Genomic DNA, 57,671 nt, shown 5'->3' with positions numbered 1-57,671 from the left:
GCGCCCAACCCAGCATCATCCAGACCGGTCCCACCAACGCCACCATCACCCGCCAGCCGACCGGCACCACCGGCGTCCCCCCGGTCAAGACCCCAGCCCACCCCGTACGCGGCCTCGACCACCACTCGGCCGTCCTCGGCGCTCACCATTGCCAGCCCGAGGTCGGCGTCCGCCAGTTCCGCAGCCCTGGCCACGACCGAGTCCAGCACCCCCTCCGGGTCGTCCCCGGACAGTGCGGTGCTGGTGATCTCCGTGGCCGCGGAGAGGGCGCGCGCGGCGAGTGTCGGGTCCATGAGCAACCCCGACCTTAGCGCGGCTCGCCTCCCCCGACCCGAAATCGTGACCGTCACCAACAACCTCCGTCAAACCGCCACACGCGGCAAAGCCCGACGTACGACACGGCCATCACACACCTCAAACACCATGTCGGCCTGCACCTCTTCGTCGGCACTGTGCGTTACGTGCACGACGGTCCTCCCAGCAAGCTCCGTACGCAGCGTCGCACGCAACGCACGCGCTGTCGGCTCGTCAAGGTGCGCAGTCGGCTCGTCGAGCAACACCAGATCCGCCGACGGCGCCCCCAGCAACGCGCGCGCCAACGCCACCCGCTGCGCCTGCCCACCGGACAACCCCGCGCCCGCACTGTCGAGCACGGTCCGAAGGTCAAGGTCCGGCAACTGCACCTGATCCAGCACCCGCCGCAAGTCATCGACTCCCGCACGCGGATCCGCAAGCCGCAAATTCTCGGCCACAGTCGTCGAAACGAGCATCGGTTCCTGCGGCGCCCAAGCCACCCGCTCCGGCACCACAACGTCGCCCACCCGCGGCGCAAGGAACCCGAGCAGAGCAGCCACCAAGGTCGATTTCCCCGCCCCACTCGCCCCGACAACCGCGACATACGCCCCGACCGGCACCGTCAGATCGACGCCCCGCAACACCGCTTCGCCACCCGGCCACCCCAGCTCAGCCCCGGACAACCGCACCGCAACGGAGTCACCCGCACCGAAGCCCCGCGCGACGGGTGTGTCCTCCTCGGCGACACCCCCACCAGGCACGTTTGTCGACCACGAGCCGCATTCCAACCCGGCAAGGTCCGCCACCGAACGCCCGACCTCTGCGGCGCCTGCTCCGCCCGTCTCGCCACCAGCGCCAACCTCGCTGGCAGCGCCAACCCGGTGGCGCTCGCCAGCTTGGCCAACTACACCGCCAAGAGCACGACTCCGGCCGGGCTCGCCAGCTTTGTCGCCCACCCCGCCACCAGCGCTGACCCAGCGAGCCTGGCCAGGCTCGCGACTGGCGCCAACCCCACCAGCCTCGCCGACCACCCCACCAGCAGCCTCAACCCAGCCCGCCTCGCCAGCACCGCCCACGCCGACTTCACCAGCCCCGCCGCCAGCCCCAATCCCGCCAACACCGACCACACCGACCCGGCCAACCTCGCCGCCAACACCAACACCAACACCATCGGCCCAGCCAGCAACAGCACCAAGACGCGCCCTCGCCCCCCGCAAGGTGTCCCACTGCACCGCGGCCTGCGGCAACAACGCCAGCACCTCCGCCAACGCCAACGGCACCAGCGCCAGCAACGGCGCCATCACTCCGGCCAGCTCACCCCGCGCGACCGCCCCCGCGGCCACCATCGCGCTCACCACCGCAGCCGCCCCGGTCACAAGGGTGATCAGCGCATCCGCCGCGCCCGCGCCGAAAGCTTGGCGCCGGGTGTCCGCGGCCAGGCGGGTGTCCGTCGCAGCCAATGCGCGGCGGCGGGTGGCCGCCGATCCGTACGCGATCAGTTCCGCGGCCGACGAGAACAGCACCAGGACCCGCGCCGCCACATCGCGGCGGCCTGCCGCGAGCGTCGAAGTCGCTCGGCGTTCCAACCTCAGCGCGACCGTCGGCGCCGCCAACCCCACCAGTGCGGCCAACGCCAGCACCAACCCGGCTGACGGCAACACGAGCGTCTGCACCGCAATTGCCCCGGCCACGACCAACCCCACCACGATCGGCGGCGAGATCACCCGCGGCAACAGGTCGCGGACGGTGTCGACGTCGGTCACCAGCCGCCGTTGACTCTCGCCGGCTTCGAGGCTTCGCGCCGGACCCAGTCGCACCAGCGCGTCCCACAGCCGAACGCGCAACCGTCCCGCGATCCGGAACGCAGCGTCGTGCGTGACCAGCCTTTCGACATAACGCAGTCCAGCACGTCCGAGCCCGAATGCGCGCACGCCGACGACGGCCACCGTCAACGTCAGGATCGGTGGCTGCAACGACGCCTTGGCAATCAACCACCCAGACGTCGCCGTAAGCGCAATCCCAGCCAACAGCGCCAATGCACCCAGCGCAGCGCCCGAGAACAGGCGCCGGTCGAGCAGCAGCCGCCACGGAATCGGCGCCCCGCCCTCTCCACCGTCCAAAGTGGACTCTGGGACGCGCTGAGCCGAGGCAGACACAGCGACTGCAGCCGAACGTTCGTGTGCCGCAATCACCGCAGCCGCGCCGTTTTCGACAGCCCGGTCGACGGCGTCCAGCACCCGCCGCGCGTTGACGTCATCCAGGTGCGCAGTCGGCTCGTCGAGCAAAAGCAGCCAAGCGCCCGCCCGCACCCGCAGCAACGCTCGCGCCACGGCAACGCGCTGACGTTGCCCCAGCGACAGCCGGTCAACCGGACGATCGGCGAGACCGTGCAGACCCAGCTCGCCAAGCACAGCATCGACGTCAGACCCGCCCGCCGCGAGCTCCTCCCGCACGGTCCCGCCACTGAAGACGGGCGACTGCGGCACCCACGCGATGCCGGCGCGCCAGCGTTCCAGGTCGGCTTCGCCGAGCGGCACGTCTCCGGCCAGCACCGAACCGTCGTACGACGGCACGAAACCCAGCAGGGTCGCCAACGTCGTCGACTTGCCGCCGCCGCTGGGCGCGCGCAGCCACACGACCTCACCGCGCCGAACCGAGAAACTCTCGCCGTCAGGCGCAAACCCACCACGCCGCGCCACCCTCAGCCCGGACACCATCAATGACCCGTTGGGCGCGTATCGTTCTCCTTCCTTCGGTATCGGCACAGCAAGCACTGCAGTAACGCGACGGACGGCTTCCACCCCGTCCTCACTCGCGTGGAACGCAGCGCCGACTGCACGAATCGGCTGGTAACACTCGGGAGCCAGGATCAGCACGCCGAGCCCGATCGCGAGCGGAAGCGAGCCGGACACGAGCCGCACGCCGATCACCACGGCCACGAGAGCGACCGACAGCGTGGCAGCCAGTTCCAGCACGAACGCCGACGAAAACGCCACGCGCAACGTCTTCAACGTCGCGCGACGATGACGTTCCGAGAGCACCCGCACGGTCTCGGCCTGCGCACCCGCCCGGCGGAACGCGCTGAGCACCGGCAGCGCGCGCACCAGTTCGAGCAGGAGACCGGACATGCGGTGGACAGCGTCCGTCGCCCCGACCACTCGGTCGGCAGTGAACTTTCCTACGAGAACAGCGAAAACCGGCAAAAGAGGGACCGTGCTGACAATGATCACCGCTGACGGCCAATCTGTCAACAGGATTGCCGTACCTGCGGCGAGCGGGACCACCGCGGCCGTCACGAGAGCGGGAAGATACTCGCGAAAGTACGAATCGAGCGCGTCGAGACCTCGTGTGACGAGCGTGGTGAGCTCGCCATGTCCTTGCCGCGCAAGCCATTCCGGCCCGAGCCGCAGCGCGTGATCCACCACGCGAGCACGCAGATCTCGTTGCGCAGTCGCGGCGGCGCGCGCGGACACCACCCGCACCGCCCAGCTGGTCCCGGCCCGGCCCACGACCAGCGCGAACAAGGCGGACAGCTGAGCGGTGCCACCCCCGATCCCCTGGGAGACAATGGAAGCAAGCACAGCTGCCAGCAGAAATGCTTGCCCGACCAGGAAAACCGAATTCCCGAACGACAGCACCGCAACCAGGATCAGCGCTCGGCGCGCGGCCGGCCCGAGTGCCGAGAGCGCGCCGAGCGGACCCTTGCCCGGCCGCGTCGGGTCCATTGTGGACCTCGTGGCGGAAAGGGGTGCGCGGCCGGGAAGCACGGTCATGGCGCGTGCACCGCCGGGATGTGCTGCACGCCGATGCGCTTACGGAAGACCCAATACGTCCAGCCTTGGTAGGCCAGCACAGCCGGCGCACCGAACGCCCCGACCCAGGTGATCACCTTCAGCGCGTACGGGCTGGCGGCGGCGTGAGCGACGGTCAGCGAGTTCGCCGGGTCGAGGGTCGACGGCAGGACATTCGGGTACAGCGCACCGAAAAACGTCACTGCGGCAGCTGTGATCACCACGGCCAGCGCAGTAAACGCCTGGCCGTCGCGGTCGGCGTACAGGCGCAGCCAGGCGACCGCGGCAGCGAGGACAGTAATCGCCAGCGAGATCGCCGTCCACAGCTCACCCTCGCGCACCTGGACGACCACGAGGAACGCGACCATCGGCAGCAAAGCGACGGGCAACATCCGCAGCGCGAGTACGCGGGCACGTTCTCGCAGGTCACCGGTGGTCTTGAGGGCAAGGAACGCGGCGCCGTGCACGAGCGAGAACCCGACGACGGCGAGCGCACCGAGCAGCGTGTCCCACCGGACCGCCTCGAACGGCGACCCGACGCGGTTGCCCTGCGGATCGAGCGGCAGGCCGAGCACGGTCGTCGCGAGCAGGAGCCCGACGCCGAGCGGCGGGACCCAGGAACCGATCATGATCACGCGGTCCCAGGTACGCCGCCAGCGCTCGGAATCGACCTTGCCACGGTACTCGAACGCGACCCCGCGCCCGATGAGCGCGAGCAGGACGACCAGCAGCGGGAGGTACGCGCCCGAGAAAAGGGACGCGTACCAGCCGGGAAACGCCGCGAACGTCGCTCCGGCCGCGACGATCAGCCAGACCTCGTTGCCGTCCCACACCGGCCCGATGGTGTTGACCATGACGCGCCGCTCGGTGTTGGTCCGTCCGAGCACGGGCAGCAGCATCCCGACGCCGAAGTCGAATCCCTCGAGGAAGAGGTACCCGAGCCAGAACAGCGCAACGATCGCGAACCAGAGCGTTTCGAGCGTCATCGCCACTCACCTCGTCCGGCACCTGCCGGGGTCATCCGGTCGGTCACCGCGGTGTCCCCACGATGGCCCTGAGTTATCCACAACCCACCGAGTTGTCCACAGATTTGCTGTGGGTAACCCGCGAGAGCGATCACGGCGCTACTCTCGGTGCAGAACGAAAGATCATCTGCGAAATCCCCCATCTGCGCAGCCGGCGTGTCCCCGGCCAGTGGAGCGGACCGCGCCAAGACCCGGCCCTCCCAGGCCTTCGGCGGCACCCCGGCCCGCTCCACCGGGTCAATAAGCGAACGAAAGTGTCTGATCATCGGAATCATGAGAATCACCCGAACCATCGGAATCCTTCGACGAAGAACCGGGCCTGGCCGGCGGCATCACCGCGTCCACCCCGCCCCGCACGTACTTGCGCATCAGGTACAGCTCCACCACCCCCAGCACGAGGTACAGCAGCGTCAACGTGATCAAGGAGGTCAAGATCTCGCCCACCGACAGCTTCGACACGGCCTGGGCCGTGAACATCCACATGCCCTCGACACCGGTGGGGTTGGGTACGACCACGAACGGCTGACGGCCCATCTCGGTGAAGATCCAGCCCGCGCTGTTGCCGATGAACGGCGTCGCGATCCCGCCGAGCACCAGCAACGGGAACCAGCGGCCACCCGGGATCCGGCCGCGGCGGGTGAGCCAGAGGGCCAGCACCCCGATGCCCGCGGAAATCGCGCCGAAGCCGATCATCACGCGGAAACCCCAGTACGTCACCGGCAGGCTGGGCACGTAGTCGATCGGCTTGCCGGCGAGCTCGCCCAGCGCCGGATCGTCCGGATAGTTCGTGCCGTACTTCGCCTGGTATTCGTCCACCAGGTTCTCCACGCCCTTGACCTCGGTGGAAAAGTCGTTGTGCGCCAAGAAGGACAGCAGCGCCGGAACGTTGAAGGTCTTCACGTCCTCGCAGTCGGCGTCCGCGACGTCGCCGATGGCCAGGATCGAGAAGCTGGCCGGTTTCTCCGTGCGGCACAACGCTTCGGCCGACGCCATCTTCATCGGCTGCTGCTCGAACATCAGCTTGCCCTGCGCGTCACCGGTGATCGCCAGCACCGCGAACGCCACGACGCCGACCCAGCCGCCGAGGCGCAGCGACGAGCGCCACACGTCGCGGTGCTCGTCGGCCGACGACTTGCGCCGCCGCCACAGGTGCCAGCCGGCCACCCCGACGAGGAACGCCGCCGCCACGGAGAAAGCGCCCGCGAGCGTATGCGGGATCGCGGCCAGCGCAGTGTTGTTCGTGAGCACGGCGCCGATCGAGTTCATGGTCGGCTTGCCGTCCACAAACTCGACGCCGACCGGGTGCTGCATCCACGAGTTCGCAGCGAGAATGAAGTAGGCCGAGGCCATCGTGGCCAGCGAGAACGCCCAGGCGCACGCGAGGTGGACCCGCTTGGGCAACCGGTCCCAGCCGAAGATCCACAGCCCGAGGAAGGTCGACTCCACGAAGAACGCGACGAGGCCTTCCATCGCGAGCGGGGCGCCGAACACGTCACCCACGAATCGGGAGTACGCACTCCAGCTCATGCCGAACTGGAATTCCTGCACGATCCCGGTCACCACGCCCATGGCGAAGTTGACGAGCAGCAGCTTGCCCCAGAACTTCGTCATCTTGAGGTACCGCAGCTGCCCGGTGCGCACCCACGCCGTCTGCATGGCGGCGACGAGCACCGAAAGTCCGATGGTCAGCGGGACCATCAGGAAGTGGTAGACGGTGGTGATGCCGAACTGCCACCGCGCGAGCTCAAGGACATCCACGAGTCCGATCTTGCGCGTACCCGCGGCCGGCAGCCAGTTCAACACGTCCTGAACAAGCCGGGACCAACGTCCTGCAAGTGCCGAGCGGGCCCCGGCGGGGATCGATCAGGGGTCCGCGGTCAGCGGGTCTCCTCGACGAGCCACGACAGGTACCGCTGGCTGCCGCCGGTGATCGGCGTCACCACGACCTCCGGCACGTCGTACGTGTGCCGCACGTTCAGGAACTCCTCGAGCGCGCCTGCCCGGTCCGCGGCCGTCTTGCACTCGATCCGCCACTCGGTCGCCGTCTGCACCTCGCCCTCCCACCGGAACACGCTGGTGATCGGGCCCAGGATCTGGGCGCACGCGGCGAGCCGGGCCTCGACGGCGCTCGCGGCGAGGGTGCGCGCGGCGGCCTCGGAGTCGACGGTGGTGATGACGACGACGTGGTCAGCAGACATGACCCGCACCGTACCGCAACCGGAAAACGGAATTCGGTGCGCCGAAAACAACAATCAGGAGACCCGGTCACGATGATTCATCCACCCTCACGCGGCAATTCGCGAAACCCATCTGCTTGCAGTTTTCTGAATCGCCCCTTTATCGTTGCAGGGAAAGGGGTGAACACCAACTCATGTCTCCCGCCCTGATAGCTCTGATCAGCGCGTTCGGCCTGGTCCTCGCCGTGGAACTGCCGGACAAGACACTTGTGGCCACCTTGGTGCTCACCACTCGTTTCCGCGCCTGGCCGGTATTTGCCGGAGTATGCGTGGCATTCGCTTTGCAATGCGTGATCGCGGTCGCTTTCGGAAGTATCCTGACCCTGCTCCCGGAAACCGTCGTATCGGTGCTGGTAGCAGCGATGTTCGGGGCCGGTGCATTCCTGTTGCTCCGGGAAGGCTTCCGCGAAGGTGACGAGGCGGGGGAAGACGCCGCGCGTTCCGGTCCGGCGCCGCTGTCGTTCCTGCGGTCCGCGCTCACGTCCTTCGGCGTGCTGTTCGCGGCGGAGTGGGGGGACGCGTCGCAGTTGGCGACCGCAGGGCTGGTCGCGCGTCTCGGCAACCCGTTCGCGGTCGGCGTGGGTGCGTTCGCCGCGCTGGTGTCCGTCGCGGGGCTCGCCGTGTTCATCGGCGCCAAGATCCGCAGCCGGATCCGGCCGAAGCTGATCCAGCGGGTCGCCGGGTTCGTGTTCGCCGGGTTCGCGGTGTTCGCGCTGGCCCAGCTGGTCTGGTAACCGCGGCTTCACAGGAACACCAGGTAACCTCTTCGGAACCGCTGCACGAGGGCAAGGTGAACCACCGGTGACGCCATGGCCTTCAGCCATGACCGCCGAGGAGAGCCCGTGCCGACGTATCCACGCGCTGCCGTGTCGCCGGTGCACGGACGCCTCGCGCTGGTGGGCATCGGGCTGGCCGTGGTCATCGCGACCGAACTGCACCTGCGGCTGTCCGCGCAGATCAGCCCGGTGTGGCAGACGCTGTCGGAGTACGTCTACGGCAGGCTCGGCGAACACTCGGCGGCGCGGCTGTTCGCCGTCATGTGCCTCGCCCTCGCGCTGGGCTCGCTCGCGCTGCTGGCCGGGCTAGTGAAAGCACGCCGCTCGCCCGCGGTGGTGGTCTTGCTCGGTGTGTGGTGTGCGGGTCTCACGGTGTGCGCGATGGTCCCCGTCGACCCAGACGGTCAGGCCCGTTCCTTCGACGGCCAGCTGCACAACGCCGCCGCGCTGACCGCATTCCTCGCGCTCCCGACCGCCGCCTGGCTGCTCACCCGCCGCGGCGGACGGTCCTGTCCGTGGGAACCGAGGCGCACCACGATCCGCCGGCTGGCCGTCGCGAGTTTCTCCAGCGTGGCGGTGGTGCTGGGCGCATTCGTGTTCACGCTGATCACCGGACCTGTACCGCAAGAAGTGACGCTGGGGTTGTTCGAGCGGCTGCTGTTCACCGTGGATCTGGCGCTGCTGCTGACAATGGTGCGACCGCTGCTGGCCGCATCCCGCAGCTGACGACCCTCCCGCGGCATCCGGCCGTCCGTTGCTGACCGGCTCGGTTCGGCCAGGCCGCAGCGAACCGCACCCCGCCGCCAACCGGCTCCCGCAAGCAGCCGGTTCCGCTGCCGAGCCGTTCCCGCAACCAACCCGGTTCGCGCAGCCCCGCCGCATCTCACAACCAGCCGGTTCGCGCAATCAGCCAGTTCCGCAACCAGTCAGCCGGTTCGCACAGCCAGCCAGCTCCCATAGCTAGCCGTCCGTCCGCAATACCTCCGCCAGCTTCCCCGCCGCCTCCACCGCCAGCGGGCCCACCTCGCGTGCCGCCAACGGCTCCAGCGAAATCACCCCCACGCTCGCCCGCAGACCGGGCACCCCGCGCACCGGAGCAGCAACCCCCGACGCACCGGCCTGGACCTCGCCCGTCGACGTGACCCAGCCGCCGGAGCGCAACGTCATCGCCCGGCCCGCCGCACCTGCGCCAAGCGCGTGCCTGCTGCCGACCCGGTATGCGACGTGATAGCTGGTCCACGAAGGTTCGACCACGGCCACCGCCTGGGCATAATCTCCTTGCGCCACAGTCAAATGCGCCGTCGCGCCCACCTTCTCGGCGAGCTCACGCAGCACCGGACGCGCGGCCTCCCGTAGCTGTGGCAGTACCTGTCCGGCCAGCCGCAGCACCCCGACACCCAGCCGGACCTTCGTGCCGTCCCGCCAGATCAGGCCGCGTTCCGACAGCGGTACCAGCAGCCGGTACACCGCCGCGCGGCTTGCGCCGATCGTCACCGCAAGCTCGGAGATGGTCGCCGCCTGCTCGCCCGAATCGGCCACTGCCTGCAGCAGCGCCAGACCACGGTCGAGGGTCAGCGACCCCTCCCTGCTCACAGCAGCTCGAGTCGACCCAGATCGGCTACCGGTTCGGCGAACGACGCCGCTGCATACGACGCGAACAGCTCGCGGACCGCCTTCGCTGCCGGTTCCTGGAGCGCGCGGGCTTCCTCGGCGAGCGCTGTGCCGTCGGTCGAGTCGAGCGCGGCGCGCACGTCCCCGCCGGACAGGCAGCGCGCCGACGCGACCAGCAGGTTCAGGAATCCGTGGTGCGTGAACCCGCTGCCCGGGTCCACGTGCCGGACCGCCCGGTGCAGGCTGTTCGTCGCCTTGAACGAGGCGCCCGGCGAACCGCTGACCACGGACAGGAAGTCGGCGACCTCGTCCACGCTGGGGAAGTTCTCCCCGGCCTGCCCGCCACAGCGGATCTTCGGCCAGCTGCCGTGCTCGATCACCTTGCGGACGCCGTCCAGCCAGCCGACGCCGCGTCGCGGCTCTACCACCCGGATCACGTCCTCGGGTACGAACTCCGACACCCGCTCGAGCCACACCTCGTCGACGTCGGACGGCGCGGGCATTTCCACCATCCGCAACGACAGCAGCTCACTGCGCGATTCGACGATCGAGATCGCCTTCGGCACCCCGCCCAGCCCGGTGTCGATGATCAGCGACAACGGCAGCGGTTCCTTGGGCTTGACCTTGATCAGCTCGGTGATCAGCTCCGGCAGGCGCGAGGCCTGGCACAGGAAAACGCCGAGTACCCCGGCGTGCTGTCCGGCGCGCGATTCGAAGTGCGCACGCAGCGCCTCCGGCATCGCGACGTCGGCGGGCGGGAACAACGCCGAGTCGTCGACGAGCCGCGCGAACAGGGGCGGAATTCCACGGGGGCCGGGTGGCGTGAGTTCCACAGCGCTTGACACGACTGACACGCTAGTAGCGTACGACGAGAGGACAAAATCGTTCGCTCTGCGGACGCTTTCAAGACCTGCTTACCGGCAAGTAATCGAGGTCCCATCCGCTGGCACACCGCGTTCCAGCCTGCGACCAGCCCACCCGACCGATGTACGCGCGCCGAGGTGCGGCCGACCTGGAATCACTGCCGAAAACCATTCTTGACCAGCAAAATCAGGCCGTCGTGTGATCTTTCCGCGCCCTCTTCCCTCGTCGCCTAATTCAGGTTAGGCTCACCTAAGTAGGAGGTGAGCCGTGACCGAGGCCCCAGTATCCGTGCGCCGCCCGCCCGCGCCGAATCCCGCCGAGCGCGCCAAGACGATCGCGACGCGCAACGGACCCGCGACGATCATGCCGACCGTCGAACGCGCCGGCTGTGATGCCGAGCGCGTGGAGCCCGTCCTGCATCACGTGCACCACAGCGGCAGTGTCAGCATTCTTCTGCCGGACGAGCACCCGATGGTGCAAGCGTCCCGGCAGACTCAGCGCGGCGAGCTCGCCGTCATGGTCGAGCTCGCCGACCACGCACCGGTGGAACTGCGGGAACCCATCCGCGGCCTGCTGTGGATAACCGGGTGGCTCCGGCCGCTGACGGCGGTGTCGGCGCGGGCGCGCGCCGTCGCGATCGCCGAGCAACGGCCAGACCACCGGTTACTGGACGTCGGCCACGGACTCACCCTGCTCCGGCTCACCCCGGCATCACTCGTACTGGCCGACGCGGAAGGCACCCACTCGCTCCGTCCGCACATGTTCAGCGCGGCCCCGCCGGACCCGTTCCACGACTACGAAGCAGGCTGGCTGCGCCATCTCGAGAGCGACCACCCGGACGTGGTGGAACAACTGGCGCGCCACCTGCCGCCCGACCTCCGCGGCGGCCGGATCCGCCCGCTCGGCCTGGACCGCTTCGGGCTGCGCCTGCGAGTGGAGTCCCCGGCCGGCGACCACGACGTCCGCCTCGCGTTCTCCCGGACAGTCGACAGCCCGCCCCAGCTGGCCGCCGAACTGCAACGCTTGCTGGGCTGCCCTTTCCTCCGCCACCAGCACGGGGACGGCTGACCGGTGGTGACTGACCGGGGCGGATGCGGCGGGTTCACGAGCAGACCGGGGCGGGAACGGCGGGTTCGCGAGCAGACCGGGGCGGACGGGGCGGGGTCACGGACTGACCAGGGTGGGAACGACGGATTCACGAGCAGACCGGGGCGGGAACGGCGGGCATCGGTGCCGAGCCGGGATCAGTCCGTTGCCTCCGTGAACCCGCAGCCTGCCGAGCGGAGCCAGAGACGAGTCCACGCGTCCGCGAAACCGCAGTATGCCGAACAGAGCCAGCGACGAGTCCGCGCCGCCGTGAACCCGCTGCCAGCTGAGCAGAGCCAGATCCGTCCACAGCCGCGCTGAGCCCGGGCCAGCCAAACCGAGCCAGAGATCAGTCTGCTGCTGAACCCGGCCAGTCAAAACAGAGGTCAGGCCACTACCGCCCCGAACCCGCGCGCCGTGGCGAGCCGCAGTCAGTCCCCCTACCGCCTTCTGCCCGCACCCGCCGTGGCGAGCCGCGGTCGGTCCCCTGCCGCCCTCCCCCGGCGTCAGTCGTGGCGAGCCGCAGTCCGTCCCATCCGCCCTCGACCCGGGCCACCCTCGACAATGGCGAGCCGCGGTCGGTCCCCTGCCGCCCCAACCCGAGCCACCCCCGTGCAGGAGCCGACTGTGGCGAACCGCAGTCGGTCCCCCATCCACCTCAACCCAGCCCAACCGTGACAAGCCGCAGTCCGTCCCCAGCAACCCCCTGAACCCGGATCAACCCGTACCGAGGTCAGGCCAGTTCCGGTGGGAAACCGCCGGTGGCGATCGGGCCCCAGCGGTCGATCGTGATCCTGATCAGGCTTTTGCCTTGCTTGCGCATGGCTTCGCGGTACTCGTCCCAGTCCGGGTGTTCGCCGGAGATCGCGCGGAAGTAGTCGACCAGCGGATCGACCGAGTCCGGCAGGTCGATCACCTCTGCGGTGCCGTCGACCTGGACCCACGGGCCGTTCCACTCATCCGATAGCACGCACACCGACACCTCCGGCGAACGGCGGAGATTCGTGACCTTCGCGCGTTTCGGGTAGGTCGCGATGACGATGCGGCCCTCTTCGTCGACGCCGCATGTGTTCGGGGAGAGCTGGGGGCGGCCGTCGGCGCGGGTGGTGACCAGGATGGCGCGGTGGCGGGGCTTCAGGAACTCGACCAGTTCGGCGCGCGCGACCTTGGTTTTGGTGGCGATAGTCCTCGGCATGTCCCGACCGTAGCGCGCCGCGGGACAGCCCAGCCACACCGAAGACCGGCACCGGCAAGCCCCGCCGGCCACGGCGGTAGCGTGCCTTCATGCACACCTCCGAGCCGTCCGTCCTCCGGTCCTGGCTCAGCCCGCCCAACCCGGACTTCCCGGCCACCATCACCGACCCCCGGGAGCGGCGGGCGGTCAAGCTGGAGCTGGTGCTCGTCTTCGGGATCACGCTCGGGCTCTCCGGCGCGCGCAGTCTGTTGTCCCTTGTGGACTCCCTGCTCCGCCCGGTTCCCTTGGCACAGCAGCAAGTGCAGCTCAACGTACCCAAAGCCGCCGCAAGTCTGCTCGACCTGCTGCAGCAACTGCTCGGCGCCGCACAGCTCGTCGGGTGGGGTGGGCTCGGCCTTTACCTCCTCTGGCGGGCCGGGGTGAAATTGCGCCAGATCGGCCTCGATCGGCGCAAACTCCGTACCGACGCGCTCATCACCGCCGGAATTGCCGCACTCATCGGCATTCCCGGGCTCGGTCTGTACTTCCTCTCCTACCATCTCGGGTTCAGCCTCGCGGTGCAACCGTCCACTTTGGGCGATACCTGGTGGCGGCCGGTCGCACTGACGCTTTCCGCGTTCGGCAACGCTTTCGCCGAGGAAGTGCTCGTGATCGGGTACCTCATCACGCGGCTGCGGCAGCTCGGCGTACGCGAGAACGCATCCCTCCTCGGCGCCGCCGTGCTGCGTGGGTCATATCACTTGTACCAGGGGTTCGGCGGCTTCGTCGGCAACCTCGTGATGGGGCTCGTCTTCGGCCGGGTGTGGCAGCGCTCCGGACGGCTGTGGCCGCTCATTGCTGCGCATACATTGTTCGATGTGGTGTCTTTTGTCGGCTATTCGTTGCTGAAAGGCCGACTTTCCTGGCTCCCGTGATCCCCGCTCATTAGGCTCCGGCTCGTGAGCGAGATGACGGCACCACCCAGGGTGGACAGCGAAGTCGGGCCCCTGCGCGCAGTTCTCCTGCACCGACCGGGAAACGAGCTCAAAAGGCTCACCCCACGCAACAACGACCAGCTGCTCTTCGATTCCATCCCGTGGGTCGACCGGGCCCAGCAGGAGCACGACGCGTTCGCCGACGTCCTGCGTGGCCGTGGCGTCGAGGTGCTGCTCCTGGCCGACGTCCTGCGCACCGCGCTCGAGGATCAGCGCGCGCATGCGGCAGGCGTCCACGCGGCGGTGGACGACCGCCGTCTTGGCGTTGACCTGGCCGATTCGCTCCGGTCGCACCTGAGCGGCGTCGACGCGCACACCCTCGCCGAAGTCCTGATGGCCGGGATGACGTTCGAGGAACTGCCGTCCGCCGAGGGCGCCTCTCTGGTGCGGATGATGCACGACCCGCGCGACTTCGCCGTCGACCCGCTGCCCAATCTCCTGTTCACCCGCGATTCTTCGGCGTGGATCGGCGACCGCGTCGCAATTTCGTCGCTGACCATGCCCGCCCGGCGCCGGGAAACGGCATTGCTCGACCTGGTATACGCCTATCACCCGCGATTCCGGCACGCCGATCGCGCTTATGGCGCGCATTCCGCGCCGATCGAAGGCGGCGACGTGATGTTGCTGGCGTCCGGCGTGGTCGCGATAGGAGTCGGCGAACGCACGACCCCGGCGGGCGCCGAATCGCTCGCCCGTTCCGTATTCGCCGACGGTCTCGCGCATACCGTCGTCGCGGTTCCGATCGAGCAATCGCGCGCGACCATGCATCTCGACACCGTGTGCACGATGGTCGACGTCGACGCGGTCGTGATGTATCCGCTCGCCCGCGATTCGCTGACCGCATTCACGCTTCAGCCGACCGGTGACGGCGGCGTGAAAGTCGCCGGCCCGACGCCATTTCTCGAAGCGGCGGCAATTGCCATGGGGATCGACCGGCTGCGCGTGATCGACACCGGCCTCGACCCGGTGACCGCGGAACGCGAGCAGTGGGACGACGGCAACAACACGCTGGCACTGGCGCCGGGCGTGGTGGTGGGGTACGAACGCAATGCGGAGACCAACGAACGGCTCACCGAGGCAGGCATCGAGGTGCTGCCGATCACCGGCTCCGAACTGGGCTCCGGCCGAGGCGGCCCGCGCTGCATGTCCTGCCCGGTCCGCCGCGATCCGCAGTGACCGAGCATGAAGTTAGCCTTTCCTTAATAAACGCAATTCCATTAAGGGAAGGCTAACCGAAATAAGTGTTTCCTACTTGAGGAATGGTAACCCTAATAGGGTGGAGATCACCAGCTAAAAGTGGAAAACAATCGCGCATTGACGTACCTTGAAGCCATGGCCCTCACGAAGAAAGAACCGCGCTCGAAGTTCTACGAACTGCTGCAGGCGCAGATCCACAACGAGTTCAACGCCTCCCAGCAGTACATCGCGCTGGCGGTCTGGTTCGACAACGAGGACCTGCCGCAGCTCGCGAAGCACTTCTACAAGCAGTCGGTGGAAGAGCGCAACCACGCGATGGCGCTCGTCCAGTACATGCTCGACCGCGACCACCACGTCGAGGTGCCCGGCACCGGCCAGGTCCGCAACGACTTCTCCGCCCCGATCGAGCTCATCGAGCTCGCGCTGGCACAGGAGAAGGAGGTCGCAGCCGACATCTCCGCGCTCGCCAAGGCCGCGCGCGCCGAAGAGGACTACATCAGCGAGCAGTTCACGCAGTGGTTCCTCAAGGAGCAGGTCGAGGAGATCTCGCAGATGTCCACGCTGCTCACCGTCGCGCGCCGCGCGGGCGACAACGTGTACGAGATCGAGAAGTTCCTGCACCGCGAATCCATCGGCGACAACGGCGGCGACTCCGGCATGCCCCCGGTCGCGGGCGGCGCGCTGTAACGCACCACCAGCACCACCGGCGAGCCCGGGTTGTCCCCATGTGGACAACCCGGGCTTCCTTTTTGTCCACAGGTGGAAGACCTATCCACCTGTGGACAACCGACGCTCGTACGACGCGATGAGCACCCCTTTGGTGGTCGCCACACTGGACGTCAGCGAGAACTCGGTAAGCGGCGCCGCGGAATCGAAAAGCCGCGCACCGCGGCCGAGCGTCAACGGATGGATCAGCAACGTGTAGCTATCGACCAATCCGGCGGCATGCAGCGCGCGCACGAGCGAAGCGCTGCCGACGACCGAAAGATCCTTGCCCGGCAAGGCTTTCAGCTCACCCACCATCTCCACCCCGCGCAGCAACACCGAGTTCTGCCACGCATCCGCGTCCTCGAGTTTCGTGGAGACGACGTACTTCGTGGCCGCATTCATATGCGTCGTAAACGGATTCCCGTCCTCGCGCGACGCCCAGGCGCCGATGAAGTCCTCCCAGGTACGACGGCCGAACAGCATGTCACCGGGCCGGCTCATGCCCTTGCCCATCTCCCGCGCCATGACGTCGTCCTGATACCCATTCCCCCATCCGCCGTGGGTGAACCCGCCGCGAGTGTCCTCGTCCGGTCGCCCGAGACCCTGCACCACGCCGTCGAGGCTCACGCTCATGATGACGTTGATCGAACGCATCGGGGATGTCCTTCCGCTCCCGCGGACCGCCGGTCGGCCCGTCACCCGCTACACGAGCGGCGACCGACCGGATCGACATCGGTGGGCAGAAGTTTTCAGCAATCCGGTTTCTTGGCCCGCACCTCGACGCTCTGCACCTCGCCCGCGGAGTCCAGCGTGAAGTGGTACGTGCCCTGGTCGCCGGTGGGCGACACCAACCCGCTCGACGACTCCGACGTACCCGGGTAAGTCGCCGTGACCTGGTCCTTCGACGAACCGTCGCCGACGCCTTCCGGGGTGTGCGCGGCGCCGTCCGGCTTCACCGCGACGACCCCGTTGTCCGGCGACACGACAGCCGTCCCGGCGGGGACCCCCGCACCGCCGACGCCGTAGTACGTGCAGCCCGCCGACTCCTTCACCGGCGTGAGCGTGACGCCCTTCTCCGTGAGCTGCTCTTTCGTCATACCCAGCTTCACCGCGCCGAGGCCATCCGCGGTCACCAGCGAGCCCGAGGCGACCTTCGACGGCGTTGTCGACGGCGCAGTCGGCTTGGAGTGATGCGGCCGCGAGGGCGGCACAGTCTGGTGAATCTCCCCGGTGCCCGGCGGCTGGACCGGCACCGGAACGCGCGTCGGCTCCGGAACCGAAGGGGACCCGGGTACCGCGGCGGAAGTCGTTTCGCTGGGCGTGACCTGTCCAACGGACAAATCCGCAGCTCCATCCTCGGTACGCAGCTGAATCACCACCAGCCCGGCCGATGCCACCGCGAGCACGCAGACCGCCCCCGCGGCCGACGTGAGCACCCGCTGCCGCCGACGACGCCGCTGCGCCCCCGCCACGATCGCGGACGCGGCATCGTCGGCAGGCTCGACGGCGAACCGGTCGTCGGCGAGGAGCGCGCGCAACTGCTGTTCGAGATCGTCGCTCACTGCCCATCGCCTCCTTCCTGCTGCCGGAGCTTGACCCGCAACGACGCAATCGCCTTGCTCGCTTGGCTTTTCACCGTCCCCTGGCTGATGCCCAGTGCCTCGGCTATTTCCACTTCGGACAGTCCTTCGTAGTACCGCAACACCATCACCGTGCGCTGCCGCGGCGGCAGATCCCGCAGCGCCTGCCACAGCGGCTCGTGCTCGAACGGATCCTTCGGCGCGTACGGGCGCGTGTCCGGCAGATCCGCGACGAGGTTCTCCCGCCGCGTCCGTCTCCACCGGCTGACGTGCGCATTCGCCATCGACCGCCGCACGTACGCGAGCGGGTCGCCGGTCTTCTGCTGCACGTACGACCAGCGCGCGCCCATCTTTTCGAGCACCGTCTGGACGAGGTCCGCGGCGTCGTGCGGGTTCCCGGTGAGCACGTGCCCGTAGCGGAGGAGCCCGGGCAGGACGTCGCGGACGAAATCGGCGAATTCGACGTGCGCGACGGCCTCCACCCGGCGGTCCGCCCACGGCGGATCACCGCTCGCGATGAGGGAGGCGGCTGCCGTCACCGTATCGCCCCCTCCCCGGATGACCTCGCCGAGCACCGGCTCCTCGTCATCCCCACCACGCATGGCCGCCCCCGAAGGTTGTCCCGCCGTCGTCGCTACTTTCCGTGTGCTGTGGACAACTTGCTCAGCGCACTGAAAGCGACTCGGGCAGCGTCCGCGAGCCATCCGGGTCAGTGGGGAAATCGTGTACCGCGACGACAGCGTTTCGCGGGATCGGACCGTAGACGTGCGGAAAGAGGATCCCGCGCGGGTCCGGCGGCACGCCGTTCTCCCAGCGGACGGGCGCGTCGACCAGCGCCGGATCGACCTCGAGCAGCACCAGACCGGCCTGACCGCGGTACAGCGCGTTGGCGGGCAGGGCGACCGTGCCCGGGTCGGAGCAGTGGATGAACCCGGCGTCGTCGAGGGACGGCGCCCGGTATTCGCCACCGTCGGGTACGGCCGCCCACTCGTCGCGGGTGCAGATGTGGAGGATCACGGGACAGATCCTCCACCTGTGGACAACCGGGAGCTATCCCCAGGTGGACAACTCGCGGCTATCCCCAAGTGGACAACCGGGAGTTACCCCAAGTGGACAACCGTGAGCCATCCACAAGTGGATAACCCGCGCCCATCCCCAATGGACAACCCGCAGCCGTCCCCAAGTGGACAACCCGCGACCGTCCCCAAGTGGACAACCCGCAGCCGTCCCCAAGTGGATAACCCGCGCCCATCCCCAAGTGGACAACCCGCGACCGTCCACAAGTGGACAACTCAGCGGATGGTGAGCTGGCGCCCGATCAGGCCGTCGCGGGCGCGGCGCTCGGCAGCGTTGAGGGGCTCGGCGTCGAGGGACTTGAGTGCGTCGTCCAGCCGGGCGCCGAGCTCGTCCTTCGGCTCGGCCCATTCCCGTGCGTGTGCCTCGGGGTCGAGGTCCCATACCGGGACGAGCAGGCCGTGCGCCCGGAACGAACCGGCGTACCGGGTGCCCTCGCCGAGCCCGAGCGTGCCCGCCGCGGACAGCCGCGCAAGCGCTTGCAGCAGCAGGTTCTCCGGTTCCGGCCGGACCCAGCGCAGGTGTGCCTTCTCCCCGGCCAGCACCCAGTACGCACCGGTGCCGAGCCGTTCGGTGGGCATGATCGCCGCGTTCGCGCGCTCCAGCGACACCGCGACGTCCCCGCTCGCGTCCGCGTCCTCGGGCAGCCACCAGGCGAAGTCCTCGTGCAGGGTGACCTCGAGTTCCGCGCTCGGGGCGAGCAGGTCCTGCAGGCGGTTGTGCTCGTCCGGGTCGGTGGGCGTGGTCGTGTCGGGCACGTACAGCACGGCGCCCGGCGCGGCGTCGAGCAGCCAGCGCAGCGACCGGCCGAGGTCGCGGCTTACGTCGGACGAACGGGTCTGCACCTGCAGTCCCACGTAACGCTCGCCGTCCGACCGGACGAACGCCGCCGCGGCCATGGGTAGCACCGTGCCGAGGGTGACGTCACCGCCGTCGGCGAGAGTGAGCTTCGCCGTCGCTGACGGGACGAACTCGCGCAGCGCGATCAGCTCCGGCTCCGCCGCCAGACCCTCGAACGGCTGGCCGACGAAGATGTCGCGCACCTTCGGCTTGCGGTCCGGCTTGGGACCCTTCTTCCGTGCGCCTTTACCCACTTCAGCCTCCTCGCGAACTCGTCGGCAGACGCTATCGAAGAGACCGGCTACGCGGGCGCGCGGGTTAGAGTCGGCTCGTGTTCGACCCTCGCGATCCCGCTTTCCTCGCCGACCCGTACCCAGCCTTCGCCGCGCTTCGCAGCGAAGCCGACGTACACCGCCACGACGGCCTCGGCATCACCATCGCGGTTTCGCACGCGGCGTCGGCCGCCGTGCTGCGCCATCGCGGCCTAGGTCGGATCTGGACCGACGCGCAGCCCCTGGAGCGCTTCGCGTCCTTCAACCTCCTTCACCGCAATTCGTTGCTGGAGAACGAACCTCCGGCGCATACCCGGCTGCGGCGCGTGATCGCCGGTGAGTTCGGCCGGGGTCACGTCCAACGGCTGCGGCCCATGGTCGGGGACATCGCGGTGTCCATGGTGGACACTCTCGCCGCGAAAATCGCCGCCGACGGCAGCGCCGACCTGCTCGAGCATCTCGCGCAACCACTGCCGGTCGCGGTGATCGCCGAACTGCTGGGGGTGCCGGTCGAGGACGGGCCGCAGCTGGTGGCGTGGAGCAACGCGATCGTGAAGATGTACGAATTCGGTCTACCCGAAGCCGGTCGCGACGCCGCCGAGCAGGCTGCCGCCGATTTCGTCGCGTACCTGCGCGAAGTCGTCCGCGGCGAACCGCGCGGCATCGTGCGTGACCTGGTCGCGAGCGAACTGACGCCCGACGAGGTCGTTGCCACCGCGGTACTGCTGCTGATGGCCGGTCACGAGGCGACGGTGAACGTGATCGGCAACGGGGTCACCGCGCTGCTCACCCACCGCAGCGAATGGGACCGGCTCCGCGCGGACCCGACCTTGCTCGACACGGCCGTCGAGGAACTGATCCGCTTCGATTCGCCCCTGCAGTTGTTCGAGCGCACAGCAACCGAGGACGTCGAAATCGCCGGCCACCGCGTGGGGAAGGGCGACAAGATCGGTGCGCTGCTCGGCGCGGCGGCGCGGGATCCGAAGGTGTTCGACGCACCGGACACACTCGACGTCGGCCGCACCCCGAACGCCCATCTCGGCTTCGGGATGGGCATCCACTACTGCGTCGGCGCACCGCTGGCCCGGGTGGAAATCGCCGCCGCCCTGACCGCGTTGACCAGCCGATTGCCGGACCTCCGCCTGGCCGCCGAACCGGAACGCCGGCCGGAGTTCGTCATCCGCGGGCTGCGGACGCTCCCGGTCACCCAGGCTTAACGCGCAGCGCCGAGCGGGCGCGCAGTGCGCAGCTCCGGGTCGGGCGCGCCGGTGACCTTGAGCACCCGCAGGTCACGCAGCCGTACCGGCGCGATCGGCATCAGCAGGTGCGAGAACCGGCGGATGACCAGCGCGGTGACGATCGCGAGCGCCGCCGCGGCGAGGTCGGTGAGCGCGACGAGGACGACGCTGTCGGCCAACGCCTGCACGCCCGGCCGCATCCGCCAGACGATCGTGACCGCAAGCATCACCCAGTTCGTGAGCCAAGCGCCCCACCAGACGAGCACGAGCCGCGACGGTTTCGGGCGCCCGTCGCGCGGACGGCGCAGCACGGCGTGCTCCAGCTCGCTGACCACTGATAACGCGAGCGGCAGGTTCGCGACCGGTACCAGCACGCCGACGAGCACCTGCCACGTCGGCCGCGCGGGCTCTTCGCCGGCTTCGTCGGCCGCGGCGCGGCGAGCGACCAGCAGCCACCAGAGCGACAGCCCCGCGGGCAGTAGCGAGAAAATCGTGGTGAGCAGGCCGGCGAGTACGACGAAGGCGTCGGAGAACGCGACCACGCCGGTCGTCAGCGCGGAATCCCGGCTCTGCACCAGGAGGACGTACCGCCAGACCTCCGCCGCAGCCGCGGTGACGGCCAGGACGGCGAACGTCCAAAGAATCGTGGTGAGGCTCCGCGCGAGGACGGGAATGCGGTCGATCGGACGGACCTCGCCGGACGCCGTCCCCGGCACGGCCGTCGGACGGCGCCAGGTGAGATTCGGGAACCCCCACCGCGGCGGCGCGGGGTAGGACGGCGGGCCGGAGTAGGGGATGACGGGAACGGCCCGCCGGCGGCGGACGGCACCCGGCGGCGGCGAGGCGACCCAGCGCAGCCGGGCTCCGCGGCGAGGCGGCAAGGGGGCGGCGGTCCGGTGGACGTGACCCTGTGGCGCGGAGGTGAACGGGCGGGGCTGGTGCTCGCGATGGGGCGGGCGGGGCGGTTGATAGGGGTTGACCTGCGGCTGGGCTGGAAGCGGGGCGGGCTGGCTGCCCTGCGGCGAACCCGGAACCACGGCGGGCTGGGTGCCCTGCGGCGAGCCCGGACCCGGCGCAGGCTGGCTGACCTCCGACGGACCCGGAAGCGGGGCAGGCTGGCCACTCTGCGACGGGAAAGATTGCTGGCCCGGCGGGGTGGGTTGCGGGCCTGGCGAACTCGGTTGCTGGCCCGACGGGGTCGGCTGCTGATCCGGCGAACTCGGTTGCTGACCCGACGGGGCGGATTGAGGGCCTGGTGAACCCGGTTGCTGACCCGGCGAGGTGGCCTGCTGGCCCGGAGGACTCGGTTGCTGGACTGGCGGGGTCGGTTGCGGGTCCCGCGAACCCGGTTGACGACCCGGCGAGGTGGGCTGCTGACCCGGCGAACCCGGTTCCTGACCCGACGAAGCGGATTGCGCGCCCGGCGAACCCGACTCCTGCCCCAGCGAACCCGGTTCCCAACCAGCCGAACTCGCTCCCGGCCGCGAGGCACCCGCCCGCTCAGCAGCGGCACGCCCCCTAAGACCCGAAGAACCCTCCCCAGGAGAAGGATCCGGAGCAGCGGGGAACCGGTCAGCAGCCATCCGTCACAGGACCTCGGGATCGGCGCCCGGGTTTTCGCTCACCATGCGGCGGCCTTCGCGGGCCCAGGACCCCATGCCGCCGGCCACGTTGACCGCGTCCCAGCCGCTTGCGTTCAGCCAGGCGGCTGCGCGGGCCGAGCGGCCGCCGGAGCGGCAGATGACGTACACCGGCTCGTTCTCGGGGAATTCGGTCAGCTCGCCGACCCGGGCGGGCAGTTCGCCGAGCGGGATGTGGACCGCGGCGGGGGCGTGGCCGGCGGCCCACTCGTCGTCTTCGCGGACGTCGAGCAGGGCGACGTCCGCGGGCAGGTCGCGGACCTCGGCGGTCGGCAGTTCAGCTGGGCTTCCCACAGTTCCATGCTCCCATGTCGTGACGTTGTGCGCGTGTGAACAACGCTAACCGCTAACCCCTGCGGTGGCGCCCCCGGGCGGCCCGCAGCTTGTCCTCTGCCTGCCCGAACCGGGCGACGGCGCGGTCGTGCATCAGGCCGAGCGGGTCGGGGGCGTGCAGGCGCAGCATGATGTCGTTCACCAGCTCGGGGCGCCCGTACCGGGTCAGCCGGCTCACCACGTACGTCACCAGGAACGCCGCCGGCACCGAGATCAGCCCGGGCTGCGCGGTGTACCAGGGCGGCGTCACGCCCGTGTACCCGCAGACGATGTCGTACACCAGCGCGCCCAGCACCAGCCCGCCGCCGACGACCATTCCCGACAGCGCGCCCGGCCAGCTGAGTTTTCGCCACCAGATGCCGAGCAGGAGCATCGGGCTGAACGTCGACGCGGCGAGCGCGAACGTCATCCCGATCGACAGCGAGATGTCCTCCGTGCGCAACACGAGCGTGAGCGCCAGCGGGCACACCGCGACCAGTGCCGTGGCAACGCGGAAGTCCTTGACCCGTCCGGGAAGTACGTCGGTGGACACCACTCCGGCCACGCACACGAGCAGCCCCGACGAGCTCGACAGGAACGCCGCGAACGCACCGGCCGCCACCACCGCGGCCAGGATCTGCCCTGGCCAGCCCGGTAGCAACGCGGTCGGCAGCATGAGCACCGCCGCGTCGGTCTTACCGGTGAGCAGCAGCTGCGGTACGTACATCCGGGCGAGTGCGCCGAGCATCGTCGGGAACAGGTAGAACAGCCCGAGCAGCAGCAGCACGTGCACGGTGGTGCGGCGCGCGGCTTTGCCGTCGGGGTTGGTGTAGAAGCGGACCAGCACGTGTGGCAGGCCCATGGTGCCGAGGAAGAGCGCGAAAATCAGCGAGTACGTCTGCAGCAGGTCGGTGATCTTGCCGGACGACGGGTGCAGCCACGAATCGTTCGACGCGGGCGCGTCGCTCACCACCGGCACCGGCGTGCCCGCGGCGAACTCCAGCGTCGTACCTTCGGACACCTTGTGCGGCACGAGCGGCGACCAGCGCGCCATGCCGCCCGCCGGGCCGTCGTCGATGCGGCCGTACGCGTAGAAGTAGGTCTCAGTGGTGACCTTCACCGTGACGTCGGTCTGCACCGACACCTTGGTGTCCTCCGGGAACACCGGCGGCGCGGGCGCACCCAGCGCACGCACGCCGCCGGGACCGCCACCGGTGAAGAAAACCATGCACAGCACGAAAGTCGGCACTGCGATCGCGAACAACTTGAGCCAGTACTGGAACGCCTGCACCACGGTGATCGCGCGCATCCCGCCGGTCATCACGTTGACCGCCACGATGAGAATGACGGCCGCCGCGCCCATCCAAGCCGGCACCGGCAGGATCTGCGCGAGCGTGAGCCCGGCGCCCTGCAGCTGCGGGACCATGTACAGAATTCCGATGAACACCGCGAACGCCGTCGCGAAGCGGCGCAGGCCGAGCGAACCGAGACGGGCCTCCACGAAGTCCGGCAGCGTGTAGGCGCCGGACCGGCGGAGCGGCGCGGCCACGAAAAGCATCAGCGCGAGGTACCCGGCGGTGAACCCGATCGGGTACCACATCGCGTCGGCGCCCTGCTTGAGCACGATCCCGGCAACGCCGAGGAACGACGCCGCCGACAGGTACTCCCCGGAAATGGCCGCGGCATTGCGCCGGGACCGCACGGTGCGGCGGGCGACGAGGAAATCGTGCGTGCTGGTGGCCGAACGCGAGGAGCGGTGCCCGAGGTAGTACGTCGCGAAAGCGACCAGCGCGATGCCGGTCAACGCCCACGAGTTCAGCTGCACGGCTCGAATCCTCGCACGAGCACCCGCTCCGGTGACGCCCCGCGTCCGCGCGCGGGTCAGTTCTCGATCATGTCCACGAAGTCGCGTTCGTGCCGTTCGGCCAGCCGGTTGTACCAGAGGCCGACGGCGAAGAGGAACGGGAACGGCAGCAGGCCGAGCACGAGCCACGGAATCGGGATGCCGATCACGGTGAACCGGGCGACCGACGGCAGGAAGTAGAAGAGCGCAGGAAGCACCCCGAGCGCAACCGCCACCAGCACCCCGAGCAGCACCGACGTCCGCAGCTGCACCTTCACCAGGTCGCGGATCAGCAGCTTTCCCCAGCTGGTCTGTTCCTCCAGCTCGACCCGTCCCCGCATCCGGCCGGACGGCTGCCGCGAGTCGGCGAGCACCACGCGTTCCCGCTTCGGCTTCACGTGTGCGGGCTCGCTGGAACGGGACGGTTCGGTTACCGCGGCCGGGACAGGTTCCACCACCGCGCGGTCCTCTGGCCGCACGCCCAGCGTCGGGTCCGGTTTGCGGACACCGTTCGCGAGCCGGTGGTACGGGTCTTCGGGAGAGTTCATCGACGGCTAGCCCCGGCCGGAGCCGACGATGCGGTCTTTCAGCGCCCGCGTGTGCCGGCGGCTGACCGGCAGCACCTTCTCCTCGTTGCCGATCACGACCTGGTAGCCGCCCTGACCCATGCGCATTTCGGTGATCAGCGGCAGCGCGACCAGGAACGACCGGTGGATCCGGACGAAACCGGCCTTCTCCCAGCGTTCCTCCAGCTGGGCGAGCGGAATCCGGACCAGGTGGCTGCCCTCGGTGGTGAACAGGCGCGCGTAGTCGCCCTGCGCCTCGACCCAGCGGACCGACGAGCGCGGGATCAGCTTCGTGGTACCGGCGAGCTCGACCGGGATGACCTCGTCGTCGTTCTTCACCGGCTCGCCACCGTTCTGGCCGGCGGGCGGACCCGCGGCCGCGGTGAGCTTCTCGCGCACGCGCGCGACCGACCGGTCGAGCCGGTCCTGCACGAACGGCTTGAGCACGTAGTCGACGGCGCCGAGGTCGAAGGCGTTGACCGCCTCCTCCGCGTGCCCGGTGACGAACACCAGCACCGGCGACGGGTTCATCGCCGCGATCACCCGCGACATCTCCATCCCGGACAACCCGGGCATGTCGATGTCGGCGAACACGGCGTCGACCGTGGGCAGCCCGCGGGCGCGGCGGCCGGCCAGCTCCGGGTCGTCGTGCGAGAACAGCCGCAGCGCGTCGGAGGCGTCCGAGGCCTGGAAAACGCGGTGGATGTACGGGTTGTTCTGCAGGCAGTGGCTGAGTTCGTCCAGCCCGGCCAGCTCGTCGTCCACGGCGAGGACGATGAGTTTCCGGGTGTCGTCGTGAGCACTCACAGTGAGACGCATCCTGCCGATTGCCGGGTGCAATGTCCAGCCCCCGAATGCCGGTCGACCCTTCGGTACGCGCGACGTTCCCCGTTTGTCGCACGCACCGGTCACCGAGGGTGTAATCAGAGGCCGAACTTCGACCAGGCGGCCTTTGCACTCACCGCGTCCAGCAGCGCGCTCGCCGCCGCGGGCGCACCGAGCCCCAGGCGTGCGAGCAGCGGTTTCTTGGGCTCCGCCACGGAAATCTCGGCATCCGGGTACCGCTCGGTGATGACCTGGCGCAGCGAGCCGACCCCGTCCACCAGGCCGAGTTCCACGGCTTTCTGGCCGAGCCAGACGTCGCCGGTGAAGAGGTCCTCGGTGGCCGAAAGCCGGTCGCCCCGGCGCTCTTTCACCCAGTCGACGAACAGTTCATGTAACTGACTGTGCATTTTCTTCAGCCACTCGACGTCCTCGGGCTTTTCCGGGCTGAACGGGTCGAGCCGCGATTTGTTCGCCCCTGCCGTGTGCAGCCTGCGCTCGATGCCGAACCGCTCGATCAGGCCGGTGAACCCGAACCCGCCGCTGATCACGCCGATCGAGCCGACCATCGACGTCCGGTGCGCGAAGATCTCGTCGGCCGCGCAGGCGAGCCAGTATCCGCCGGACGCCGCGACGTCCTCGGCGAACGCGAGCACCGGCACGCCCTTGTCGTCGGCCAGCTGCCGGATGCGCTCGGCAACCAGGCCGGACTGCGTCGGCGCGCCACCCGGCGAGTTGATCTGCAGCGCGACCGCCTTGAGCCGGTCGTGCCCGAACGCCCTGGTGAGCGCCGATTCGACGGCCCCGAGGTTGATCGCGCCGCGGGCCAGCGGCGACGGCGTCGGCGTGATCACCCCGTGCAGCTTCACGACGGCGACGACGTCCTTGCGGTCACCCCGGTCGCCGAGCACGGGAATGCGGGAGGTCAGCTTGTCGGTCACGCTCATCTGCCCAGGCTAACCAGTTCAGTGGGCAGGCAGCATTCCCGAACGCGAGCCGTGTACCCCGTCGCGCTCCGGTTCCTCCTCGATCAGCGGCGCGGGCGGCTGCTGCGGCGGCACGTCGGCCGAGTAGTCCGGCATGTTCGGCCGCACGCCGAGCTTGAACTTCGGCACCCGCAGCGTGACCTTCATGCCCGCGCCGGGCGCGGTGTCGACGGTGAGCGCGTAGTCCTCGCCGAACACCTGCCGCATCCGCTGATTGATGTTGCCGAGCCCGACGTGCGCGCCGGTGCGGTGCGCGTTCTTCAGGTCGGTGAGCTGCCGCGGGTCCATGCCGATGCCGTCGTCCTCGACGCTGATCACGGCCTCGTGGCCGTAGTCCTGCGCGATCACCGTGACGCAGCCGCCGCTCGGCTTGCTGGCCAGCCCGTGCTTGACGGCGTTTTCCACCAGCGGCTGGATGATCAGGAACGGCACGACGACGCTCAGCACCTCGGGCGCGATCTTCATCCGCACCTCGAGCCGTCCGCCGAACCGCGCGTTCTCGATGGTGAGGTACCGGTCGATGTTGCGCAGTTCCTCGGCGAGCGTGGTGTACATGCCGGAGGTGCGGAATGAATAGCGCGTGAAATCGGCGAAATCCTGAAGGAGTTCGCGGGCTTCCTCGGGATCGGTGCGGATGAGCGCGGAAATCGTATTGAGCGCGTTGTAGACGAAATGCGGGGAAATCTGCGCGCGCAGGGCTTTGATTTCGGCCTGCTGCAACTGGTTTCGCGATTCTTCCAGCCGCGCGAGCTCGAACTGGGTACAGACGAACTGGCCGACGGCCTCGGCCATCTGCACCAGCTTGCCGCGCGTCCGTCCGACGACGATGAGCGTGGCTTCCGCCTCGCCCTCCACGAGAATCGGCACGATCGCGGCGGTTTTCATCTTGCAGGTACCGCGGTGGTTGCACGGCATCCGGTTGTGATCGGCGACCGCGCGGCGGTGCTTACGCAGCGCAGTGCCGACATCCTCGACGACGTCCAGATAGTGGTCGGTCGCCTCCCCTGCCCAGGACAGCAGGGTGCCTTCACTGTCCGTGATGCCTACCGCGAGGCAGTCGAGCACCTCGAGGAGCTCGGCCGTCATCCGGTTGGCGGCCTCCTCGTCGAGGCCGGCCCGCAGGTTGGGGGTGGCTTTGGACATGCGATGGACGGCCTGCAGGACAGCGTCCTGGATGACCCCTTTGGGGCGGCGCGCCCGGAAGGCCAGCACCAGCACCACGATCACCAGGATGCCGACCAGGGTCCAGGGGACGACCTGCGCGAAGGGGAAAGCGGACACGACGTCCATGCTCTGCGCTCGACCGACCGGGTGCAAGGGTTGCTCCCCACTTTCTGTCCAGTTACGACGACCGAGGGTGGGGGGAGCTTATCGTTACTCCCGGTTAGGGTGATTCGGCTGGGCCGTTCGGGTGGCAGGCTTGGCGTTGCGTTGCGTTGCGTTGGGCCGGAAGTCCGTGAAGGGAACCATGAGGGAATCAGATTCCGTGAAGGTGGCCTTCACGGAACATCGCCGGGGGTTACTTGAGCAGTCTCGACATGCGGCGGTCGGCGAGGGGTTTGCCGCCGGTTTGGCAGGTCGGACAGTACTGGAATGACTTGTCCGCGAAGGAGATTTCGCGGATGGTGTCGCCGCAGACGGGACACGGCAGGCCGGTTCTGGCGTGAACGCGTAGGCCGGAGCGCTTTTCGCCCTTCAGGCGCGCGGCTTTTTGGCCTACGGAGCGGGTCACGGCGTCCGATTCGATCTCGTGGATCGACTCGGCCAGGATTTCCAGCGCACCCTCGTCCAGTTTGCCGACCGTTGCGTATGGGGAGAGCTTCGCGCGGTGCATGATCTCGTCCGAATACGCGTTGCCGATGCCCGCGATCAGGGACTGGTCAGTCAAGGCCCATTTCAGCCGCGTGCCCTTGCCCGCGAACAGTTCGCGCAGCTGGGTCGCGTCGACGGTCAATGCGTCCGGGCCCAGCCTCGCGACACTGGCCACCTCCGACGGGTCCTTGACGATCCACACGGCCAGGCCTTTTTTCGTGCCTGCCTCGGTGAGGTCGAAGCCGGGGCCGGACGCCGAATCCAGGTGGACCCGCAAGGAGATCGGGCCCTTACCCGGCTTGAGCGGGGCCGGGGCGAGCCCGTCCGACCAGCGCAGCCAGCCGGCGCGGGCCAGGTGCACGATCAGGTGCAGGTCGCCGGCCACCAGGTCCAGGTGCTTGCCGTGGCGGGTGGCGCCGGTGATCTCGCAGCCGTGCAGGTCGGTGTAGGCCGGGGTAGCCGTCTTCAGCACGCTGAGCGACGCGACGTCCAGCCGGAAAATCGTGGCACCCACGGCGTGTTCACGCAGGTGATGGGCCAGTGCTTCGACCTCGGGCAGCTCGGGCATGGCACCAGTCTCGCGCGCCGGACCCGTTCCGGCCAGGCCTATTCGACCGGGTGCAGCGGACCGTCGAAGTCCGGCAGCGAATGTTTCTGGATCGTCTTCGAGATCCGCTTGACCTCGCCCGACACCGTGAACATGCCGCGGATCGTGCCGACCCAGCGCTCCGACGGGCGGTCCCCCGCCACGTCACCCTCGGTTTCCGCGACCACCGTCCACGGGCGGCGCAGGATCCACCGCAGCGGGAAGAAGAGCGCCACCAGCACCAGCGCCAGCAGTACCCACGCGGGGATATGCACCACGTCCGGCGTCCACACCACGAGCGCCGCCACGAGAACCACCGTGACGACGACCATCGCGATACCGGGTCCGTAACTGCCTGCGACGTCGTGTTCGAAATCGTCCGCCGTGGCGGGCGCACGCCACTCCATCTGGGCACGGACCACCCAGTCGCGGCCGTCTTCACCGCGTACCAGCCGGTTCATCCTGTTGCCTCCCGGGCGACGCTCGAGGTCTGTCAACGCTACCGTGACGGCGCCGCCGAGCGCGAGGTGGTCACCCGGAGTGATCGGTGGAATGCCGGGTTTTGGCTGTTCGGCGATGCGGGGCCGCCGAGGAATCGGCCGAACCGGTGACACTCTTCCCGGACGTGGCGCCCGGCTCCGGGCAGTCCGAGCGCGAATGCCGCGACCCGGTGGGCGTGATCGTGATCGTGATCAACGGCGGCAGGTACGACGTCGGCGACGGGAAGTACGACGTCGGCGGCGGCACGTAGGACGGACGCTCGCTCGTCGTGGACGGGCTGCTCGAGTTCGTGGACGGGTCCAGATCCGACCGCGATTCGGTGTTCGACGACCGGCTCGTCATCGGTGAACGCGGTGCGTGCGGCGAGTTCCCGGGCAAGTCGTCACGCGGCGAAACCCCCGAGGACTGGCCGTGGTCTTCGGCAGGGGGCGGCTTGACCGGCTGGAGGTCCGGCACCTCGGCCGCCCCGAGATGCGGCGAAGCATCCGGCCGGACCGCCGGACGGACCGGCCGCGCACTGCCGTGCAACTTCCCCGTGACGACCTGCGGGCCCTGCTCAACCTGTGGCGGTGGCGGCGGCGCAGGCGGCTGCAACGCCAGCTCCGGCGCGCCGCCGTTGAGCCCGAGATTCTGCGCCGGATGCGAGCCGAAGACGAGCGGACCAGCGGTGAGACTGACCGCCCCGGCCGCGGCCGTCGACGCCAGCGCCAGCCCGACCTTCACCTTCGACCCGAACAGCACACTCTTGACCGTCGCGGCGACCCCACCGGCCTTGCCGATCCCGACCAGCGCCGGGATCGCGAGCACGAGCACCTCGGCGTGCGCCCGCAAGGACGAGCAGACGTCGCGCAGCTCGTCCTGCGTCGCCCGGCACGACGCGCACCCCAGCAGGTGCGCCTTGATCCGCTCCGCCTCCGCACCGGTGACGCTGCCCGCGGTGAACCCGCCCAGCTTCTCGACCACCGCACGGCACGTCTCCGGACCGCGGTTCACCGACAGATGCGCCTGCAGGTACGCCGCGCGCAGCCCCTGCCGCGCGCGCCGCGCGAGCGCCGCCGTCGCATTCGCCGACAACCCGAAGTGCGGCGCCACCATCGCCGGTTGCTCGCCCTCGACCTCGGTCTGCCACAGCACTGTGCGCCACCGCTCGGGCAGGCTCGTGAACGCCGTGGTGATCAACGTGTGCTCGGCCGTACGGGCGTGCGTGTCCGCCCCGGCGCCGGCGCGAAAGGTCAGCTCGTCGTCGGTGACCGGGACATCGCGGCGCGCACCGTGCCACTCCCACGACACCCGCCGCGCGACTGTCAGCAGGTACGCCCGGATGTAGTCACGCGGACCCGCACCGCGGCGCAACGCCTGCAGCACCCGGAAAAACGTCTCGGCAGTGATGTCTTCGGCCTCGGACCGGTCCGCCGCCAAGCTCTGCGCCAACCTGCGCACCGCCGCGGCGTGAAGTTCGAACAGCTCCCCGAACGCGGCGTCCTCGCCGTCGCGGAGCCGCTTCAAAAGTGCCTGCTCGTCGGATTCCGAGGCCGCTGGTGGCGGCGCCGTGCCCAGCTCGGTCATCCGGCAAGGCACCTCCTCCCCCGAAGGACTCACCACTGAAGTCGATTGGGGACACCATACGGAGCATGACGCCCGTCGTCACCCCTTGTACGCCCGACGTGACACGCGAGCACCACGTCCGAGCAGCCCGAACTCCCGCCGCAGGGCCCCCGAAAGTGTCACCCTGGCCACGGTATAGAGTGTGTTCAACACCGAGCACCAAGTAGTTCACGCGGATGTAGCGCAGCTGGTAGCGCATCACCTTGCCAAGGTGAGGGTCGCGGGTTCGAATCCCGTCATCCGCTCTCGGGACTGGGGACCGTGTATCCACGGAGGGCGTGGATCTCGGTCCCTCGTCATATCCCCCGGGGGGCCGAGCCCCCCGGACCCCCCGCGGTGCTATCCGTGCCCCATTTGGTTTGGTCCAGGGGCTGGGTTCGTTGGGTGTTGAGGTGGCCGGTTTGGGCTTGTCCGGGGGGCGAGTTCATGTGGGTGTGCCTGTTTTGGAGTCGTCTGGGGTGTGGGGGCTCGCCCACTTGGTGGGTCAGGTGCCGTTTGGATTGGTTTCTCGGTGTGGGTGAGCATCTGCGGGCGTTGATGTGCCCATTTGGCTTCGTCCTGGGATTTGGGGGCTAGTCCCGTGGGCGGTGATGTGCCCGTTCTGGCTTCGTTCGGAGTGTGGGCGAGTTCGCTGGGGTGCTGAAGTGGCCGGTTTGGCTTGGTTCCGAGGTGTGGCGGGCGCTGGCGGGCGGTGAGGGGTTGGTTCGCCCGGTGCTGCGGGAGTGGGGCGAGCCCTGGGGCGTTGAGGTGGTCGGTCGCTTGGGTTCGAGGTGGGGGCGAGTCCGCTGGGCGTTGAGGGTGGCCGTTTTGGCTTGGTTTCTGCGGGCGGTGAGGTGGGGGGCGGGTGTTCCGGCGGGGTTTGCGGGGCTGGGTGTGGGGGTGGGGAGTGTTTTCATTTTGTTTTTTTGGTTCGTTTTTCTTTGTCACCGTTGGGGGTGATGTCGGGTGGCCAGGGTGGGGGCATGAGCGAACTGACACGTCGTCGGGTACTCGGAACTGCGGCTGGGGTGGGGGCTGCGGCGGCGTCCGCGACCTTGCTGCCTGCCAGTGTGCGGGCGGCGTTGGCGCAGGGCGAACCCCGGCATGGGTCGCTTGCCGACGTCGAGCACGTTGTGTTGCTGATGCAGGAAAACCGGTCGTTCGACCATTACTTCGGGACGTTGTCCGGGGTTCGCGGGTTCGGCGACCCGCATGCGGCCCGGCTGCCGGACGGACGGTCCGCCTTCTACCAGCCGGACACCGAGAACCCCGCCGGGTACGCGTTGCCGTTCCACCTCGACACGCACGCCACGAACGCGCAGAAGATCCCGTCCACTTCACACGCGTGGCAGGTCCAGCACGACGCACTCAACGGCGGCAAAATGGACAACTGGCTCCCCGCGCACCGCAAGGCCGACGGCAAGAACGGGCCGTACGTGATGGGTTACCACACCCGCGCTGACCTGCCATTCCAGTTCGCCCTCGCCGAAGCGTTCACGATCTGCGACGCCTACCACTGCTCCGTGCTCGGGCCCACCTGGCCGAACCGGATGATGTGGATGACCGGCACCGTCGACCCCGACGGCGAGCACGGCGGGCCGATCCTCGACAACAAAGCCCCGGCAGGCGGCTACACGTGGACCACCTACGCCGAACGGCTGCAGGCCGCCGGGGTCAGCTGGAAGGTGTACGAGCAGAGCGACACTTACGGCTGCAACATGCTGGAGAACTTCGCGAACTTCAAGAACGCGCCCGCCGATTCGCCACTCGTGGTCAACGGGACCACGCACCGGCCCGAGGGCCAGTTCGAGTACGACGCACGCAACGACAAGCTCCCTACGGTCTCGTGGATCATCTGCACGTCGACCGCGTCGGAGCACCCGAACTACACGCCTGCCGAGGGTGCCGCGTTCGTCGCGTCCAAGATCGACGCGATCGCGTCGAACCCGGAGGTCTGGGCGAAAACCGCGTTCATCCTCAACTACGACGAGAACGACGGCCTCTTCGACCACGTCATCCCGCCCACGCCGCCGCCCGGCACGCCGCACGAGTACGTCACGAAGACCTCGCCCGGCGGTACCAAGGGCAACGGCCTGCAGGTCGGCGCCGGTTACCGGGTCCCGTGCATCATCGTGTCGCCGTGGACGGCGGGCGGCTGGGTCGCGACGGAGAACTTCGACCACACGTCGACGCTGCAGTTCCTCGAGAAGGTCACCGGAGTGGCGGAACCCAACATTTCCGACTGGCGCAGGCGCACCTTCGGCGACCTGACCTCGGCCTTCCGGTTCCGCGAGCACAAGGCGAAACCGCCGACGCTGCCCGACACCTCGGGTCCGCTGACGCTTTCCCGCTACGAGGCCGCGAACCTGCCGGCGCCGAAGTTCCCCGGCACCGGCCAGCAGCCGCCGCGGCAGGAACCGGGTCGCCGTCCGCAGACTCCCCGGCACTGACGAAGTCCGTGAAGGGAACCATGAGGGAATCTGCTTCCCTGATGGTTCCCTTCACGGACGTCAGAGCTCGTAGGTGTCCAGGATCGTCGGGGCGACCGGGGACAGGTGGGGGTCGGCCTGGGGCGTGACCTGGCCGCGGGCCATCCGGTACACGCGGAAGTCGTTGTCGTGGTCGGGGTCCTGGTCGTCCCAGACGTGCAGGAGGCCGTAGGAGCCCGGGGCGAGCTCGCCGATGCGCGCGAACGTTTCGAGCAGCTCCGGGGCGATGGCGCCGCCGTGCTTGTCCAGACCACCCAGGTGCAGCATCGGCAGTCCGGAACTCCAGCGCAGGTCGACCAGGTCGAGCGTGCCCGCGTCGCGGAGGGAGCGATGCACGCGGTCGACGAGCCGTTCGAGGAGCGCCGCGTCGTCGTCGCCACTCGTGGTGGCGGCGATGGTCACCCAGCCGTGGTATTCGAACACGCTGGAGACGGTAGCAGCGCCGGTGATCAGCGGGTGAGCGCCGACGGCTGCCCGTCCCGGCGCAGCACGCTCGCGAGCACGCCGTCGCCGTGTTTCTCGACCGCGGGCAGCAGCTTGTCGCCGAACACGCAGAGGGTGCGCTCCCACGGATGGCCGAGGGTGCCGTAGCCGAAGTCGGCGGCGAGGAACAGGTGGTAGTCGCCGCGCGGGAACACCGGGACCGGCCAGGCCGCGGTGTCGGCCATCCGGTGCGGCCAGAACTTGAACGACTGGTGCTGCCAGTGCAGTACCCACAGCCACTCGTCCTCGGCGACGGTTTCGCGCAGCGCAGCGAGCACGACGCGCGCGACGTCGTGCTCCTCCACCGCGTACGGCCCGAGCCGGAACTCGGCCGACTCCCGGTCGTACTCCCCGGTGGACAGATCCCACGTCGCCGACGGCACCGGCTCGCGGAACCCGGGCCAGTCGTGCGCGAAGGTGCTCGGCCAGAACCTCAGCTTCTCGTGGACCCAGTACCAGGCGGGCTCGTCGGCCACTCGCGAGAGCGGCTCCCAGGCTGCAGCATCGTTCACTTGTCGACCTCGAAGTCATCGACCGGGCTCGAAACTGCCGAAAGCTTCGTGTCCGGGGCCGGGATTGTCCAGTCCACGGGGGCCGAGCGCCAATGCGTCACTCGACCGGGTGGCCTGCGGACCGGGAACAGGGCTCCCGGTCCGCAGCTACCTTTACCCGACGCCTTCCGAGGCCCTGCGCGCAGCCCGCTAAGCAGCGCGCCAGAGCGTGACGAACGCCGACGCCTCGCTGAACGCCCACGGCCGCAGCCGCTCCCGATCACGCGCCGACAACGTGTACTCCTTCGCCCGGCGGACGTCCACGACCAGCGCCTCCCCGCCCGGCAGCAGGTCCGGCATTCCCTCGGTGAGCAGCCACAAGGCGAGCTGCGCGGCGTCCCGGCCGAGCGGCTCCTCCTTGAAGTACAGCCAGGTGGCGTACCGGTGGCCGTTCGTTTTGCGCAGGCCGAGCTGCGGGCGGAGGCCGATCTCGAGCTCGCCGAGCGCGAACCGCGCGTGCCCGACTTCCAGCAGTTTCGGGTCTCGCCTGCCGAGGTAACGGAGCCAGCCGTCGGCGATGGCGGCGTAATGCGGCCGGGTGCGCTCATCTGCGTGGTGGACGAGCGCCCGCATGGCCACGTCGTCCTGCCGCGCCGCGCGTCCGGCGCGGATCGCGTTGGCCGCGCGCCGGTAGTAGTTGAACGCGGCCCGCGCCGGGTCCTCGTACAACCGGCGCTGACGGCGGACGAACGACGAGCGCGACGGACCCGTGCTCGCGCTGTACCCGACGAACGTGGGCAGCGTGACGTAGGCCGGCGTGGGAGAGGTCATGGGCGGCCGCCTTCCGGTGATGTTCCCGCAGTACCTGGCCCATTTTAGAACATATGTACGACAGTTTTTGCCGCTCAACGGGTGACGGGCGGCCATGGTCCGGCGAGCACCGCACGGGCGTGCTGGAGGACTTGCTGTTCGCAGTAGCTGACCGGGGTGACGTCGGTGGGGATCCAGGAGGCGAGCATCGCCAGCCACTGCCGCAGCTCGTGCAGGGCGGCAGGGTGCCCGAGCCGATCGTCGAGGCTGGTGACGACGTTTGCGCCGGCGGTCAGCGAGACGTCGCCGCGCACCATCTCGCCGAGCTGCTCGCCGAGGAGCTGCCATTGCGCGGCAGTGGCATCGGGCGGGAGTTCGATGCCGAGCTCCTCGACAACATGTGCGAAAGCGTCGGTGACCGCCCGATGGTCCCGATGGTCGAGACCGGCAAGCGCAGCCAGCGACGGCGCCCGGAGCCCTTCGCCGACGGCCCGCTCCCCGGCCGCGACGAGCTCGGAAGAAGCGACGTCGAGCCCGGCGAGCCGGTCCACGGCCAGAGCAGCAAGCGCACCGCGCGCGGAGGACATGCCCCCGATCCTACGGAGGCGGGGACATCCATGAATGATCTCCCGACCGGCGCCGCACAAGGTCGCAACCCGTGGAACACTGTCGCCCGAACCGGTGACAGGGGGTTGCGTGATGAGCTGGCAGGAAGAGCTCCGGCGCCTGGACGCGGAACTGGCCGCGGGCCGCCTCGGCCACGCCGCCCACCGCCGCCAGCGCGACGAACTGCTCGCGGAGGCATCGGGTGGGGCAGCAGCGTCTCCGGTGGCGTCGCCGTTGCGGCAGGAGACTCCTGGCGGGGGTGTCGGAGCGGTGGGGAGTGGCCAGGTCGGCGGGGCTGGCCAGACGGACGGGACCGGCAGCCCGGCAACCGGCGCGACGGCAACGACGGCAACGACGGCAACGACGAGCAGCCAACCGGCAGGGACTCCGATGACAGGCGAAGGCACTCCCGCCGCGCAGCAGACGGCAGCCACGGTGCAAGCAGCGGACACTGCACCGCCGACGGCACCGGGGCCTGCTGGAGCCAATGCGCAACCTGCGGCTGAGCACACTCAAGCGGGCACGCCGCAGTCAGCGGGAGCAGCGGTCTCGCCTCAGCCCACCGCAGCTACGCCGAGCTCAGGCGCGCAACCCACGGTTGAACACAGCACCCAGACGGGTACGACCCAACCCGCCGCGGCCACGCCGCAACCGGCGTCCGGTGCCCAACTCGGGGGGTCCACGCCCGGATCGGCAACCTCCAGTTCGCAAACGGTTGCGCTTCCGGTGACGGGAGCCGCGCGGCAATCGGCTGTACCCAGCTTGCAGGTGGGTGCGGCACCGTCTCAGTCCGCCGCTTCCACGCCACCACCGGCGGCGTCCAGCACGCAGGGAGCGACGTCCGGCATGCAGGGGGCGACGTCCGGCGGGCAAGGAGCGACGTCCGACACGCAAGCGTCGTCCGGCGGGCAATGGGCGGCGGCCTCGCAATCGGGAGCCCCGCAAATGCCCCCGGCTCAACCGGCTGCGCCGCAATCGGCAGCGTCCGCGGGGGGTCCTTCGCCGTGGGCTGGGCCGAATGCCGGGGGGTCCGGTTCGCCGGGGAGCTGGCAGGGGGTTCCGCCGGTTCAGTGGCACACCCCCGGGCAGCAACCGGTGCCCGGGCAGCCGGGGCCGATCGTTGCCGGGTGGGCCAGTACCAATCCGGCGATGCCGTCGGCGGCCGGGCTGCCTGCGGTTCAGGCCTGGCAGGCGCCGGAGGCTCCCGTGCAGCCCTGGCAAGCGCCGGGGACTCCGTCCGGCCAGGCTTGGCAAGCCCCGGGGACGCCAGCCGACCCCCGGCAGATGCCGGGAACACCCGCCGACTCCTGGCAGGCGCCCGGGACGCCGCCTGACCAGCAAGGGCAGCAGACTCAGCAACTCCACCCGGGGTACCAGGGCATATCGGCGCCGGGCGCTCAGCAAGTCCAGCAGACCCAGCCCGCACAGCAACCTCCGCCAGGGGCCCAGCAAACGCAGCCAGCGCCGCAGACACCACAAGCCCAGCCCACGCAGCAAACGCCCCCGGCCCAGCCACCGCGTCCCGTGCGGTCCCGGGCGGCGCTCGGGGGCTCCGACGTACCCACCACCGCGCCCAGCCCGGCTGATCAAAACCCCACCGCGACGCTCGGGGCGATCGGGCAGCCGGAGCCGCGGCGGTTGTGGGACGAGGCGCCCGAACCGGCGCGGAAGAGGCCGACCTGGGTGTTTATCGCGGTCGGGGTGCTTGTTGTGCTGGCGTTGGTCGTCGGGGGGATCTGGTACCTCGGCAGTGACACCGGCAAAGACACCGCCGCGCCGCCGCCCTCCCCGGCACAGCAGCAGAAACAACCTGCCTCCCTCGAGGACAAGCTGCCTGCGCTCCCCGGGACGCCCAGCCCGGACAACTCCACCATGGCGCTCGACAAAGCCGTCCAGCTCAAGGCCGTCTCCGACGCCGACGCCAACCTCATGAAGGCCGCCGGCGCCGATCAGCTCGTCTACCACTCCTACGGCGAACCGGCCGGTGGCACGATGCTGCTCGCGGTGCCGACTCCGTCGGGGGCGCAGGCCGGGCAGCTCGTGCAGGGGCTGCGGCAGAACCTTGTCACCGGTGGGTTCGACAGCAGCCCGCTCGGACCTGCCGCCACCGATCTTCTCTACGCCGGCAGCAGTCCGGCCGGGCGGGTGCTCGCGTTCTGGTACACGTCCGGTCCGGTGGCCGTCGGGATCGGTGTGTCGGGGCCTGCCGACCAGGATCCGGCGGCTCTGCGGTCGCGGATGGAGCAGATCCGCGCGAAGGTCGCGGCGGCGCTGCCGGCCGGCTGAACGGGGCCCGCCACGGTTGGCGACCCGCGAGGTCACGTGGGGTGGCGGCCGTGCACAATGTCCACGTCGTCACACACCTCGGGTCGCGGCGACGCATCGACCGTCGCCATGCCGACAGATAAGGGGGACCCTCGTGTCCTGGCAGGAGGAGCTGCGCCGGCTGGACGAGGAGCTCGCGTCAGGGCGCCTGTCCGCGGACGACTACCGCATCCGGCGTGATCAGGTGCTGTCCTCGGCCGTCGGCCAGCAGGACCAGCCCGCCCAGCCTCAGCAGGCCTCGAGTGCGGACTCCACCCAGATCATCGCCCCGGTCAGCCCGCCCGGAGGGGTCCCGCAGCAGCAGCCCGAAACCCCCCAGCAGCAACCCCAGGACCCCGGCGCCGAGCGCACCCAGGTCGTGCCGGCCTGGCAGACCCAGCAGCCGCAGGACCCGGCGCGCACCGAGTACGTGCAGCCGCAGCAGGGGCAGCAGCAGGCGCACTACTCCCCGCCCGGCGGGTTCCCGCAGTCCGCGCCCGCGTCGCCGGCCGGTGGCTTCCCGCAGCAGCAGCCGTGGAATGCCGCGGAAAGCGACCAGACCCCGCCGTGGGGTGGAGGTGACCTGCCCCCGCTCGGGCCGTCCGGGGGCGACTCCGAATGGGTCCGCCAGGGTCCCGAGTACTTCAGCGACAAGCCCAAGAAATCAGGCGGCAAGAAGGTCGGCGCGATCGTCGGTGCCGTCGTCGTGCTCGCCGCAGTCGCGTTCGGTGCGTACTGGCTGTGGGGCCGCGACAGCGGAGGCGGCCCCACCCAGCAGACCACCGCGCAGCCGCCGCAGTCGTCGCAGGCACCGAAGCCGCCGGACCCGCTGGGCGTCGCGAGCATGCCGGGCAAGGCCGAGATCCACGACAACGTCACGTCGTTCTCGCAGGTCGACTCCATCAAGTACCTCAACCCGCAGGAGCTGACCGCGTACCAGACCGCGGGCGCGGCCAAGGTCAAGTTCGTGGTCTACCACCTCGACAACGGCGACCGGATCACGCTCTTCCTCGCCCAGGTCGGCAGCCCGGCAGCGGCGAAGACGGCGGCCGAGAAGCTGATGGACGTCCAGGTCACCAACGGCGCCAAGCGCGACACCACGGCCCCGGACGGCGTGTTCGCCACCACGATCGACCCGAAGGACGGTCAGTCGGCCCTGGTCCGCGGGCACTACGCGCACGGCAACGTGGTCGTCCGCATCGAGGTGTCCGGCACCGCCGCCGCGCAGACGAAGACCGACTTCACCTCGGCGCTGAACCAGCAGCTCACGGTCCTGCCTGCCGATGCCTGAGACCACTGCCTGCACGATCGTCGCCCGCAACTACCTGCCCGCGGCGCGCGTGCTGGCCCGGTCCTACCTGGAGCAGCACCCCGGCGGCCGCTTCGTCATCGCGGTGATCGACGCGCCGCGGGACGAGGCGACCCAGCCTGACCAGGGGCTGACCGTCGTCGGCCCGGCCGCGTTCGGCATCACCGAGGACGACTACCTGCGGATGGCCACGGCGTACTCGGTCACCGAGCTCGCCACGTCGGTCAAGCCGTACCTGCTGCGGGAGCTGATGAAGGAGTCCGCGGCCGCGATCTACCTCGACCCGGACATCGAGCTGTTCGCGCCGATCCCCGAGGTCGCCGACCTCGCCAAGGAGCACGACATCGTGCTCACGCCGCATTTCCTCACCCCGTTGCCGCAGGACGGCATGGAGCCGGACGACGCGGTGATCATGGGTACCGGCATGTTCAACCTCGGCTTCATCGGTGTCGGCCACGGCGCCGGGCCGTTCCTGGACTTCTGGGCCGGGCGGCTGCGGCACGACGCGATCGTCGCGCCCGAGCAGCAGCTCTTCACCGACCAGCGCTGGGTCGACCAGGTGCCGTCGCTGTTCCGCCATCACGTGGTCACCGACCCGGGGTACGACGTCGCGTACTGGAATCTCCACGAGCGCCCGATCGGCCGCAACGCCGACAACGAGCTCACCGCGGGCGGCGCGAAGCTGCGGTTCTTCCACTTCAGCGGTTACCGGCCGGAGAAGCCGTGGCTGCTCAGCTTCCACTGCGCGCGCAAACCGCGTGTGCTGCTGTCGCACAACGAAGACCTACGCGCGATCTGTGACTCGTACGGCGCGAAGCTGCGCGAGGCGGGGTACGCCGAATCGCTCGACTCGATCCCGTACGGCTTCAAGGACTTCCGCGACGGCACTCCGGTGCCGAAGCTCGCCCGGCGCGTGTTCCGCGAGGGCTGGATCAAGGCCGAGCGCAAGGACAAACCCGCGCCACCGCACGCGTACGCCGAGGACGGCGGGCTCGCGTTGCGCGAATGGCTTGCCACACCGGAAGATCAGGGTCAGGCCGCGGCCGGGCTCAACCGCTTGACGCACGCGATCTGGGCGTCGCGGATCGACCTGCAGATGGCGTTCCCGCACCCGTACGGCGACGACGCCGACAGTTTCCGGCACTGGTGCACCGGATCCGGCGTAGCCGAGGCCGGGCTGCCGGAGTGGGCGCTGCCCGGTGAACCCGTGGCCACCCGTCCGCCGCACGACGAGTTCGGCGTCAACCTCCTCGGTTACCTCACCGCCGAGCTGGGCCTCGGCGAGATGGGCCGGATCGTGCTGGAGGCCATCGAAACCGGTGGCGTGCCGGTGGCTTCGGTGCTGGAGGAGAAGGCAGTCTCGAACCGCACCGGCATCGAACGGCCGGCGACGGTGGGCGACCCGCGGTTCCCGGTGAGCATCTTCGCCGTGAACGCCGACCAGACGCGCGTGATCCTCACCAACCACCCCGAGGTCGGCGCCGGGCGCTACCGGATCGGGCTGTGGGCGTGGGAACTCGAGGATTTCCCGCAGTGGCAACACGAAGCGTTCGGCATGCTCGACGAGGTCTGGACAGTCAGCGACTTCTGCCGTCGCGCGTTCGCCGCGCACTCGCCGATTCCGGTCAAGACGATTCCGGTGCCGGTACGCGATCCGGGCGAGCCGTCGCCACCCGCACGCGAGCAAGGTGAGCCCGTACGGTTCCTGTTCGCCTTCGACTTCAACAGCGTCGCCGAGCGCAAAAACCCTTGGGGCGCAGTCGAAGCGTTCCAACGCGCGTTTCCCGGACGTGATGACGTCCGGCTCACCGTCAAGGCCATCAACGCGAAGCTGCACCCGCAAGCAGCCGAGCGGCTACGAGCTGTCGTGCGCGGCGACGACCGGGTCGAGCTGATCGAGCGGTACCTCAGCGTTGCCGAGCTGCACGAGCTGTACGAGCGCAGCACCGGTTACGTTTCCCTGCACCGCAGCGAGGGATTCGGGCTCACCGTCGCCGAGGCGATGACGCGCGCGATGCCGGTGATCTCCACCGATTACTCCAGCACCACCGAATTCCTCGACGAAACCACGGGTTGGCCGATCCCGTACCGGCTGGTGCCTGTCGGCGAGGGCAACTACCCGTACCACGCCGACGCGGTCTGGGCGGAGCCCGATCTGGACGCCGCCGCGGCCGCGATGCGGCAGATCGCCGACAATCCGGCCGAGGTCGCGAAGCGCGGACGGCGAGCGCGGGCGTACATCCTGCGCGAGCGGTCGATGGCCGCCGCAGCCGAGTGGATGCACCGCGAACTCGAGCAAGCGCACCAGACCTGGCAAGAACGGCAGCGCACCGCGGCACCGGAACCCGAACACCCGATCACCCCGCTGCAGGAAGTGACGGAGGCGCTGCGCTGGCGTCCGGAAGCGGGCGCGCCGTCGCGGCTGCCGCTCGCGCCCGCGTTGCGCAAGGCCGTGCTGCGCGCGATCGACCACTACGACGTGCACCAGCGCAAGGTCATGGGCGCGCTGCTCGCAGCCACCGAGGAAAGCAATCAGCGGCTGCTGACCCGGATCGAAGGCTTGGAGCGCAGCCTCGACGAGTCGCGCCGCAACGCGTTGTCCACGCGCAGCCTGGGCGAACGGCTCGAAGCCCTGCGCGGCACGGTCGACGAGCTGCGCCGCGGCGCGCCGGACACCGACCTGGCGCTCCGCAACCTCGAGGCTGACGTGGCGAAGCTGGCCGAGGGCTACGGCGGCGTCGGCTCCGAGCTCGAAGCGACCACGGCCAGTGTGCACAAGATGTTCTCGCACCGCGACGAACGTCTCGACGCCGACGAGAAGGCCATCCAGCGGGTGACCCTCGACGTCGGCGCGATGCGCGATGCCGCCCGGTTGCAGCACGCTCCGGTCCCGCGCGGGGCCGACGTGGTGCCGTGCGACGTCGGCGCGCTGCTCATGCCGGTGGACGAGGTCATGCTGCCGTGGATCGTCTTCCATCGATCCTGGGAAGACAGCGAGGCGCAGCTGATGGCGTCGCTCGCGGCGGGCGCATTCCTCGACATCGGCGCGCACGTCGGGTACCACACGCTGCGGCTGCTGCGAGCCACGCCGGAGGTCACGCGGGTGATCGCGGTGGAGGCGGACCCGGTCAACGCGGCGTACCTGCGCCGCAACGTCGAGGTCAACCTTCCGGCTGCGGCGGCGGAGCTGGTCACGGTCGTCGAATCGGCGGCGTGGGACGAGCCCGGCGTCGTACACCTCACGCAGGCAACGCCTGGCAACAGCGGCGACAACCGGGTCACGGCGGACGGACCCGGGGTCGAGGTACCCGCGGTTCGGCTGGACTCCCTGCCCGAGGTGACCGCGCAGCGGATCGGCCTGGTGAAGGTCGACCTGCAGGGCCGCGATCACCGGGCGCTAGCCGGGCTCACCGAGGTGCTGCGCCGCGATCGGCCGCACGTCGTGTGCGAATTCGACCCGGGCGCAATCGCCGAGCTGGGCGACGACCCGGCCGCGGTGCTCGCCGGGTACCGCGAACTCGGTTACACGCCGAAGATCGTCACCGACGACGGTCCGGCAGACGAGATCCTCGACGACGCGGCAGTGATCGCGAAGGCGACGGCGGACGAGAAGGAGTTCGTCACGCTCTGGCTGGCGCCCTGAGACTCATCACGGCGCCACCTGCCCGGTGGTCAGCATGAACGCGCCATACCAGCCGCTACCCAAGGCAATCGCCGGAAGCAGCACGGCCAGCGCACGGTTCGGCAATTTCGCCAGCAGCAGCGCCACCGGCACGGTGAGCACGAAAGCCGGGAGCAGGAACCGCGCGCGAGACTGGAAGTAGTTGGACGAGCACAGCGCGATCACCACGGTGAGCGTGCCGTAGATCTGCCACGGCAGCGGCAGCCGCGTGACCCACGTCCAGATTTGCAGTACCAGCGCGGAAATCACCACGAGCGCGGTCAGCGTGAGCCAGCTGGCTTGGCCCTCGGTAAGGCCTTCGCGGACCTTGGTCCAGGTGAAGACGCCGAAGTCGAAATGCATCTGCCACGCGTTCTGCAGCCAGAACCAGCCATCCGGACGACCGGTGCGAATCCAGACGAAACCGAGGTGGCTCAAGAGACCCAGCGGCGCCAGCAATGCGCCGACCCACGGCCGCCATCCGTCGAGCCGGTGGAAAATCGCCACCAGCGCGGCAATTCCGACTGCCGCGATCAGCGCACCGGCGCTCGCCCGCGTGAGGCCGGCCAGCCCGGCGAGCGCTCCCGCGAGCAGCCATTGCCGACGGGACACCGCGACGAGCGTCCACGCCACCAACGCCATCAGCACCGCTTCGGAGTACGCCAGATGCAGCGCCGTCGCGCCCGGACCGATCGACCACAGGACGGCGACCAGCAGCCCGACGCGCGGTCCGGCGAAGTCGCGGCCCAGCACGTACAGCCCCCACGCCGCCGCACATCCGGCCAGCAGCGACACCACCAGCCCGGCCGCCAGAGCCGGGATTCCGACGACGGTGAGCAACGCCACCAGCGCCGGGTACAGCGGGAAGAACACGAGGCTGTTCTGGCCGGGGATCCCGTCGGCACCGACGGTGACCTGCTGGTGGTACCCGTTCTGCGCGACCGACAGGAACCAGTTCGCGTCGAAGTTGTCGACGAACTGGCCCGGCGACACGTCGGCCGTCCAGCTCATCAGCCACAGCACGCCGAACGCGAGGACTTGGCACAGCAGGTACAGCCCGATCGCCGGCCGCGCTTGCCGGAAGGCCGCGCGCAGCGGCGCCGATCTCCCGACGATCCCGTCGAGGGTGGACTCCTGCACGCTTTCCGGACTCCTGAGCTGCTCGCGGGACACCAGGCGAATTCTTCGGCGATCGTACCCGGGACCTGCGCAATCCGAGGCCGCCGAGAATCTTGTGACCTATCCCCCGGATGCCGTCAATTCCGGGGAGCAAGTCCTTCCCGGGCCCGCGAGGCGCTACCCTGCACGGGGTTGTCGGGGCGGAATGACGGGGGTGATCGCGCTGGCCGAGCAGCCGTCTGCCGCCTCGGCCGGGCAGGCTCCCGCACCGGAGAAGAAAACCCGGATCGTCTTCATCGACATCGGGCGTGGCCTCGGCGCGCTGCTGGTGTTCTACAGCCACATCGCCCATCCGTGGGTGATCGCGAAGCACGACAGCGCACCGTACGTCGATTTCCTCGAGGCGCTCAGCAGCAAGCCGATGCACATGGCGACCCAGGGCATCGGGCAGATCGCGGTGCCGTTCTTCTTCCTGGTGAGCGGCTTCGTGGTCACGCCGATCGCGCTGCGCCAGGGCACCGGGCGGTTCGCGCTGAACCGGTTCATCAGGGTGTACGCGCCGATGCTCTTCGTGGTGCTGCTCACCGTGGTGCTGCTGCTGGTCAACCTGCATCCGCCGTCCACCGGGCAGTCGCAGGAGCTGAACCCGCTCACCGTGCTCACCAACACCACCCTGGTGAACTACCTGGTCTACCCGCAGGTGGTGCTGGTGCCGGTGGCCTGGACGATGATCGTCGAGGTCATCTTCTACGTGCTGCTGATGGCGGTCACGCCGCTGCTGCGCCGGTGGGTGTGGCTCGCGGTCGCGGTGGAGCTCGTGTTCATCTTCGTGGTGCTGATGAGCCGGTCCCAGTTCGGGCCGTCGTGGTCGCTGTTCGCGGTAAACGTGTCGTACCTGCCGGTGATGATGATCGGGCAGATCATCTGGGCGACCACCTCGAAGAAGATCCCGCTCTGGCTCGGCGCGCTGTACGGCGCGTGCGCGTGGTCGCTGTACGTGCTGGCGGACGTCGTCAACGTGGGCCGCGTCGACACGTCGTACAACCTCGCGATGGCGTTCGCGGTCGTGTGCTTCCTGATGGGGATGTTCGCCGAGGACCGGCTGAAGCAGCGCAAGATCTGGACGCGGCTGTCCGAGCGCAGCTACTCGATCTACCTGCTGCACATGCTCGTCACGTTCGTGCTGCTGCAGCTGCTGCGCCCGGCGGTGCCGCTGCCGATCGCGCTGATCATCGTGATCGTGGCGGTGTTCGGGGTGGTCGAGCTGAGTTACCGGTTCGTGGAGCGGCCGAGCCATTCGCTGGCACGGCGGCTTTCGCACAAACCGAAGCCTGCCGAGGTGGTCGAAGCGGTGGAGGAAACCACCGAGATCCCGCGGATTCCGGCCGAACCCGAACCCGCGCCCCGGCCACAGCCACATCCGCGCCCACCGGCTCCCCGACCGTCGGCCAACGGCTGGGCTCCGCGCAACGGCGTACTGCCACAGAACGGCGCTGCCCGGACCACAGTCGCCCGTCCGGCCGGGGCGCATCGGGCGCGTCCGGTGCCGGAGTCGACGGTGGACCGTACGGCGGAACCGCAGGTCCGCCGCGCCGCCCCGCCGCGGTGGCGGCCGTCAGCTCCGCCGGAGCTGCCGCACCAGCCGGACCAGGAAAACCACGCCGAGCGCAGCGACCAGGACGATCTCCCACGCCATCGGAGCTCCTTCCGCCGCACTCTTGGCTGAGTGCTGATGCTCTGCCCGTAAGGCGTCCGAAGGTGGGAGGACGTTCACCGACACGGACTAAGTCACACCTTCGGGCTAGGGACGGTGCGGAGTCACGAGCCCGGATTCGTACGCCAGCACCACGAGCTGGGCGCGGTCGCGGGCGCCGATCTTCGTCATGATGCGACTGACGTGCGTCCGCGCGGTCGCCGTGGAAATCACCAGGTGAGCGGCGATTTCGTCGTTCGACAGCCCACCCGCGACCAGCGCCAGCACCTCGCGTTCACGTTCCGTCACTTCCTGCACGGCGGACGTGTCGATCCGCCGGTGCTCAGGCCGTCCGACGAATTCCGAGATCAGCCGGCGCGTGACGGTCGGCGCGAGCAGCGCTTCCCCGGCCGCGACGACCCGCAGCGCACGCAGCAGCTCGACCGGCTCGGTGTCCTTCAGCAGGAACCCGCTGGCCCCGGCGCGCAGCGCCTCGTAGACGTACTCATCGACGTCAAACGTGGTCAGGACCAGCACTTTTACGCCGCCGAGGTCCGGATGCGAGGTGATCCGGCGGGTTGCTTCGAGCCCGTCGGTGCCGGGCATCCGGACGTCCATCACCACAATGTCCGGCCGGTGCTCGATCGCCTGCGCGACGGCCTGCTCGCCGTCGCCTGCCTCACCGGCGACCTCGAAACCGTCCTCGGTGTCCAGCAGCACCCGGAATCCGGCGCGGACCAGCGCCTGGTCATCGGCCAGTACGACGCGGATGGTCATTTCTCCCCCTCCACGGGCAGCTGCGCCCGCACCTCGAACCCTGCTTCGATCACGCCTGCCTCGACCGTGCCGCCCAGCGCCGCCGCACGTTCGCGCATGCCGCGGAGCCCGTGGCCGGGCGTCGGCTGGACGGTGCCGCGGCCGTCGTCCCGCACGGTCAGCACCAGCGTGCCGGGCTTGCGCGCGAACCGGACCTCGACGCGCTGGGCGTGATCGGCGTGCCGGACGACGTTGGTCAGCGATTCCTGCAAGATCCGGTACGCCGCACCGTCGACGGGCGCGGGCAGCTCACCGGGTTCGCCGTGCAGCTCGATCTCCAGACCCGCAGTTCGCGCGTGGTCCAGCAGCTCGTCGACCTGCTTGAGGCTCGGCGCAGGCGCGCGGTTCTCGCCGGAACGCAGCACGGCGAGGGTCGCGCGGAGGTCGTTGAGCGCCGACGCGCTGGCCGACTTGATGTTCAGCAGCGCCTCTTTTGCCTGCTCCGGCCGCCGATCCGCGACATGGGCCGCGGTGGCCGCCTGTACGTTGATCATGGCGAGGCTGTGCGCGACGACGTCGTGGACCTCGCGGGCAATGCGCAGCCGCTCCTGCTCGGCCATCCGGTGCCGGTGCTCGTCGGCCTGCTCCCGCCGGGCCGCGACCGCCGCGAACTGGAACCGGAGGGCCGTCGCAATACCGATCACCGCGGCCATCCAGACCACCGAGAACATCGCCCAGGCATTGACCGCAAACGTTTGCGCCACCACGACGTGGGTGAAATACGCGGCCACGAGCACCACCCCGCCGGTGCTTCCGGCAACCACCGGACCCTTCTGCCGGGTGAGCACGAACAACGCGACGGTCGGGACGATGATCACCGGCCCGCCGGGTTCGGACGAGAGATAATAGGCGTACGCGGAGGCCGCAGTGAGGACGAACAGCGGCAGCGGATAGCGATGGACCACCAGCAAGGTCAGCACGGTCGCGGCCAGCCAGCCGAACCCGAGCGGGCTCAGCGGGTGCGCGGCGTGCTGCCACCGCCCGGCGGCGCTGGAGGCCCCGAGCACGAAAACGAGCACCACCAAGGTCCGGAACACCCGCCCGAACCAGGGGTTCTGCGCTCGCCACCAGTAGTGCATGGAGCGAAAACTACCGGTCGGGCCGCTCGCGCGCGTCCGCCGGGAAGCGCGCAATCCGGTTACGTCAGCCGAGGTACGCCGGTCCGTGGCGGCGCAGTTTCTCCTCGGTTTCCGCGTCGGCCGGGGTGTAGGTGGACACCGAGATTTCCGAGCGGTTGCCGGCGAACAGGTACGTGAAGTCGAAGGTGAGCAGCCCGGCTTCCGGGTGCCGATAGCGCTTCGTGCGGATGCGCTCGGTGGTGACGTCGTGGCGGCTCCACAGCTCGGCGAACAGCGGTGACTCCGCCTTGAGCCGTTTGACCAGCGATTTCCACGCCGGTTCCGCCATGTGCTCGGCCATCGAGGCCCGGAACGACGCCACGACGCGCGGGATGTTGTCCTCCCAGTCCAGCATGCGTTCGCGCCAGCCGGGGTTGAGCAGGCATTGGATCATCGTGTTGCGGTCCTCGAACGGGATCGCGTCGATGTCACCCACCAGCCACGCGTAGCCACGGTTGTAGCCGAGCAGGTCGCAGCGCGCGTTGCGGATCGCGACCGGATACGGGTCCAGCTGGTTCATCATCGCCCGCATCGACGGCGTGACCACCGCGCATTCCTGTTCCCCGGCAGGCGGTTCCGGCGCACCGGCGAGGGTGAACAGGTGGACGTGCTCGTGCGGGTCGAGCCGGAGCGTGCGCGAGATGGCGCTGAGCACCTGCTCGGAGGCGTTGATGTCACGGCCCTGTTCGAGCCAGGTGTACCAGGTGACCCCGACCCCGGCGAGCTGCGCGACCTCTTCCCGGCGCAGCCCCGGCGTGCGCCGCCGTCCGCCGAGGGGCAGGCCGACCTGCTCGGGCGTGATCCGCGCGCGGCGGCTGCGCAGGAACGACCCGAGCTCGCCACGGCGGAGGCGCCCTTCGACTGCACCGGTCACAGGTACCAGGTAAACACAAGCCCGACCCTGTTACCAGGTAGTCGTACTACCAGGATAAACGCACACCTGGTACCAGTTTCGAAACGCTCGGATCGTAGTACTCATGACCTCGACCACCACCGCTTCGGCGCCGGCCACCGTCGCCGCCGGAGCACCCGCCAGAACGGCGTTCACCGCTGCCGGGCTGGTCACCGTGCTGCTGGGGGCAGCACTTCCGATCATCGACTTCTTCATCGTCAACGTCGCGCTGCCCACGATCAATGCCGACCTGCACGCCTCCACCGCAACGCTCGAACTCGTCGTCGCCGCTTACGGCATCGCGTACTCGGTACTGCTCGTGCTCGGCGGCCGTCTCGGCGACACCTTCGGGCGGCGCCGGTTGTTCCTGCTCGGCTTGACGCTGTTCACGCTCACGTCGCTGGCCTGCGGGGTCGCACCGAACGCCACCACGCTCGTGGTCGCCCGTGCGGCCCAAGGCGCAGCGTCGGCGCTGCTGCTGCCGCAAGTGCTGTCGATCATCCAGGCCGGTACGTCCGGGGAACGCCGGTCCCGCGCGCTCGGCATGTTCGGCGCGACCGGCGGGGTGGCCACGGTGGTCGGCCAGCTGCTGGGTGGCGCGCTGGTCGCCGCCGACGTGTGGGGCTGGAGCTGGCGGCCGATCTTCCTGGTGAACGTGCCGATCGGGCTCGTCGGCCTGCTGCTCGCGCGGCGGACGGTGCCGGAAAGCCGCGCCACGAACCCGCTCGGCGTCGACCGCTGGGGTACCGCGCTGCTGGCCATCTCCCTGCTGTCGCTGCTGGTTCCGCTGATGGAAGGCCGTGCGCTCGGCTGGCCGTGGTGGACGATCGCGCTGCTCGTGCTGTTCCCCTTCGCGGTGTACGCCTTCGCGCGGGTGGAGCTGCGGCTCGAACGCGCAGGTGGCACGCCATTGCTGCCACCGTCGTTGTTGAAGACCGCGAGTGTGCGACACGGGTTGACCGTCGCAGTGCCGTACTTCGGTGTCTTCGGCTCGTTCATGTTCATCTACGCCGTCACGCTGCAAGACGGCCTGCACTTCGGACCGCTCGGCGCCGGGCTTGCGCTGACGCCGATGGCCGTCGCGTACTTCACGACCTCGCTGCTCAGCAGCCGCGTGGTGACGCGGCTCGGCCGCAAAGTGGTGCCGATCGGCGGAGCGATTCTCACGGCGGGGACGGCCGTGCTCGCCGGGTCGTCGCTGCTGGCCTGGCCGGACCTGTCGATCTGGCAGCTGACTCCGGCGATGGTGCTGATGGGGATCGGCAACGGGCTCACGTCGAGCACGCTGTTCCGGGTGATCCTGTCGCGCGTGCCGACCGACCTCGCGGGTGTCGGCAGCGGGGTGCTCACCACGACGCAGCAGACGTCGCTGGCGCTCGGGGTCGCGGTGTTCGGCAGCCTGTTCGCCAGTTTGAGTGAATCCAGTGTGATGGGCTTCAAGGGGGCATTTGTGCTGGTCATCGGGATTTTGACGGTGCTCGCGCTGCTCGTGACCTGGCTTGCCCGCAAGCTGCCCGACCCCCGATAGGAAATTCACCCGACGGAAAACCGGGCTCCCGGACGACGATGGGGATGTGACGGAACCTCGGGTGCAGCCGGACCCGGCCTTCGCGCTGCTCGGCCTCTACGAGAAGGCCCTGCCGGAGGTCTATGGCTACCTGCTCGCGAGGTGCGGCGACCGCGTGCTGGCGGAGGAACTGACGTCGGAGACGTTCCTCGGCGCGGTCGCCGCTTGCCGCAAGGAGCACGCGCCGCCGGTGAGCACGCCGTGGCTGATCGGGGTGGCCCGGCACAAGCTGGCCGACCACTGGCGGCGGACCGAACGGGAGCAACGCGGGCTGCGGCTCGTGCACGACGACCCCGTCGAAGATCCCTGGGACGAGCAGCTCGACGCCCTGCGCGCACGGCAGGTACTCGAATCGCTGACCGTCGCACATCGGGCAGTGCTCACCTTGCGGTACGTCGACGGCCTTCCGGTGCGCGACGTCGCCGCGCACCTCGGCCGGACCATCCACGCGACGGAGGCGTTGCTGACGCGGGCCAAAACCGCGTTCCGCCGCAGCTACCAGGGGAAGGAGGATCGCGATGCCTGAGCCGTTCGATGCGCTTGCACTGCCCTCGACGCCGGTCGACCCCGATCCGGCCTTCGCCGGCCAGCTGCGGGACGACCTCCGCCGCCTGATCCTGAACGGAGCGGAGATGACCACCACCGAAACCACGCCCCAGCAAGCACAAGTGCGTTCGCTCGCGCCGTACCTGGTCGTGACCGACGCCCGTGCGGCACTCGATTTCTACGTCGAGGTCTTCGACGCGCGCCGCCGGGCCGAACCGATCGTGATGGACGACGGCCGGGTCGGGCACGCCGAACTGGCCATCGGCGACAGCGTGCTGATGCTGGCCGAGGAATTTCCGGAGCTGGGCAATGTCGTCGCACCGGAGGGCGGCCCGCTGATTCACGTCGAGGTCGCCGATCCCCGCCGCGCGGTACAGCGGGCGGTCGAACTGGGCGCGGAGCAGCTGCGGCCGGTCGAGGACCGTGGATACGGGCTGAGCGGCACGATCCACGATCCGTACGGGCAGCGTTGGCTGGTCGCGCAGGCCGCACCCCGCGCCACGGCTGAGGAACGCGTGTACCGGCACGGCGAAGCGGGGTATTTCACCTTCCAGGTACCCGACGACGTCCGGGCGAAGGCGTTCTACGGCGCGGTGCTCGGCTGGCAGTTCAGCCAGGGCAGCCTGCCGACGGCCTGGGGTATCGAAGGGCACGGACTGCCCGGCGGGTTGTGGGGCGGGCCGGAACGGCAGACCGGCTGGAAGCTGATGTTCGCGGTCGACGACCTCGCCGCGGCTCTCGACCGGGTACGCGAAGCCGGTGGCCGGGCGGGTGAAGTGGAGAACCAGCCGTACGGCCGTACTGCCGATTGCGCGGACGACCAGGGCATCGAATTCTGGCTGTGGCAACAACCACGCGAGTGACGTCGGCCAAAACCGCGACGGCAAACCGCCCGCCGGGGCGCACACTCGAAGGATGGCAGCGCACTGGACGCCCCTCGACGAGGCCGAGCTCACCGCAGGCTGGCAGCTGTGGCTGGAGCTCGGCTCGTGCGCCTGGCCGGGCCCGGACTGGGACGGCACGCCCGCCGAGGCGGTCCGTGGTCTGAACCGCTGCTTCACCGCGTGCGACGAGATCCTCGCGGCTTACCGGCGCGGCGGCGGCCCGGCCGATTCGGCGGTGGCGGGTTTGGTGCGCTCGATGATCCTGGCCGCCAATTGGACGTTGGAACTCTGGCGCGACGACACGAACCCGCTGGACGCCGAACGCGCCGCGTTGCTGCACGCGGACCTGGCGGCGTTTGCGGACCATGCGGAGAGCGTCCGGACTTTGCTCGCCACCGGCGGTGGATGGGCTTCGCTGCCGTTGTAACACCCCAATGTGGCATTGGTTGCATCTGACGCACCCAATGCCACATTGGTTGCGTCGCATGCACCCAATGCCACATTGGGGTCGCGCGTGCCGGCAAGCTATCCGTCCACATAGGACACTTTGGCGCGGGAACCGTTCCGGAGCCGAAGATGCTGTTACCAGCTGACCGGACGCTTCCGCTCCGGCTCGTACGGCTGCGTGATGACCTCGATCCCATTGCCACCCGGGTCGAGGAAGTACACCCCGCGGCCGCCGTGGTGGTGGTTGATCTCGCCGGGCTGCTGCCCAGCCGGGTCGGCGTGGTAGGCGACGCCGGTTTCCTTCAGCCGCGCGAAAAACGCGTCGAAATCGGTTTCCGGGATGAGGAAACAGTAGTGCTGCAGCCGACGGTCGCCGTCCGGGATCGTGGCGAAATCGAGCCGTACGCCATTGCCGGTTTCGACGGGGATGAACGGCCCCCATCCGGCGCCGACTTCCAGGCCGAGCACGCGGGCGAAGAACTCCGCGGACTCCCGGTTGTCCCGGGAAGGGATCAATACATGGTTCAGTTCGACGGAAACGGACACGAAACAATGCCTCCAACAGGCATTCCGGCACCTCCATGCCTCACCCGGCCGGTGACCGGCACGCGATGCCGCCAGAGATCATACCCCGGCCCGCTGTTTCGTCGTATTCGAAACACTCGGAACGGAGTCAACCTGCGGCGCCCGAGATCGCTTTCCAGCGCGGTCGCGAGAACCGCGAGATTCACGACGACAATGACAATGCTGGAGTACTCAGGAAATGGCGACCTGCCGACGGGCGGCGCGCGGGCGGCCGATGCCCTGCCAGGACAGGCCCGCGTCCAGGATCATGCGCGGGTCCAGCAGGTTCCGGGTGTCGACGACGTCGTCGCCCTCCATTGCGTCGGCCATTGCGAGCCAGTTCAGGTTGCGGAATTCTGCCCATTCGGTGAGCACGACCACGACATCCGCGTCCTTGGCGACCTGATATGGATCGTCGACCACCGTCATCCCGGCGATTCCACCGGACACCGCCGGGTCGTACGCGGTGATTTCCGCGCCGAGCGCGCCCAGTACCGACGACACCGCCAGCGCCGGGGAATCGCGCAGGTCGTTCGTCCCCGCCTTGAAGGCCAGGCCCAGCACGCCGATCCGGGCGCCCGCCAGGGTTCCGCCGCACGCGCCGGCGATCTTGGCGACCACGCGGTCGCGCTGGGCGATGTTCTCGTCGATGGCGGAGGTCAGCATGCGGAAGTCGTAGTCCACCGATTCGGCGACCTTGACCAGCGCGCTCGTGTCCTTGGGCAGGCACGAACCTCCCCAGCCGGGGCCGGGTTTGAGGAACGTGCGGCCGATCCGGCGGTCGTAGCCCATGCCTTCGGTGACGAGGTCGATGTCCGCGCCGAGGCGTTCGCACAGCTCGGCCATCGAGTTCACATAGGACAGTTTCAGCGCGAGAAAGCAGTTCGCCGCGTACTTGACCAGCTCGGCGCTCGCCGCGTCGGCGACCACCACGGGTGCGGCGAGGTCGCCGTACAGCTGCCCGACCCACGTCGCCGCTGCGGGCGAATCCGAGCCGACCACGATCCGGTCCGGGTTCAGGAAGTCCTGCACCGCGGTGCCTTCGCGGAGGAATTCCGGATTGGACACGACCGGTACGTCGTCACGGCCGACCATCGCGCTGATCCGTTTCGCGGTCCCCACCGGCACGGTCGATTTGGTGATCAGCGCGCAGCCGGACGGGAGCACGTCACCGATCTCGGCGGTCACCGCCTCCACGGCGCGCAGGTCGGCGGAACCGCCCGCGCCCATGGGCGTCGGCACGCAGAGGAACACGCCCTCGGCGTCGCGCACCGCGGCCCGCGCGCCGACGACGAACGACAGCCGCCTGGTCGACAAGCCCCGGGTGACCAGTTCGGCCAGCCCCGGTTCGAGGATGTCCACCCGGCCTGCCGACAGCCGCGCCACTTTCGCCTCGTCCACGTCAACGCAGGTGACCTGGTGCCCGAGGCTCGCGAGGCACGCGCCCGTGGTCAATCCGACGTACCCGGTCCCCACCACCACGATCCGAGCTGAGCTCATGCTGCCGAAGGTGACAGCCGGAGTTGACGACGGTGCTAACGGAATCGGTCGCGGCCGAATACTCCTCGCGACGACAGCGGGTGAGGTGTCACACTCCTGCGCCGGTGCGAACGGACGTTAACCTGGGCCGGAAGGTGCACCGCGGCACCAGGAGCAGGAGGAAGGCTGAAGATGCAGATCACCGACACCGCAGCGCTCGTCACGGGTGGCGCGTCCGGCCTCGGCGGGGCGACTGCCCGGGCACTGGCCGCCAAGGGCGCGCAGGTGTTCGCCCTCGACCTCGGCGCGGCGATCGAAAACGCCGAGCAGGTCGACGGCATCACGTACGTCGAGGCCGACGTCACCGACCCCGACCAGGTGCAATCCGCCGTCGACACCGCCGCCGGCTCGGGTGCTCCGCTGCGCGTAGTGGTGAACTGTGCCGGCATCGGGCCGTCCGCGCGGATCCTGTCGAAGAAAGGCCGCCACGACCTGGCGCTGTACGCGAAGGTCGTCCAGATCAACCTGGTCGGCACGTTCAACGTGCTCACCATCGCCGCCGAAGCGATCGCCAAGACCGAGCCGCTCGCCGACGACGCCCGCGGGGTCATCATCAACACGGCGTCCATCGCGGCTTACGACGGCCAGATCGGGCAGGTCGCCTACGCGTCGTCCAAGGGCGGCGTGGTCGGCCTGACCCTCCCCGCCGCGCGCGACCTCGCGTCGCAGGGCATCCGCGTGCTGACGATCGCCCCCGGCCTCGTCGACACCCCGATGCTCGCCACGGTGAGCGACGAGTTCCGCGCCGGACTGGCCGCGGGCGTGCCGTTCCCGAAGCGGCTGGCGCGCCCCGACGAGTACGCGCAGCTCGCGCTGTCCCTGATCGACCACGACTACCTCAACGGCGAGGTCGTCCGCATGGACGGCTCGCTGCGGATGGCACCGCGCTGACGCACCCGCTCGTGGGCGGCCTTGTCCGTTGCCGCCCACGAGCGACAGTCACGCCTTGCGCATCCGCACCTCGAGGCCGATGCCTTCGAGGGTGATGTCGCACGTGCGGAACGCACTTTCCGCCACCGTCGCGGCGAACTGCTCCGGCGTGTACGCGCGGCGCCGCAGGCCACCGAGCGTGCGACGCGTCGTGAAGGTACCCACCGGGCCGAGGTCCATGGCCGCGACCTCGTCGTCGAGCTGGGTGCCGGTCGCGCTCTTGTTCAGGTCCTGCACCAGCGCCGTACCGCCGGGCCGCAGGACGCGGTGCATTTCGTCGAGCGCGTCGACCGGGTCGGCGAAGTTCTTGAACGCCGCCTGGCACACCAGGAAATCGAACGAATCATCGGCGAACGGCATCGCCGCGACGTCACCCCGGCGGAAATCCACTGAGATTCCTTGCGCCCGCGCGTATTCGCTCGCCAATTCGACAAACGTCCGGCTGACGTCCAGCCCGGTCACGGTGCACCGCCCGGTACGAGCCAGCTCCACGGAAAAGTAACCCGGCCCGGGTGCGACCTCGAGGACTTTCGCCCCTTCGGGCACCTCCGCAGCCAGCATTTCGGCCGCCTCGCGATATTGCACGAGCTGCGGCGCCGTACCGCGCCCGCGTGCATATGCCCGCGCGACCGGCCCCTCCATCTCGGGCAGCAGTTTCGTCCGATGCCGTTTGACCTCGGTTTTCGCCATGTGCGTTTCTCCTTTTTCGGTTCGATTCGAACCCGGAGCTCCGCGTGCCCGTATCCTGTCCACGCAGCCTGAGGACGGGCCCGCACACGCGGCCGGTTCGACGGTTCCCGGCCCCGGTCGTTGGTGTGCCAGCACCTCCCACCGGGGCCGGTTCTTTTACTCCGGTCCCCCTTCGGCGAAGGCGGACAGGTCCTCGGGCAGCTCCCCGGTCTCCCGGAAGTGCCGCCATTCCGCGACCCCCGGCAACGCGCCGGTGGCCAGGTCGTCCCGCAGCCCACGGACCCATTCGGCCTCCGCGCGCCACATCGCCAGCTCGTATTCACTTTCGAGCAGCACCAGCCGCGGCACTTCCTTCCGCCACTTGGCGAGCGCCTCTTCCCGCTCGGCACTCAGCCGGTCGAGCTCCGCAACCCGCCGCCCGAGCTGCCGATCGACGACGTCCGGCCCGAGCGCCAGCATCACCGACAGCCCGGTGTGAAACCGCGAGGGCTCCGGGTCAGGCTCGCCGAGCAGCTCGGCAACCCAGTCCTCCATCTCGGCTTTGCCCGCACCGGTGATCCGGTAGACGGTCCGCTCCGGCCGCGCACCATCCCGCACATTCCCGACGGCCTCGATGAAGCCGTGTTTCTCGAGATTCCCGACGACCGTGTAGAACGACCCCCATTTGATCTTGAAGTCGGCTTCTTTGCCCCGCTCGCGGAGGACGGTGGCGGCTTCGTAGGGGTGCATGGGCCGCTCGAAGAGAGCCGCAAGCACGGCGAGGCCCAGCATGTTGGACACCTTCCGCCGTTTCATCGTGTGGCTCCACTCGTTGGCGAGTACTCGTGGACGAGTATATGTCGGCGGGCGGGGTTCGGCAATGCGGGTTTGGAGGGGTGTTTGGGAGGAGGTGGCGGCTGGGAGGGGGGTTTGGGAACGGTGGGACCGAAGGTGGGCCTGGGTGGCGGCGAGCGACTCAGACAGAGCAGCGCGAGGTGAGAGTGGGTGGAGCAGGGGCCGGGCAAGCGAGCCGAGCGAGGTGGGAGGGCAAGGTCGGAGGGGTGGGAGTCGGCCGGGCCGGGCGAGGCGGGAGGAGCGGTCGGGCCGGGCAAGTGGGTCGGGCGAGCAGGCCGGGCTGCGCGAGGCGGGAGGAGGGGTCGGGCCCCGCAAGCGGGCGAGCAAGCGGGCCGGACGAGGTGGGAGTTGGGGTCCGGGCCGGGCGAGGTGGGAGGGCGAGGTGGGAGTCGGCCGGGCCGGGCAAGCGAGCCCGGCCAGGCGAGCAGGCAGGGCAGGGCAGGGCAGGGCAGGGCAGGGCAGGGC

51 protein-coding genes and 1 tRNA gene are annotated in these 57,671 nt (G+C 69.3%); 18 read left to right on the top strand and 34 right to left on the bottom strand.

Going from position 1 to position 57,671, the window contains the following annotated elements:
- Window positions 1-362 precede the first annotated feature (362 nt).
- The 4 genes from cydD to cutA form a co-directional block, all read right to left on the bottom strand.
- Window positions 363-4,019, bottom strand: a complete 3,657-nt coding sequence (gene cydD / locus OO71_RS23740) for a thiol reductant ABC exporter subunit CydD (RefSeq protein WP_051792014.1) — start codon at window positions 4,017-4,019, stop codon at window positions 363-365.
- 44 nt (window positions 4,020-4,063) lie between these two features.
- Window positions 4,064-5,071: a cytochrome d ubiquinol oxidase subunit II gene (gene cydB, locus OO71_RS23735; RefSeq protein ID WP_033292078.1), complete on the bottom strand. Its 1,008-nt coding sequence runs from the start codon at window positions 5,069-5,071 to the stop codon at window positions 4,064-4,066.
- Window positions 5,072-5,347: 276 nt separating this feature from the next.
- Window positions 5,348-6,868 carry a cytochrome ubiquinol oxidase subunit I gene (locus tag OO71_RS23730; RefSeq protein ID WP_033292169.1) on the bottom strand — a complete coding sequence of 507 codons (1,521 nt, stop codon included), beginning with the start codon at window positions 6,866-6,868 and terminating at the stop codon, window positions 5,348-5,350.
- Between the two features lie 119 nt (window positions 6,869-6,987).
- Window positions 6,988-7,308, bottom strand: coding sequence for a divalent-cation tolerance protein CutA (cutA, locus tag OO71_RS23725; protein WP_033292077.1), 321 nt, complete (start codon window positions 7,306-7,308; stop codon window positions 6,988-6,990).
- Between the two features lie 173 nt (window positions 7,309-7,481).
- On the opposite strand from cutA, the gene OO71_RS23720 reads away from it, so the two are divergent.
- Entirely contained in the window at window positions 7,482-8,081 is a 600-nt protein-coding gene (locus OO71_RS23720) for a TMEM165/GDT1 family protein (protein ID WP_033292076.1), read from the top strand.
- 108 nt (window positions 8,082-8,189) lie between these two features.
- A complete protein-coding gene (locus OO71_RS23715; RefSeq protein WP_033292075.1) occupies window positions 8,190-8,849 on the top strand; it encodes a DUF998 domain-containing protein in 660 nt (219 codons plus the stop codon).
- Between the two features lie 234 nt (window positions 8,850-9,083).
- Here the strand turns inward: OO71_RS23715 and OO71_RS23710 are convergent, their stop codons facing one another.
- Both OO71_RS23710 and OO71_RS23705 read right to left on the bottom strand, forming a co-directional pair.
- Window positions 9,084-9,716: a helix-turn-helix domain-containing protein gene (locus OO71_RS23710; RefSeq protein ID WP_033292074.1), complete on the bottom strand. Its 633-nt coding sequence runs from the start codon at window positions 9,714-9,716 to the stop codon at window positions 9,084-9,086.
- Entirely contained in the window at window positions 9,713-10,567 is an 855-nt protein-coding gene (locus OO71_RS23705) for a hypothetical protein (protein WP_169776564.1), read from the bottom strand. Before OO71_RS23705 ends, OO71_RS23710 begins: the two co-directional genes overlap by 4 nt.
- Window positions 10,568-10,865: 298 nt before the next feature.
- On the opposite strand from OO71_RS23705, the gene OO71_RS23700 reads away from it, so the two are divergent.
- Window positions 10,866-11,666 carry a DUF2470 domain-containing protein gene (locus tag OO71_RS23700; protein WP_033292073.1) on the top strand — a complete coding sequence of 267 codons (801 nt, stop codon included), beginning with the start codon at window positions 10,866-10,868 and terminating at the stop codon, window positions 11,664-11,666.
- A 751-nt stretch (window positions 11,667-12,417) separates the two neighbouring features.
- On the opposite strand, the gene OO71_RS23695 is transcribed toward OO71_RS23700, so the two are convergent.
- Window positions 12,418-12,879: a PPOX class F420-dependent oxidoreductase gene (locus tag OO71_RS23695; protein ID WP_033292072.1), complete on the bottom strand. Its 462-nt coding sequence runs from the start codon at window positions 12,877-12,879 to the stop codon at window positions 12,418-12,420.
- Between the two features lie 89 nt (window positions 12,880-12,968).
- Here OO71_RS23695 and OO71_RS23690 point away from each other — a divergent pair, with 89 nt between their 5' ends.
- The 3 genes from OO71_RS23690 (at window position 12,969) to OO71_RS23680 (ending at window position 15,737) form a co-directional block, all read left to right on the top strand.
- Window positions 12,969-13,793: a CPBP family intramembrane glutamic endopeptidase gene (locus OO71_RS23690; RefSeq protein ID WP_033292071.1), complete on the top strand. Its 825-nt coding sequence runs from the start codon at window positions 12,969-12,971 to the stop codon at window positions 13,791-13,793.
- 51 nt (window positions 13,794-13,844) lie between these two features.
- Window positions 13,845-15,029 carry an arginine deiminase gene (locus OO71_RS23685; protein WP_033292070.1) on the top strand — a complete coding sequence of 395 codons (1,185 nt, stop codon included), beginning with the start codon at window positions 13,845-13,847 and terminating at the stop codon, window positions 15,027-15,029.
- 156 nt (window positions 15,030-15,185) lie between these two features.
- The gene (locus tag OO71_RS23680; protein WP_033292069.1) at window positions 15,186-15,737 is read left to right on the top strand and encodes a ferritin; all 552 of its coding nucleotides are present in this window, start codon (window positions 15,186-15,188) and stop codon (window positions 15,735-15,737) included.
- A gap of 81 nt (window positions 15,738-15,818) precedes the next feature.
- Here the strand turns inward: OO71_RS23680 and OO71_RS23675 are convergent, their stop codons facing one another.
- The 5 genes from OO71_RS23675 to OO71_RS23655 form a co-directional block, all read right to left on the bottom strand.
- Window positions 15,819-16,412: a dihydrofolate reductase family protein gene (locus tag OO71_RS23675; protein ID WP_033292068.1), complete on the bottom strand. Its 594-nt coding sequence runs from the start codon at window positions 16,410-16,412 to the stop codon at window positions 15,819-15,821.
- Window positions 16,413-16,507: 95 nt separating this feature from the next.
- The gene (locus tag OO71_RS23670; RefSeq protein ID WP_033292067.1) at window positions 16,508-17,320 is read right to left on the bottom strand and encodes a hypothetical protein; all 813 of its coding nucleotides are present in this window, start codon (window positions 17,318-17,320) and stop codon (window positions 16,508-16,510) included.
- A complete protein-coding gene (locus OO71_RS23665; protein ID WP_425388699.1) occupies window positions 17,317-17,877 on the bottom strand; it encodes a SigE family RNA polymerase sigma factor in 561 nt (186 codons plus the stop codon). Before OO71_RS23665 ends, OO71_RS23670 begins: the two co-directional genes overlap by 4 nt.
- 124 nt (window positions 17,878-18,001) lie before the next feature.
- Window positions 18,002-18,355, bottom strand: coding sequence for a DUF952 domain-containing protein (locus OO71_RS23660; RefSeq protein ID WP_033292066.1), 354 nt, complete (start codon window positions 18,353-18,355; stop codon window positions 18,002-18,004).
- 275 nt (window positions 18,356-18,630) lie between these two features.
- Complete coding sequence (locus tag OO71_RS23655) at window positions 18,631-19,506, bottom strand: DUF5926 family protein (RefSeq protein WP_033292065.1); 876 nt, start codon at window positions 19,504-19,506, stop codon at window positions 18,631-18,633.
- Between the two features lie 77 nt (window positions 19,507-19,583).
- Here OO71_RS23655 and OO71_RS23650 point away from each other — a divergent pair, with 77 nt between their 5' ends.
- Window positions 19,584-20,741 carry a cytochrome P450 gene (locus OO71_RS23650; protein WP_033292064.1) on the top strand — a complete coding sequence of 386 codons (1,158 nt, stop codon included), beginning with the start codon at window positions 19,584-19,586 and terminating at the stop codon, window positions 20,739-20,741.
- On the opposite strand, the gene OO71_RS23645 is transcribed toward OO71_RS23650, so the two are convergent.
- The 10 genes from OO71_RS23645 to OO71_RS23600 form a co-directional block, all read right to left on the bottom strand.
- Window positions 20,738-21,643 carry a DUF4328 domain-containing protein gene (locus OO71_RS23645; protein WP_084145225.1) on the bottom strand — a complete coding sequence of 302 codons (906 nt, stop codon included), beginning with the start codon at window positions 21,641-21,643 and terminating at the stop codon, window positions 20,738-20,740. The two genes, OO71_RS23650 and OO71_RS23645, sit on opposite strands and share 4 nt — an antisense overlap.
- Before the next feature lie 705 nt (window positions 21,644-22,348).
- Complete coding sequence (locus OO71_RS23640; protein ID WP_033292063.1) at window positions 22,349-22,696, bottom strand: rhodanese-like domain-containing protein; 348 nt, start codon at window positions 22,694-22,696, stop codon at window positions 22,349-22,351.
- Between the two features lie 52 nt (window positions 22,697-22,748).
- The gene (locus tag OO71_RS23635) at window positions 22,749-24,539 is read right to left on the bottom strand and encodes a sodium/solute symporter (RefSeq protein ID WP_033292062.1); all 1,791 of its coding nucleotides are present in this window, start codon (window positions 24,537-24,539) and stop codon (window positions 22,749-22,751) included.
- Between the two features lie 56 nt (window positions 24,540-24,595).
- Window positions 24,596-25,105 (bottom strand): hypothetical protein, encoded by a 510-nt coding sequence (locus OO71_RS23630; protein WP_033292061.1) that lies wholly within the window; start codon window positions 25,103-25,105, stop codon window positions 24,596-24,598.
- Between the two features lie 6 nt (window positions 25,106-25,111).
- Window positions 25,112-25,942 (bottom strand): LytR/AlgR family response regulator transcription factor, encoded by an 831-nt coding sequence (locus OO71_RS23625; protein ID WP_033292060.1) that lies wholly within the window; start codon window positions 25,940-25,942, stop codon window positions 25,112-25,114.
- A 104-nt stretch (window positions 25,943-26,046) separates the two neighbouring features.
- Window positions 26,047-26,892 carry a S49 family peptidase gene (locus tag OO71_RS23620; RefSeq protein WP_033292059.1) on the bottom strand — a complete coding sequence of 282 codons (846 nt, stop codon included), beginning with the start codon at window positions 26,890-26,892 and terminating at the stop codon, window positions 26,047-26,049.
- 18 nt (window positions 26,893-26,910) lie between these two features.
- Complete coding sequence (locus OO71_RS23615) at window positions 26,911-28,221, bottom strand: sensor histidine kinase (RefSeq protein WP_033292058.1); 1,311 nt, start codon at window positions 28,219-28,221, stop codon at window positions 26,911-26,913.
- Between the two features lie 229 nt (window positions 28,222-28,450).
- On the bottom strand, window positions 28,451-29,311 hold the full coding sequence (locus OO71_RS23610; protein ID WP_033292057.1) for a DNA-formamidopyrimidine glycosylase family protein: 861 nt from the start codon (window positions 29,309-29,311) through the stop codon (window positions 28,451-28,453).
- A 38-nt stretch (window positions 29,312-29,349) separates the two neighbouring features.
- Window positions 29,350-29,790 carry a hypothetical protein gene (locus OO71_RS23605; RefSeq protein ID WP_033292056.1) on the bottom strand — a complete coding sequence of 147 codons (441 nt, stop codon included), beginning with the start codon at window positions 29,788-29,790 and terminating at the stop codon, window positions 29,350-29,352.
- Window positions 29,791-29,860: 70 nt separating this feature from the next.
- Window positions 29,861-31,396 (bottom strand): zf-HC2 domain-containing protein, encoded by a 1,536-nt coding sequence (locus OO71_RS23600; protein WP_033292055.1) that lies wholly within the window; start codon window positions 31,394-31,396, stop codon window positions 29,861-29,863.
- Between the two features lie 211 nt (window positions 31,397-31,607).
- Here OO71_RS23600 and OO71_RS23595 point away from each other — a divergent pair.
- Window positions 31,608-31,680 (top strand) — tRNA-Gly (locus tag OO71_RS23595).
- 717 nt (window positions 31,681-32,397) lie between these two features.
- A complete protein-coding gene (locus OO71_RS23590; protein ID WP_033292054.1) occupies window positions 32,398-33,864 on the top strand; it encodes an alkaline phosphatase family protein in 1,467 nt (488 codons plus the stop codon).
- 60 nt (window positions 33,865-33,924) lie between these two features.
- Here OO71_RS23590 and OO71_RS23585 read toward each other — a convergent pair whose 3' ends face one another.
- The 4 genes from OO71_RS23585 to OO71_RS23570 form a co-directional block, all read right to left on the bottom strand.
- Window positions 33,925-34,326 (bottom strand): Imm7 family immunity protein, encoded by a 402-nt coding sequence (locus tag OO71_RS23585; protein ID WP_033292053.1) that lies wholly within the window; start codon window positions 34,324-34,326, stop codon window positions 33,925-33,927.
- A gap of 26 nt (window positions 34,327-34,352) precedes the next feature.
- On the bottom strand, window positions 34,353-34,862 hold the full coding sequence (locus OO71_RS23580) for a DUF2716 domain-containing protein (RefSeq protein WP_425388698.1): 510 nt from the start codon (window positions 34,860-34,862) through the stop codon (window positions 34,353-34,355).
- Between the two features lie 225 nt (window positions 34,863-35,087).
- Entirely contained in the window at window positions 35,088-35,708 is a 621-nt protein-coding gene (locus OO71_RS23575) for a hypothetical protein (RefSeq protein WP_033292051.1), read from the bottom strand.
- Window positions 35,709-35,782: 74 nt separating this feature from the next.
- Window positions 35,783-36,274, bottom strand: a complete 492-nt coding sequence (locus tag OO71_RS23570; protein WP_033292050.1) for a hypothetical protein — start codon at window positions 36,272-36,274, stop codon at window positions 35,783-35,785.
- Between the two features lie 1,543 nt (window positions 36,275-37,817).
- Here OO71_RS23570 and OO71_RS50960 point away from each other — a divergent pair.
- From OO71_RS50960 to OO71_RS23555, 3 genes are all read left to right on the top strand, one after another.
- Window positions 37,818-38,579 carry a hypothetical protein gene (locus OO71_RS50960; RefSeq protein ID WP_051792007.1) on the top strand — a complete coding sequence of 254 codons (762 nt, stop codon included), beginning with the start codon at window positions 37,818-37,820 and terminating at the stop codon, window positions 38,577-38,579.
- A 133-nt stretch (window positions 38,580-38,712) separates the two neighbouring features.
- Window positions 38,713-39,888: a hypothetical protein gene (locus OO71_RS23560; RefSeq protein ID WP_033292049.1), complete on the top strand. Its 1,176-nt coding sequence runs from the start codon at window positions 38,713-38,715 to the stop codon at window positions 39,886-39,888.
- Window positions 39,881-43,549 (top strand): FkbM family methyltransferase, encoded by a 3,669-nt coding sequence (locus tag OO71_RS23555; protein ID WP_033292048.1) that lies wholly within the window; start codon window positions 39,881-39,883, stop codon window positions 43,547-43,549. Before OO71_RS23560 ends, OO71_RS23555 begins: the two co-directional genes overlap by 8 nt.
- A 6-nt stretch (window positions 43,550-43,555) precedes the next feature.
- Here the strand turns inward: OO71_RS23555 and OO71_RS23550 are convergent, their stop codons facing one another.
- Entirely contained in the window at window positions 43,556-44,740 is a 1,185-nt protein-coding gene (locus tag OO71_RS23550) for a glycosyltransferase family 39 protein (RefSeq protein WP_156096504.1), read from the bottom strand.
- Between the two features lie 151 nt (window positions 44,741-44,891).
- Here OO71_RS23550 and OO71_RS23545 point away from each other — a divergent pair, with 151 nt between their 5' ends.
- The gene (locus tag OO71_RS23545) at window positions 44,892-46,412 is read left to right on the top strand and encodes an acyltransferase family protein (RefSeq protein ID WP_033292047.1); all 1,521 of its coding nucleotides are present in this window, start codon (window positions 44,892-44,894) and stop codon (window positions 46,410-46,412) included.
- Between the two features lie 75 nt (window positions 46,413-46,487).
- Here OO71_RS23545 and OO71_RS23540 read toward each other — a convergent pair whose 3' ends face one another.
- From OO71_RS23540 to OO71_RS23530, 3 genes are all read right to left on the bottom strand, one after another.
- Window positions 46,488-47,156 carry a response regulator gene (locus OO71_RS23540; protein WP_033292046.1) on the bottom strand — a complete coding sequence of 223 codons (669 nt, stop codon included), beginning with the start codon at window positions 47,154-47,156 and terminating at the stop codon, window positions 46,488-46,490.
- Window positions 47,153-48,274, bottom strand: a complete 1,122-nt coding sequence (locus OO71_RS23535; protein WP_156096503.1) for a sensor histidine kinase — start codon at window positions 48,272-48,274, stop codon at window positions 47,153-47,155. The genes OO71_RS23540 and OO71_RS23535 overlap by 4 nt, the downstream gene beginning before the upstream one ends.
- Before the next feature lie 64 nt (window positions 48,275-48,338).
- Window positions 48,339-49,187: a helix-turn-helix transcriptional regulator gene (locus tag OO71_RS23530; protein WP_033292045.1), complete on the bottom strand. Its 849-nt coding sequence runs from the start codon at window positions 49,185-49,187 to the stop codon at window positions 48,339-48,341.
- Between the two features lie 103 nt (window positions 49,188-49,290).
- Between OO71_RS23530 and OO71_RS23525 the strand changes: the two genes are divergently transcribed.
- The 4 genes from OO71_RS23525 to OO71_RS23510 are packed head-to-tail and all read left to right on the top strand — an operon-like array spanning window position 49,291 to window position 52,629.
- The gene (locus OO71_RS23525; protein WP_033292044.1) at window positions 49,291-50,733 is read left to right on the top strand and encodes an MFS transporter; all 1,443 of its coding nucleotides are present in this window, start codon (window positions 49,291-49,293) and stop codon (window positions 50,731-50,733) included.
- Between the two features lie 46 nt (window positions 50,734-50,779).
- Entirely contained in the window at window positions 50,780-51,298 is a 519-nt protein-coding gene (locus OO71_RS23520; RefSeq protein ID WP_033292043.1) for an RNA polymerase sigma factor, read from the top strand.
- Window positions 51,291-52,181 carry a VOC family protein gene (locus OO71_RS23515; RefSeq protein WP_033292042.1) on the top strand — a complete coding sequence of 297 codons (891 nt, stop codon included), beginning with the start codon at window positions 51,291-51,293 and terminating at the stop codon, window positions 52,179-52,181. The genes OO71_RS23520 and OO71_RS23515 overlap by 8 nt, the downstream gene beginning before the upstream one ends.
- A 52-nt stretch (window positions 52,182-52,233) precedes the next feature.
- Window positions 52,234-52,629 (top strand): hypothetical protein, encoded by a 396-nt coding sequence (locus OO71_RS23510; protein ID WP_033292041.1) that lies wholly within the window; start codon window positions 52,234-52,236, stop codon window positions 52,627-52,629.
- Between the two features lie 155 nt (window positions 52,630-52,784).
- Here OO71_RS23510 and OO71_RS23505 read toward each other — a convergent pair whose 3' ends face one another.
- Together OO71_RS23505 and OO71_RS23500 are read right to left on the bottom strand one after the other, a co-directional pair.
- Window positions 52,785-53,195: a VOC family protein gene (locus tag OO71_RS23505; RefSeq protein ID WP_033292040.1), complete on the bottom strand. Its 411-nt coding sequence runs from the start codon at window positions 53,193-53,195 to the stop codon at window positions 52,785-52,787.
- A 210-nt stretch (window positions 53,196-53,405) separates the two neighbouring features.
- On the bottom strand, window positions 53,406-54,713 hold the full coding sequence (locus OO71_RS23500) for a UDP-glucose dehydrogenase family protein (RefSeq protein ID WP_084145221.1): 1,308 nt from the start codon (window positions 54,711-54,713) through the stop codon (window positions 53,406-53,408).
- Between the two features lie 171 nt (window positions 54,714-54,884).
- On the opposite strand from OO71_RS23500, the gene OO71_RS23495 reads away from it, so the two are divergent.
- Complete coding sequence (locus OO71_RS23495) at window positions 54,885-55,643, top strand: SDR family NAD(P)-dependent oxidoreductase (RefSeq protein ID WP_033292039.1); 759 nt, start codon at window positions 54,885-54,887, stop codon at window positions 55,641-55,643.
- A gap of 48 nt (window positions 55,644-55,691) precedes the next feature.
- Here OO71_RS23495 and OO71_RS23490 read toward each other — a convergent pair whose 3' ends face one another.
- Complete coding sequence (locus OO71_RS23490; RefSeq protein WP_033292038.1) at window positions 55,692-56,372, bottom strand: class I SAM-dependent methyltransferase; 681 nt, start codon at window positions 56,370-56,372, stop codon at window positions 55,692-55,694.
- 156 nt (window positions 56,373-56,528) lie between these two features.
- The gene (locus OO71_RS23485) at window positions 56,529-57,167 is read right to left on the bottom strand and encodes a PadR family transcriptional regulator (protein ID WP_033292037.1); all 639 of its coding nucleotides are present in this window, start codon (window positions 57,165-57,167) and stop codon (window positions 56,529-56,531) included.
- Window positions 57,168-57,671 lie beyond the last annotated feature (504 nt).

The sequence above is a fragment of the Amycolatopsis jejuensis genome (assembly GCF_000717335.1).
Classification (GTDB): domain Bacteria; phylum Actinomycetota; class Actinomycetes; order Mycobacteriales; family Pseudonocardiaceae; genus Amycolatopsis; species Amycolatopsis jejuensis.
Note: the sequence above shows the minus strand (reverse complement) of the source record. Positions and strands in the feature narration are given on the sequence as shown.

Bases quoted from the DNA above. Each gene is read 5' to 3' on its own strand.
- OO71_RS23490 (WP_033292038.1), bottom strand. From the start codon at position 56,372: ATGGCGAAAACCGAGGTCAAACGGCATCGGACGAAACTGCTGCCCGAG.
- OO71_RS23570 (WP_033292050.1), bottom strand. From the start codon at position 36,274: ATGTCCTCCGCGCGCGGTGCGCTTGCTGCTCTGGCCGTGGACCGGCTC.
- cydD (WP_051792014.1), bottom strand. From the start codon at position 4,019: ATGGACCCGACGCGGCCGGGCAAGGGTCCGCTCGGCGCGCTCTCGGCA.
- OO71_RS23540 (WP_033292046.1), bottom strand. From the start codon at position 47,156: ATGACCATCCGCGTCGTACTGGCCGATGACCAGGCGCTGGTCCGCGCC.
- OO71_RS23695 (WP_033292072.1), bottom strand. From the start codon at position 12,879: ATGCCGAGGACTATCGCCACCAAAACCAAGGTCGCGCGCGCCGAACTG.
- cydB (WP_033292078.1), bottom strand. From the start codon at position 5,071: ATGACGCTCGAAACGCTCTGGTTCGCGATCGTTGCGCTGTTCTGGCTC.
- OO71_RS23680 (WP_033292069.1), top strand. From the start codon at position 15,186: ATGGCCCTCACGAAGAAAGAACCGCGCTCGAAGTTCTACGAACTGCTG.
- OO71_RS23575 (WP_033292051.1), bottom strand. From the start codon at position 35,708: ATGACCTCTCCCACGCCGGCCTACGTCACGCTGCCCACGTTCGTCGGG.
- OO71_RS23605 (WP_033292056.1), bottom strand. From the start codon at position 29,790: ATGAACCGGCTGGTACGCGGTGAAGACGGCCGCGACTGGGTGGTCCGT.
- OO71_RS23625 (WP_033292060.1), bottom strand. From the start codon at position 25,942: ATGCGTCTCACTGTGAGTGCTCACGACGACACCCGGAAACTCATCGTC.
- OO71_RS23545 (WP_033292047.1), top strand. From the start codon at position 44,892: ATGACGGGGGTGATCGCGCTGGCCGAGCAGCCGTCTGCCGCCTCGGCC.
- OO71_RS23485 (WP_033292037.1), bottom strand. From the start codon at position 57,167: ATGAAACGGCGGAAGGTGTCCAACATGCTGGGCCTCGCCGTGCTTGCG.
- cutA (WP_033292077.1), bottom strand. From the start codon at position 7,308: ATGTCTGCTGACCACGTCGTCGTCATCACCACCGTCGACTCCGAGGCC.
- OO71_RS23600 (WP_033292055.1), bottom strand. From the start codon at position 31,396: ATGACCGAGCTGGGCACGGCGCCGCCACCAGCGGCCTCGGAATCCGAC.
- OO71_RS23515 (WP_033292042.1), top strand. From the start codon at position 51,291: ATGCCTGAGCCGTTCGATGCGCTTGCACTGCCCTCGACGCCGGTCGAC.
- OO71_RS23675 (WP_033292068.1), bottom strand. From the start codon at position 16,412: ATGCGTTCGATCAACGTCATCATGAGCGTGAGCCTCGACGGCGTGGTG.
- OO71_RS23510 (WP_033292041.1), top strand. From the start codon at position 52,234: ATGGCAGCGCACTGGACGCCCCTCGACGAGGCCGAGCTCACCGCAGGC.
- OO71_RS23525 (WP_033292044.1), top strand. From the start codon at position 49,291: ATGACCTCGACCACCACCGCTTCGGCGCCGGCCACCGTCGCCGCCGGA.
- OO71_RS23495 (WP_033292039.1), top strand. From the start codon at position 54,885: ATGCAGATCACCGACACCGCAGCGCTCGTCACGGGTGGCGCGTCCGGC.
- OO71_RS23500 (WP_084145221.1), bottom strand. From the start codon at position 54,713: ATGAGCTCAGCTCGGATCGTGGTGGTGGGGACCGGGTACGTCGGATTG.
- OO71_RS23615 (WP_033292058.1), bottom strand. From the start codon at position 28,221: ATGGACGTCGTGTCCGCTTTCCCCTTCGCGCAGGTCGTCCCCTGGACC.
- OO71_RS23630 (WP_033292061.1), bottom strand. From the start codon at position 25,105: ATGAACTCTCCCGAAGACCCGTACCACCGGCTCGCGAACGGTGTCCGC.
- OO71_RS23720 (WP_033292076.1), top strand. From the start codon at position 7,482: ATGTCTCCCGCCCTGATAGCTCTGATCAGCGCGTTCGGCCTGGTCCTC.
- OO71_RS23620 (WP_033292059.1), bottom strand. From the start codon at position 26,892: ATGAGCGTGACCGACAAGCTGACCTCCCGCATTCCCGTGCTCGGCGAC.
- OO71_RS23535 (WP_156096503.1), bottom strand. From the start codon at position 48,274: ATGCACTACTGGTGGCGAGCGCAGAACCCCTGGTTCGGGCGGGTGTTC.
- OO71_RS23610 (WP_033292057.1), bottom strand. From the start codon at position 29,311: ATGCCCGAGCTGCCCGAGGTCGAAGCACTGGCCCATCACCTGCGTGAA.
- OO71_RS23555 (WP_033292048.1), top strand. From the start codon at position 39,881: ATGCCTGAGACCACTGCCTGCACGATCGTCGCCCGCAACTACCTGCCC.
- OO71_RS23590 (WP_033292054.1), top strand. From the start codon at position 32,398: ATGAGCGAACTGACACGTCGTCGGGTACTCGGAACTGCGGCTGGGGTG.
- OO71_RS23690 (WP_033292071.1), top strand. From the start codon at position 12,969: ATGCACACCTCCGAGCCGTCCGTCCTCCGGTCCTGGCTCAGCCCGCCC.